This is a genomic window from Ruegeria sp. ANG-S4 (assembly GCF_000814005.1).
Taxonomy (GTDB): domain Bacteria; phylum Pseudomonadota; class Alphaproteobacteria; order Rhodobacterales; family Rhodobacteraceae; genus Ruegeria.
In genome coordinates this window covers 1-57,671 of sequence record NZ_JWLK01000002.1, presented here as the reverse complement: position 1 = coordinate 57,671, position 57,671 = coordinate 1, and the positions used below count along the sequence as shown (strand labels likewise).

Below are 57,671 nucleotides of genomic sequence, written 5' to 3'. Positions count from 1 at the left end.
ACATCGACCCGGCCCAGCTTTGTCAGGCCTTGGCCTATCACGCCCGCAAAGCCGGGGCCGAAGTCTATCGCAATACTCCGGTCACGGCACTGACCCAACACACGGATGACACCTGGACGGTTCACACCGAACAGGGAGATATCGATTGCGATATAGTCGTGAATGCTTGCGGATATCGCGTCAACGAAGTGGGCGCGATGATGGGTGTGCACCATCCCGTCGCCTCGATGGAACACCAGTACTTTCTGACCGAGGACATCCCGGGTATTGCCGAGGCCGGGCACAGAATGCCGCTGCTGCGGTGCCCGATCAGCGATTACTACAGTCGCCAGGAAAAAGGCGGGTTGCTGGTTGGGTTCTACGAACAGGATTGCAAGACATGGGGCATGGACGGCATTGACCCAAACTTTGTCAATGCGCTGTGCCCGGACGATCTGGACCGGGTCATGGACGTGCTGGCAGGTGCCTTTGAACGCATGCCCGCGCTGGAAGAAACCGGCATCCGGTCGATCGTGAACGGCCCGATTACATACACGATAGATGGCGCGCCATTGGTTGGTCCGATTCCGGGCAAACGCAATGCGTTCTGTATCATCGGCCTCAGGGCCGGACTTGGCGAAGGCGGAGGCCACGGCTGGCTTCTGGCGCAACAAATCGTTCATGGCGAAGCGTGCTATGATACCTGGTGTCTGGACCCGCGCCGTTTTACCGGGCACACAAATGTCGAACTGACCTCGCTCAAAGCGATCGAGGACTATCAGAATGAGTTCCGGTTCCATTTCCCACACGAACACCGCCCCGCCGGGCGCCCGGCCAAAACCACACCGCTTACCCCGGTTCTCGCGGCGGAAGGCGCGGAATTCACCGTCGTCAACGGGTGGGAGAGGATGGACTACATAAAGCCTTCGCCCGACTTCCATCCATCGCTCAGCTTCAATTTTGACGAGGCGTTCGACATCATCTCGGCTGACGTCAGGAATGTTCAGCAGAATGTGGGCCTGTGCGAAGTCAACGGGTTCAATCGGTTTGAAGTCACCGGCTCGGACCGTCACAGTTTCCTTGACCGGATGTTCTGTGGAACCGTCACAAAGCGCGAAGGACGGGTCGGACTGGGGTATTTGCTGAACCATCACGGCATGGTCAAGTGCGAGGCGACGGTGGCCAACCTGCCCGCATCGGACCGCGGCCCCGAACGGGTTTGGTATGGGTCGGCCGCAGCCAGCGAGTTTCACGACATGGATTGGCTGACGCAACATATCCTTGCCAGCGAAGACGTTCAGATACGCTCTCTCACCAATGACCAGACGATTTTGGTTCTGGCAGGTCCGAAGTCGAGAGATGTTCTGTCGGCCTGCGCGCGCGGCGATTGGTCAAATGAGGCCTTCCCTTGGTTGTCGGTCCGCGAGTGTTTCATCGGGTTCGCACCGGCGACGGTCATGGGCGTCAGTTTCTCTGGCGAGCTGGCCTACGAAATCCACGTGCCCAACGCTTCGCTTTATGCCGCCTATCTCGCCCTTCGGAATGCGGGTGACGCATACGGCCTAAAGCTGTTCGGAGCTCGCGCCGTTGAATCGATGCGCCTAGAGAAAGGCTTCCTTCATTGGAAAGCCGACATTCTGACGGAATTCGACCCTTATGAAACCGGTCTGGACCGCTTCGCCAAAACGGACAAAGACGACTTTGTCGGAAAAGAAGCGCTGCTGAAGCGTCAAGCCGAGGGTAAGCGACGACAACTGGTGTCGTTGAAGATCGACGCTTCGCATGCGCCCGCCCATGGCGGTGCGTCGTTGATGCAAGGTGACAAGGTGATCGGAACCGTGACATCGGGGGACTGGGGCCACAGGGTCGGGATGAACCTCGCCTACGCATTTGTCGATCCGAACTCGGCAACGGTTGGAAGCAAGATGCACGTGGACATGTATGGCGATTTAATCGATGCCGAAGTCATTGCGCCGTCGCCCTATGACCCCGAGCACAGCCTGATGCGCAGCTAGTCGGACTTAAAGGCGGAATGCACCAAAGCAGTTCCTGCACTTTTGATTTGTTCCGTCCATACGTTTCGACCAAGGTTCAAACGGCCGGATCCTAGTTGAAAGGGTCAAAAATTATCCGATCGCACAAGAAACGGCATTGACGGCGCGCGCCGGACGAGAGATGCCCTCAAGACCATGCTGCCTGTTGAACAGATACTCCGCACTTGCCAGACACGCTCAAATGAGTTTCTGCACCAACTGCAAATCCTGGAGACGAGCGACGCTTCTGTGGTTTCCTTGATTGGCAGATATGAAACAGGGCGCTTCCATGAAGACCTGTTTTCCGTGCTGGGTGTTCACCAACCGGAACGATTGGCTAAGGCAGTCGTAAAAAGACGCGCTGAGTTTCTGGCCGGCAGAAGTCTGGCACAAGCCGCATTGACCGTGCTTGGCAAGGTGCCCGAACCTGTGTCGATTGGTCCGAACCGCGAACCTGTCTGGCCCAAAGGAATTGTAGGCTCGATCACGCACTCAAAAGGGCGCTGCGTGGTATGCCTTTCGGATCGCATCGAGCTTTTGATTGGTCTCGACATCGAAAACGTTGCGGGTGGCCCGGCATTGGACTCGATTTTCCACGTCGCACTCTCGTCTGACGAGGCAGATCTGATCCGACAGCAAAGCGTAATGCCTCAGGAAACACTGGCCACGCTTGTGTTCTCCGCCAAAGAAACACTGTTTAAGGCGCTGTTTCCTGCCGTTGGGCGTTTCTTTGGCTTTGACTACGCGGAACTGAAGTCCGCCCCGAGTGATACGACGCTGAAACTGGGCCTGACAAAGTCCCTGACACCTGAGCTAAGCAAGGGTCATTGCTTCGATATCGGGTTTTCGGTGAATGGCGGAGCTGTCCTGACCCGACTGGTTCTGCCTGACCCTCGCCGCTAGATCTGCTCTGGCTCTTTACCTGCGCTCAAGGTGCTGCAAATTCGTGACAATTCACACTGTTCGCTGTCCGAAGGCGACCCGGTTCGATTCGACGCCAAAACACCGGTCTTGGTCAATTCAATTGAACCTTGCGAGGGTTGGGGCCCTCTCACCCGCCCACTCAATAGTCCAACCGTCACCTTGTCGGACGTTTTGAACCAGATGGGGACGCAGTGCGACCAGGCATTGCCCACCCGCAAGACGAGCGGACGGGTATAGCAGACCGTTCCCACCTGTTTCGAAGACATCCCGGGCCAGAGTCTGACCTGCGGGATAGGCAATTGATGGATCCGGGTGCAAAACCGCGCTGTCGACGCTGCCGCGAAGGTCGTGCAGCCGCGTGGTGAAACCGGCCAACAGTTCCCGATATGCGGTTTTGTTGTGGTAGACCCTTGTCGCGTCCAACTCACGCGTGAGATGCCAGATGACCTCTGCCTGCGCCGCAGCAACTGCAGTCTCTCCGTGGCAGGCATACCAGGCACCACGCTCCGCCCCGTTGAAACGATTGCCCGTTGTTCGTGTGTAACAAAAAGCTGCGTTGATATACGTCCATCCGTACCCGGCAGCTTCGGTCAGAAGTTCCGACGGGTTCAATCCACCCGGAATCGGCAGGCTGACTGATCGGCGCGCTGACGTAAGGCCCTCGACCTCTTCAAGTATCGCGAGTTCGCCCTCGTCGTCGGCCAGCGGCGCCATCGCAGGTTCGTCGATGTAAGCAGTCGAGATCAGGCGCACCGTGGTCGGATCCGTAAACTCGACTTCGTCGAGGTCCGATGCGCGGATCACACCCCGCCCCGCAGAGCGTCGATATGTTGCCGAACCTTCATCATGGCCGGAATACCACCGTCACACATGACCTGAACCGGGGTTCTGCCATAAAACCCCGGCCCCGAATTTGCTGCCTTGGGCCAACCATAGGTCAGCGGGCCATTGAAGAGCAACCGCAATCCTTTGAAAAGGCCGATCAACAGACTTGCCCTTGTGACTTTGTCCTGATCAAGAACACCCTTATAGGTTCCGGCTTTCATCCGACTCCAGGTCGCGCTTGGCACGTCGAACAAGGCTGCTGCTTCGGTGTTTGACAATCCCCAAGCCTCAGCCGCGCGCACAACGGCCTTAACAATTGCGGCGATCTTGTCCGCTTCCGCAACGGGATGAACTACACCTTGTTCCGTCGCGATTTGACCTGACTGCAACATCTTGCCTCTCCATATGATGCATATCATATCATCATATGATAATTAAATGTCAAGTCCGACCAGAGCTTAGTTGATGTGAACCGAATGCCATACATTCTTAACTGTCATATAGTTTTCCAACCCTTCGGTGCCCCCTTCGCGGCCATAGCCGCTGGATTTCACACCCCCGAATGGCGTTTCCGGCATTGATGCCTCAAGCGTATTGATGGATAGATTGCCGACCTCGACTTCGTCCACCAAACGGTCGATATAGTCAGCGCGATTTGTAAATGCATATCCGGCAAGTCCATAAGGCACCGAATTCGCACCGGCGATGGCCTCGTCCAGTGACGCCACCGGGTTGATAACGGCGACCGGGCCAAACGGCTCTTCCTGCATAATCCGTGCCGTATCCGGCACATTCAAAAGAACTGTGGGATGGAAAAAGTAACCTGTTTCTCCCGAACGCGAACCGCCGGTTGCCAGCGTCGCGCCTTTGGCGACTGCGTCTTCGACCAGCGCGGTCAGCATGGGCACACGACGGGCGTTGGCGGTTGGACCCATTTCAACGTCCGGCTCCATCCCATTGCCAACAGCGGTTGCGCGCGCGCGGTCGACAAACCTGGCGGCGTAGTCGTCAAAGGCGCTCTGGTGGACAAAAAACCGCGTTGGCGAGGTACAGACCTGCCCAGCGTTGCGCATCTTTCGAATGGCCCCTGAAACCGCTGCGGCTTGAATATTGGTGTCTTCGCAAACGATGACGGGTGCATGGCCCCCCAGTTCCATCAATACACGGGTGTCATGCTGCGCGGCAAGCGTGGTCAGATGCCGCCCGACAGTTGTTGACCCGGTAAAAGCCACAAGGCGCACAGAAGGGGCCGGGATCAGATGCCCTGAAATCTCGGACGGCGTACCAAACACAAGGTTCAACACCCCTGCAGGCAAGCCCGCATCATCGAAAGCCCGCGCGATGTGCACGGCCCCTGCCGGTGTCTCCTCTGCCGCTTTCAGAATAACGGAACAGCCCGAGGCCAACGCACCTGCGATTTTGCGGGCCGGTTGGCTCATCGGAAAGTTCCAGGGCGAGAACGCCGCGACCACGCCGACGGGTTGGTGATGAACCGTGAACTTGTGACCATGCGCCGCCGGGATGACGCGCCCATAAGTTCGCATCGCTTCGCCCGCATCCCACTCAAAGAACTCGGCGCCCCGGATGATTTCAAGCCGGGCCTGCGCAAGCGGCTTTCCATGCTCCAGCGTGATCGAGCGCGCTATGTCTTCTTGTCTTTCACGCATCAATGCGGCTGCCCGCAAGATGATGTCGGCGCGTGCGCGGGGGGCCGTTCGGCTCCAAACCCGAAAACCGTTCTCTGCCGCCTCCAGCGCGTCATCCAGATCGCCGGCGGTCGCGCAGGGAAGTCTGCCAATTTCCTGTTCGGTTGCCGGATTGACCACAGGCAAATCGGTACCGGTCGCGCGCCATTGCCCGCCGATGAAAAGCTTCAACTCTGGATACATGTCAGCGACACCTTCGGTTTTCCTTCCAACTCAGATCAGGTATCCGCTGCAATCGCTTCAAGGGAATTGGCGGAATACTGGTATCAATTTGGCGAATACCTGGCCTCTGCCGCGCGATGCAGCGCAACTTTGAAGGCGCGACCCGCGGGCGACAAATCATCATCGGCACGCAACGAAATCCCGATTGGGCCCTTGCCGAATGGAACAGTCCAATCCAGCGGAGACAAGTGACCGTTCCGGATGTCCTGCGAAACAACCTCGTCCGGCATAAGCCCGATCAAATCGCGCGTTTGAAGCAATGCCCGATTGGCCAGATAAGACACACTTTCAATCGTCACCGGCGGCACGTATTGCTGCTGCCCGACGAAGAAATGGTCTGCCTGTCTGCGCAACGTCGTTTCGAGCGGCGGCAGAATCCAGCCAAAGGGTTTGGTTTGTGCAAATGAAAGGTCAGGCAAATCCGCCAAAGGATGCTGATTGCCGACAACCGCGACAATGCGATCCTCGAACAGTTTTTCCTGCCGGATCTTGTCCCGATGGCGATGCGACGGAAGTCGACCGACGACCATGTCGATCTCGCCGGACAGCAAGCCGGGCATCAAAACTTCATTCGTACCTTCGGTGATCTTGACCGCCACGTTCGGACGATCGGCCAGCAAAACCTCGATGGCTGCTGGCAACAGGCTGGTCGAAGCAGCAAGAAGCGTGCCAACCACAACGCGGCCTGAGTTACCTTCGTTCAGGTCATCCAGTTCCTGAGCGGCATTCGAGACCTGTGTAAAAATCAACTTGCCGTGCCGGATCAGTGTTTCGCCAAAAATCGTGGGTACAACGCCACGATTGGTGCGATTGAACAGCTTGACCTCAAAGTCCAGTTCAAGGTCCTGAATCATTTTTGAGGCCGCAGGTTGCGATATACCAAGCTCGCGCGCGGCGTTCTGGATGTTCCCGTGTGAGCCCACGGCGACCAACAGCCGCAATTGACGCAGTTTCAACCGGGTCAAAGCCCGATCGACGATCCGAGAGTGCCGCCCGATCACAGCGACACCCGCGCTGCGATCTGATCCAGTTTGGCAAGAATGCTCATTGCCGCCAAGGCAGATGACCGAGGATTGTCCGGAAGCGCATTGCCGCTGATCTGAAAGCGGAACGTCCCGAAGTCTCCCGACGCCTCGACCTCGTGAACATTCTGCTCGGTGGCAGGGTCTGCGATCAGACGAACGCGTGTATCGTCAAACCCCAGCCCAGCCAATGCAACGGCAGCGGATACGTTCGCATTTTTCGGATACGACAGCGCGGCCTCGCGCGCAGTTCCTTCAAAATGCGTTTCTGGCCCGCCAGTCATGTTGTCGAGGTTCAGCTTATGCTCAGCCGGGGAGCCTTTCCATCCGACCGGAGGCTTCCGGCTCGTGTAAGTCACCGAGGCCAGTTTTCCAGCCCGCGCCGCCGAAAGGCAATCCAACGCACCAATAGCGCCACTGGCAAGAAACAGCTTTGAATGTCCCGTCTTTGCGGCGTTTTCCAGCGCGTCCGCCGTCTTTGGGTTCGCGAGCGCGCCGATTGAAACGGTAATCATGTCGATCCCACGCGTCAGGATTTCCGGTCCGTGCGCGGCCAATGCCTGATGCCCGGCACAGTCAATGACAATATCGGTATCATCGGGAACGTCAGCCGCCGAAGCGACCTCGGGCACCCCGGCAGAACCGGTGCCTGTCCTGACGATCACGGCACCCAGATGATGCCCACGTGCGGAAAGTCCGGACATGACGTACCGCGCGATTGCGCCTTTGCCGATCATCGCAAGTTTCATGGCTGCAAAGCTAAGCCAGGACATCGCAAAACTGAATTGGAAAGAGCTTGGTATCGGTTTTTTTGATATCCACTTGTCGGGTTTCGCCTTGGACAGACGGCCCGCGATAAGCTCTTGTGCCCCTACCCTTTCGAAAGGCCGCCAACCGATGAATTATACCAAAACGGAAGCCAAAGCATATGCCCAAGCGCATATGACCGGCATTTGGGCAGCGGCCCTGAACCCCTTCAATGACGACCTGTCGCTCAATGAAGACGGTCTGCGCTCCAACATCCGTCATTGGATCGACGATCTGGGTATTCAGGGATTGTTCATTGCCGGGAAGCAGGGCGAATTCTGGTCGATGTCGCTTGCAGAACGCAAACGCAACATGACAATCGCGGTCGACGAATGCGCGGGCAAAGCCGGTACAATCATGTCGATCTCGGATCAGAACATGGACACCGCGTTGGAACTTGGCCGCCACGCGCAGGACTGTGGCGCGGATTATGTCGTGGTCCATGCCCCGATGCTCTGCTTTTGTCAGGACCGGGGCGAACTTCTTTACCAATACTACAAGCGCTTCTGCGACGAACTGGATATAGGCATCGCAATGTGGAGCCACCCGGACAGCGGGTATCTCATGCAACCCGAGGAATGCGCGCGTATCGCGGACCTGCCGAACATCGTCGCAATCAAATACTCGGTCCCGCGCGAAATGTACGTCAGGCTGACGCATATGGTAGGCGACAAAATCCATGTCTCGACTTCGGCCGAACATGACTGGCTGGACAACATCCTTGAACTGGATTGGAAACTCTACCTTTGCTCCTCTCCTCCATACCAGTTGCAGACAACCCGCGACCAGCGGATGAATGAATATACGCAACTGGCTTTTGCGGGAAAGGCCGACGCGGCGCGGCGTGTTTTCGACAGCCTGAACCCGGTGCGCGATGCGATGAAACGAACAAAGCCTCCTGGCAAGCCGACCGCTTTTGGAAAGTACTGGCAAGACCTGTTGGGCCAGACAGGGGGGCGCGTGCGTGCCCCAATGCTGGAGTTGAACCAAGCTGAAAAGGACATTATTCGCAAAGCTTTTGATGAATGCGGTCTGAAACTCTGAGCGGTGTGATATAAATTATTCGGATACCTACATGCGGACAATTTCTTTGCCGTTATGGGCAATGTCGCCAACAGTTTTCCGAAAGGGGAGATGATTATGTCGAAGCTAAGTGCCTTTAACTTCAAAGCCTGGATTGACGACCATCGCCACCTGCTGAAACCCCCGGTCGGCAACAAAATGGTATTCGAGGATGCCGATCTGATGGTGACTGTGGTTGGCGGGCCGAACAAACGCACTGACTATCACGATGATCCAGTAGAAGAATTCTTCTACCAGCTTGAGGGCGACATGCTGCTCAAGCTGTTTGACGGGAAAGAATTCTACGACGTCCCCATCCGGGAAGGCGAGATTCTTCTGCTTCCCGCGCATGTCCGCCATTCACCACAGCGCCCGCAGGAAGGTTCGGTCGGTCTTGTCATCGAACCCAAGCGCCATGAAGGTCAATTGGATGCCATCGAATGGTATTGCTTCGAATGCGGCACGCGCGTGCACCGGGCCGAGATGCAGCTGAAGTCCATCGTTGACGACTTGCCACCAGTGTACGAAAAATTCTATGCCTCGGAAAAAGACCGAACCTGCCCGAACTGCAATGCCGTTCATCCGGGGAAAGAGCCACCCGAAGGTTGGGTTCAACTGTAGGCAACCAAAAAAACAACAGGGAATGTCATGAAACACTTGAACAAATTCTTCGCGACTGCTGCCGTTCTGGCAGTGTCCGCTGTTGCCGCCAATGCCGAGGATTTCCGGCTGGGCCTGATCACACCACCGCCACATATTTGGACCAAGGCAGCCGAAGCCTTTGGGGCTGAGCTGAACGAAGCCAGTGGCGGCGCGCATAGCGTATCGGTGTTCCCTGCACGCCAGTTGGGCAACGAGGCCGAGATGCTGCAGCAATTGCAGACCGGCGCTTTGGATATGGCCTTCATGACCGTGGCCGAAGTTTCGAACCGCGCGCCTGAATTGGGCGCGTTTTATGCACCCTATCTTGCCGATGACATCGGTCACGCGGGTCGCATCCTCAGGTCAGACACCGCCAAGGAAATGCTGGAACCGTTGCCGGGTCAGGTTGGCGTTGTGGGCGTTGGATACGGGATGGCAGGGCTGCGCCAGATCGTGAGCCGGGGCGAGGTCTCCTCGGCAGATGATCTGTCCGGCTTGAAACTTCGGATCACACCGTTCACGCCAATTCTGGATTTCTACAACGCGGTCGGTGCCGCTCCGACACCGATGCCGTTGCCTGCGGTATACGACGCACTGGCGAACGGTCAGGTTGATGCCATCGACATGGATGCGGAACTGATCTGGGTTCTGAAATACTATGATCACGCCGACACCATCGTGCAGTCCGATCATATGATGTTCCCAATGGTTGGGCTTGTGTCAGCCAAAGTCTGGGCCGGTTTGTCCGAGGAAGACCGTGCAATGATCGGTGACCTCATGGCCAAACATGTGGACAGCACCATCGACAGCTATGTCGCGAACGAAGCCGGTTGGCTGGAACAGATCGAAGGCACCGGCAAGTCCTATGTGAAGGTGGATGCGTCATTCTTCGGCGATGCAATCGACGAATGGAACACCATCTGGTCGGAAAAAACCTCGTCGCTTGACGCCCTGCGCGAAACTGCGGCAGAAACCAAATAAAGACTGTATAGGGGTCAGACATGGCGCGGGCCCGGTGCTCGCGCCATTTGTCTTGGGGATAGGTCATGTTGTACCGGATATCGGTGTTCTGGGCCCGCATAGAATTGTGGGCGGCTGGCTTGCTGGCGCTGGTGGTCACGGTGCTGATCCTTTTGAATGTCGTGACACGCACCGCCGGAAACGCGCTGTTCTGGGTGGACGAGTTGGCGATCTATGCCATGGTCTGGATGACGTTCCTGGGCGCATCTGCGGCCTTGCACCACCGAAGCGCCGTTTCCATTACCGTGCTTAGGGATGCCGTTTCAGCGCCTGCGAAACAGGTAATCGACAAATGTGTGGACGTCATCGTTTTCGCTTTTGCCGTGGCCATGTTGTGGTATTGCTGGCGCTGGTTTCTGCCGCTGGACATCGCGCAATCCGGCTTTGACACGGCTGTTTTTCAGGGCCAGACCTTCAACTTTATCTACGCCGAACCGACACTGACATTGGGCATGCCGAAATACGTTTTCTGGCTGGTCATGTGGCTCTTTGCGCTTGGCGCTACGCTTCATTCCGCGATGCACCTGTTCGGCAAAAGGCCCACCGCATGAGCCCTTTTGTTTTTCTTGCAACGCTGTTCCTGTCCGTTCCGGTCGCAATCGTCCTGTGCGTGACCGCGATCTGGTACATCTGGGAAAGCGGAAATACGATCCTCTACGACAGTTTCGCCCAAAAGATGTTCGGCGGACTTGAGAATTATGGTCTGCTGGCCATCCCGCTTTTTATGCTGACCGGCGAACTGATGAACGAGGGCGGGATGACCCGCAGATTGATCGCGCTTGCCCGGGTCTTCGTCGGCGGATTTCGGGGTGGGTTGGCCTATATCAACCTTTTGGCCAACATGTTCATGGCCGCCATCATCGGGTCTGCGACGGCCCAGATCGCCGTGATGTCGCGCGCCATCGTCCCTGCGATGGAGGATGAGGGTTATGAAAGAGGTTTTGCAACCGCGACGACGGCCGCAGGAGGATTGCTGGCACCGGTAATTCCACCTTCAATGATGTTCGTCATCTTCGGGGTTCTGGCCCAAATTCCGATTGGTGAGATGTTCATCGCGGGAATTCTGCCCGGCCTGATCCTTGCCGCCAGTTTTGCCTTGGTAATCGCGTTGATCGGTTGGACCCAACAGTTTCCGAAAGGGGAATGGATGACGCCCGGACAGGCGCTGCGCGCGCTGGCGGCGGCAACCCCTGCCCTGCTGATCCCCGTCGCCATTATCGGGGGCATTCTGTTTGGTATCGCCACCCCCACCGAGTCTGCTGCCGTCGCGTCTTTTGTCGCCTTTGTTGTCGGCTGGTTGGTCTATGGCGACCTTGATCCCCGACATCTGGGGCAAATGTTCATTCGAACAGCCGCAAATGCTTCGATGATCCTGTTCATGATCGCAGCGGCAAGCGTTTTCGGCTGGGTGATCATTTACGAGGAATTGCCTCAGAAACTGGCGGCCTTGATCACGACCCTGACGGCCAATCCGTTCCTGTTTTTGCTGATCGTGAATGCGGCGCTGCTTTTGGTGGGAATGGTGATCGACGGTATTGCCGCGATCATTCTGATCACACCCATTCTGTTGCCGATCGCGACGGGATCGTATGACATCAGCCCGTATCAATTCGGTGTCGTTGTTTGCCTGAACCTTGTGCTTGGTCTGTTGACTCCCCCAGTTGGCATCGGCCTTTACATCGCCTCATCCATGAGCGGCGCAACACCCGGTTCGATACTCAGATCACTCTGGCCCTTTTTGATCGCGGTCGCGCTGGTGCTTGTTCTGCTCAGCTATGCCCCGGTTCTGTCAACCTACCTGATCGGCTAGACCGCGTCAGGCCGAGGACGCTGGCCAACAATTGGCCAAACTCCCTGCTTCAGAACCAGAGGGGCCAGTTCGCGGCAATCCTGCACCACCCAATCCCGGAACCAGCGGGAATAAAAGGTGCGTGCCTTGTCCGCGCCGATACTTCGTTGAAGAACCGCGTGAATCAGATGCACCGCCATCATTGCGGACATGGCCGCGCGAAGCATTCCTTTGCCCGCGGCTGGGTCCAGACGCCCACCCGCATCCCCAATTCGGAAAACCCGCTGATCGGCTGGGCATGCGCTGACCCGCCAGGTGCCATCGGCATAAGCCCAGGTGGCATCGTTCCGCGCCGTTTCAAACCCCCGTCTTTGACTAAGCTCAACTTCCGCGAAACGGCTCGGTGTCAATTGGGCCTGCCAGCGCCAGCCACCCGGTCTGAGCGTGATGCGGGGCCAATCCGCGCAAACCGCGCCATCGGCGACATAGCGATAGCGAACCGTCATCTGCGGGCCCAGAGATTGCATGCGACCAGAGACTTTTCGATGGCTCAGATTGGAAAAGCCAGTGGCGTCACAGCACCAGCTTGCGGAGATCGTTCTGGATGGCAAGCCGACAGAAACATGATCCTTCGCACAGTCGAGTGAGCGAACCGCTTCTCCGAACAGAAATTCCACGCCCAAGTCTTGAGCGTGTTCTACCATCACCTTGCTCAAGGAACGCCGGTCGATCTGATAGCCCGCCCACGGTGCGCCGACAGGTCCGCCAAATGCCAGGCGGGAACTATTTGGCCCCAAGACTTCAATTCCCAAAGGGCGCGAAGTTGCAAGGCGTTCGAGATCCGCGAGCAGGCCCAAACGGTCAAAAACCGGCCCGGCACCGGGGTGCAGAGTTTCGCCGGGCCGATCCGGCGGATTGGGTTCGCGTTCGACAACCGAAACGGTTAACCCTGCCTTTCGCGCGGCGATGGCTGCTGCCAACCCCGCCACTCCAGCTCCGATAACGACGATATCCGAATGCGTATTCAAACGCCGCCAACCGCTTTCCACGGGCCCTGATCTGCCGAGAATGCGATCCGACCAACCTCATCAATGATGAGCGTCACCCTTGCTTCGATCTGCTTTTGCCGGAACCAGCGTTCCGAATTCGCGGGGTCGCGAACCAAGGGTCGGCTTGCGCCTGTCTCCACCATCACGAACCGGTAAATCAAACCGGCAAAGTTGAGGCCAGTTGCGGCGGCGGCGGTCACATCAGGGTTATTGGGATCAACCGCCCGGAAGGACAGCATGCGATGGGTTCCAAGACCCTGCGCGCCGCCGCCCTCGACCGTGGCGTTCAGCATACGACGCACGGCCACGATACGTGCCTGATACTCTTCCTGATCGACTTTCATCGTTTCAGCCATCGAAAACCGGTTGTTCAAAGCCGTGTTGATGTAGTCCACATGGGCAAAATCATCGTCCTCTATATGCGGGCGCCCATTGACGATGACTTCGCGCGGGCCGGGAACGCCATCCCAGGGTGGTGCGTTCTCCAAACCCACTTCCTTGTCGGTCATCGGTGCGACAAGGCGCCAGCCCGTGTCAGGATGTTGCCCGTAGGACCGCGACGTATCCGGCGCGACTGACGGCCAGAATGCAGAAATCGCGGCACACAGCTTGGCATCTTCCGGAAACGGGCTTCCCAATCCATGTGCGGCAAGAAAACTGACGCTCTCGGCCATGTCGAAATCGATGCTGGTATCCCATCCTGGCGCATAAAGGCCCGCCGCGTTGTCCGGCAGGTAGGACGTGCGGTTCACCTGTGCAGACGATCCCATCGCACTGCCCCCCACCGATCCAGCCGCGCCGACAATGGCCGAAACCGTCACATCCTCAGGGACAAACGGCGCACCATGACGGCGCAGGTCCAGATTGGGCGCGGATCGCTGATCGCAGAGTGTAAGCGGCGGCACCCGCCAAATGCCCTGACCAAGCGACGACGGCAAATCGTTCATCCACCAATCCATCAAGGCGGACTGGCTGACATATGGATAAAAATCCGGGGCGGCCAGAACAGAGTAGGACGGGATCCGCCGACTGATCATCGAAGACAACCCCGAAACAACGGGCGCAATCCAGCCATCGCCCGTGAAATCGGAATAGTGCAACGCCTCGTATGGGCTTACGGTCCCGACTCGTCCCTCCTCGACGATCCGGGCGACATCTTTAAACTCATTCAGGGACTGAACTTCGTTATCGGCCTTCAGACGCGACCGCACATGCATCCACTCGGGTGCTTTGTGCGCATTGTTTGCCTGCGCCGGAATTGTGAAACTGCCCCACGCTGATCGGTCCGGAGGCACTTTGGTCCCGATCCGACTGCCATTCAGCGTCGTGGGTTCGATCAACCTTGGGCGCACGACCGGACTGACCACACCGGGGCCATGTTCATTTTCGGGCAACATCTCAGCCAACCCGGTCACGACGGTGAACGGCGGATCGTCGACTTCGGGAAATCCAAAACCAGAATCGAATGAGCTTCCGGTCAAGAGACCAGGACGAATGCCCATGTTGGACAAGTGCACGCGACGCAGCTTTTCGTTCACATGCCGCGTGTCAAAATCGACGGCCAGGAAGCGCCCCCGCAAACACTCATCGCCCGAAAACAGCTTGTGGACCGGCACCCAGAAATCGCGGTTCTGATCCAGCGCGTCGGATTGGGGCGGAACGCCGAATTGCTGCTGCGCGCGCAGGCTGCGATTGGCTCGGAACGGGCCGAAATCGTCAGGATCACCTCGGCGCTGTACAGCTATATAGACCGCATACCGGCACGGCATTGCGCGGAAAGTATGCGGGTCGTCCTGCGGCCCGCGCGGCAAATAGGATCGCGACGCGCCATCCCACAGCGCGTCTTCGGTGCCCACGCGCGCGACGCCGGTCCGCGCATAAACCATATCCGCATGGGCGCCATGAACGGTTCCGCTTGTCTGCCGGTATTCACGCGCAAAAACGCCAATCGCCAGATTTTCGCTGGGAAACTGTGCACGCACATCATCCAGTGCCCGCAACGTACTTGCATAAACATAGTTCTCGATGATTTCGAGATCCGCAGGCGTCGGAAACCCTTGCAGCGGTGCGCCACTCGGCGCGACCTGAACAGCCGGAGACGCCAAAGCGTGAAACAGCAGGCTCCGTGCGGGACGGCCCGGCTCAACAGGTCGGACGGCGGCGTTCGAGACTTCTTCAAACCCAGCCACACCTCGCAAAGCCGAAACGTTGGGTACCGGCGATGTCAGGGCCAGATCCAGATCCGCCGCGTCCGGATCAAGTCCCATCAAATCGAACAGCGGTGTCCAGCCGCTGCCGGCCAACCGCGTCAATACAGTTTTGAGATCGTCCAATATTGCCACGACGAAAACCCTCCAAAAAATTTAGAAAAATACACAACCAATATGCCAGAAAACGCCGATTTTGAGAATGGCGCGTGCAACCGATGGTCAGTCGGGTAGACTAGAAGAACTTCTGTCGCAAACGCGCGAAAGTAACCGGCGGGTTTGCCTCGTTGCCGTGGCGCTTGTCCTTTGGCGTTGCGGACCAAAAAAGGTCAAAGCGCCAGTTCGGTCGCTGCGCGGGTCAACTGATGCCGAAAGCTGGTGCTGGAGGCGGGGACAAGCGCCAATACGTGTGCTGTGTCCAAGTTGGGATTTCTGCGACGTGCCTCGCTCACCCACCAGCGTGCTTTTTCAGGATTGCCATTCAACCAGTGGCTCATCCCGGCAAAAAAAGCCATTCCAGCATGCGACCACGGAGTTTTTGCTGCAATCTCGGCCCATTTCACCGCCGACGCATAATCCTCTCGCGCGATGTGAACCCACATTTTGTTCCCTGTCATGCCCGGTCGGAACGGATCGATTGGGCTCAGGTCAATGGCCCGGTTCGCGGTTTCAAAGGCTTCGTCGAATTCGCCCGTGAACACGCTGGCCCAGCTGGCGCCATAGTACCCCCACGTGTAGTTGGGGCAAGCGGTGACCGACTGTGCGAACCACTGTTTGCTGCCTTCGGGGTCATGATCCAGCCAATGACATCGTCCCATCATGAAGTTTGCAAACGGATCCCGCGGTTGCAGTGCCAGGCTTTGTTCGGCGAACCTGCGTGCGTTGTCGGCTTCGGTCGATATATCCGTCGCGTAGCGCATGAAGGCATTCTGGAAGCGAACAAATGCCATCCCGGCATGGGCGCGGGCCAGTTTCGGGTCCAGATCAATAGCCCGGCTGAACATTCGACGGGCATTTTCGTTGCCGGCATAGCTGAACTGGCTCATATGGGTGAACCCCATGTGCATCGCAGACCACGCATCAAGGTTTTCGGCATCGACAGGGCCAAGCGTTGCGGTTTCGTGCTGAGGTATCTCCAACTCGGCAACCATGATGACATTGGCCGCAATCTCTGCCCGTAGCGCGTGGATGTCATCAATACTTGCCGTCTTCCGCAACGCCCAAACGACCTGAGAGGTTCGGGTGTCCGACAACTCGGTATCGATCGTCACCCGGTTTCCCGTCAGATCCACAACGCCGGTCAGGCAATACCGCGCGTTCAGTATCTGGTTGATCTGCGCCAAATCAATTTGCGCGCCCCGAAATCGGAACGCCGAACCATGCGAGACCACTTTGATCCAACGAAGACTCGCAAGGGTCATGATCAGTTCACGAGGTATGGCTTCTTCCAAAGCCTCAAATCTGTCCATGTCCCCGTTTCTTTGAAACGGCAAAACAGCGATTGACGGCTGCGTGTCGGGCGCGTCGTTGTCGCTGGCGTCCTTTGGAGACTTGGGTTGATCGTCCACGTGGGGCCCAGCGCACAGCTTTGGATCGCCCACGAAGCGAAACCCGCGACCGCGCAGGGTGAGGATAAGTTCTGACGTCTGGCCAGTGGATGCCAAGTCGCGCCTAAGATCGCGAATGCGACTGGAAATGGCGTCATCGGACACGATCCGGCCCTGCCAGACTTTTTCGACGATTTCATCGCGGCTGACCACGCGATGTGCGTTTTCGACCAACAGGCAAAGCAGGTCAAAGACCTGCGGTTGAACATGCAAAGGACGCCCGTGGCATCTGAGTTCCCTGCACGCGCAATCCAGCAGAAAGGGTTCGAATGCATAAATCACGTCGACGGTCCGCTTTCCGAATTCCCTTCAATCAGCATAGCCAGATCGAGAATCCCCGCAATATCCCAGCAATATCCCGGCTTTCTCCCAGCAGGGCGGATCGGGCGAGACTACAACGCTCGGATCGAAATCAGTCCAAGGAGGCCAAAATGCATGATCCGAATTCAGCACCACGCCACAGCAAAGTCCCCATGATGGGCGACAGTTACTTCCTGTCCGACGGCGGGATTGAAACGACCCTTATTTTCCACGACGGCCTTGATCTGCCGCTGTTTGCAGCCTTCGTGCTGCTGGACACCGAAGAAGGCCGCGCCGCACTGGTCCGGTACTACGAAAGGCACATTGCCGTTGCCCGTGACCATAGGTTGGGCTTCGTACTTGAAAGTCCGACCTGGCGGTCCAGCCGCGATTGGGGACGGAAGCTGGGGTACGGTCCCGGCGACCTTGACCGAGTCAATGCCGAAGCAATCTATCTGATGCGAACACTTCGCAACCGCCACGCGGACACGGTATCGCCCTTGATCATCAGCGGTTGCGTGGGGCCACGGGGCGATGGGTATGTACCCGGCGAAATCATGACCGCGCATGCGGCCCGTGACTATCATGCACCGCAAGTTGCCGCGATGGCAGGCGCCGGCGCAGATATGATAACGGCAATCACGATGAACAACACGCCCGAGGCCACAGGGATCGTTCTTGCGGCAAGGGCGCAATCGATACCCGTTGTGATCGCATTCACTGTGGAAACGGATGGAAAGCTTGCCACCGGTCAGGCCTTGTCCGACGCAATCCGTGAGGTAGATGGCGCCAGCGACGGCTATCCAAGCTACTTCATGGTCAATTGCGCGCATCCAGATCACTTCAAGCACGTTTTGGGAAAGGATGACGATTGGGTGAACCGAATTGGCGGCGTTCGCGCCAATGCCTCACGGATGTCGCATGCCGAACTTGATGAGAGTGAGGTTTTGGACGATGGCAATCCCACCGAGTTGGGAGAAGATTACCGCACACTCATGGGTCTGCTGCCTAACTTGCGTGTCATGGGCGGGTGTTGCGGCACCGATCATCGTCACATCGACGCCATGGGCCGGGCATGCAAACACGTACACCCAGTTGCCGCGCAATAGCAAAACATTCTGCTACACATTGCGACAAACAATTGGGCGACAAACAATTGGCCACTCCGCACCCGCTGTACGGGGTGGCGCAGGAAACAAAACTCATTGATTTAGACTGAACGGATTTAACCATGACCCACAATCGCTTCCCATTCTGGCAGCGAATGCTCGGCGCCAAACCCTCTCACCGCCTGACAGATGTATCAGAACTCAGAGACCGAGACAGGCGCGACCTCGGTTTGCCGCCGAAATGTCGCGCATCGTTGTTGCTGAGCCTGCGGCCGTGAAGTGCACAGGGCTAGGCCAGATCGCTCCATTCGTTTCTGGCCCGGTCCAACAATGCGCCGTCGCCCAGATCCCCTATGGTGTTACATCTCTTCATGATGGGTACAGCGGCGTTGGCGAGCTGCTGTCCTGCGCGACTATCCGAAGGGTAATGCACACCTAAAACTTCGCGATTGCGCGAAATTCGCGTCGCCATGTCAAACAGGGCATTTCGCTTGAGATCACCAGTCGCCGGAGGGGCTTCTTTATGGGTCGTTTCCATCAGCTTGTTGTCATTGCTGTCCACCATGACTTCATTCAGGCAATAAGCGATACACCAAGCCTCGGTCGCATGGGCGCTGGGGTAAGAGGCATGCTGAGGGACATCTATTGGCGGTGCCAACCCGGGGTGCAATTGCGACGGTCGCGGCCGATCAAAGCCCTTTTTGAAACTGAAGGCCAGGAATTGCGCCACCACAAGTGCCATATGGCACAGTTGCACCGTGTACGGGTGCGACAGGTAGGTAAAGGGCAAGATACCCTGATAATAGCCAATGATCGTGCCGCGTTGTTGCAACGCTTCGGCCATTACCCCGTCGCGGTATTCAATCAGACCGATCAGCTCTTTCAGCTCATCCTGCAGTTTGAAATCTGCCGCGTCCAATTCCACCAATCCGTCCGTGGCATCGACGTCGTCGAACCGGGTTCCGGGTTCCGTCGAACCCGGAAACATCTGATTGACCGCCGGTGGGGGCAGTACCAAGCCAGTCCAGTCTGGCGCACCTGTCCCGTCTGCGGCGCTGGACAGCGACACAAATTCCGACAGGAACGCAATCGCGCGATTGCCGGGTGACCAATTTCGGAAACTGTCTTGGGAGAATGATCTGTAGATTGCGTGCAGATGCACCGGCTCGGACCCGCTGTAGCCGACCGGATGCGTAGGTGGCCATTGGTTGCCAGCCCACCACTGATCTTCGACATTCGTTCCGCCCTCGGGCTCGGTATGAGGTGAAATTCCCAGACTGAGGTAGCTGGGGCTGCCGCCGTATCCGGCATCCCCTCGCGCGTCACGGGCATCACGGGCATCCCTTGCATCGCGCGCATCCCGTGCGTCGCGGGCGTCAAATGGTCCAAATGATCCTGCTGATCCGGTCATAACAATCTCCTTTCAACAAAATAATCACTCCGGTGCGCCTGCCTGGCTCAGGCGGGCGCGAAAAAGGTCTGCGCGGGCGGGGTCGCTGTACAAACGGCGTGTGCCTTTGAAACTCGACATGCGAAACCCGGGCTCAAGCTCCATCAGGCGATTGACAGCGCTGCGGGCTTCATCGATTTGGTCAAGTGCAATGTGGGACACCGCAAGCGTTCGCAGCGCAGAGGTATATCGCGGGTTTTCCGCAAGCCCGCGCGACAACCACATCACGGCGCGCTCAAACTCGCCGGCATCATAACAAGTGATACCCAGAAAAACGTAATAAATGAAAAGGCGCTGATCGAGCGGCGACAAACGCAACGCACGTTCGGCCGCATGGATCGCTTCATCCGTTCGACCAAGGCTCGACAAGGTCACGCTGGACAGAAGCCACGCAATGGAGCTGTTGGGATTTGTTTCGCGCGCCCTGTCCAAATAGCTAATTGCCGTCTCAAAATCCCCGAACATATAGCCCTTGACGTGACCATATGTTGCAAGCGCCAGCGCATTCTGCTCGTCCAGGCCGATCGCCCGTTTGGCAAGGTTGATGGCTTCATTGGCGTCACGTTGCGGATCGTCCGACCACCCCTGCCCCACGCGCAAGCTGTGCCATCGTGCGGCCCAGGCGTAGGCAGACGAGAACCCGGGATCACCCATCATCGCACGCGATAGGTGTATCCGCGCCTCGTCGAAAGGCTGCCGTTCCAATCCGCCGATCTGATCCAGCGCTTTCAGATAGTCATCATAGGCCGTGTAAGATCCCGGCCATTTGCGCAGTGTCTTGCGCCGCTCGGCTGAATGCATCCCCGGCAGGAGATTCACCAAAGTGGATTCGACAATTTCATCCTGCACTGCAAAGACATCGACCGAGTCGAAATCCCGTCGCAAACTGGCCAGTTGCTGCCCGGAATCGGTATCCAGCAACTCAGTAGAAATGCGAATTCTGTCGCCTGATCTGCGCAAGGTACCGGTGATCACGTAGCGAACACCCAAAACTTCGCCCACCACACGAGGGTCAACCGCCTGACGCGCCAAAGACAGCGTTGACGAGCGTGAAATGACCATCAAATCCCGCTGACCGGATAACGAAACGACAATATCCTCGACGATGCCCGCGCACAGATACTCATCCTCGTCGCGACCGCCGATGTTTGCCAAAGGGATCACAGCGATCGTCGGCAAGGCCGGTTCGACTTTCTGTTTGTCCGTCGAAGGCCGCCCGTCGGTTATCAGCTCGTGGGCACCAATGCGGCCCTGCATCTTTCGCAGGTTCAACAAACCAATTGGACGGGTGACAAGTTCCGGCAAGCCGGAAATTTGCTCAGCCACGGCATCGGTCAGGATAACTCCGCCAACCGGGGCGTGCTCTTGCAATCTGGCTGCAACGTTCAGCCCATCACCCAACAGGTCATCGCCATCGCGAAGAACCGAACAATAATGCAAAGACACCCGCAACGAGAGACCCTGCCGGCGTTGTCTTGCTTTCATCTGCAACTCTGCGCTCCACCTGACGGCAGACACTGCATCGTCAAAAGTGGCCAGAATGCCGTCACCTGTCAGCTTGATCAATTGACCGTCAAAGTGCCGCAACAATGGCAAGACAACGTCGTCGCGCATATCGACCCAGCGATGAAAAGTTCCTTCTTCATCTGCACGCATCTGCGCGGAAAAACCGACCACGTCGATAAATGAGACACACAACATGCGTCGTTCGGTCTTTTCGGCGGGAACGCCGAGCAATCCGGATTGGGCATCAATGTCAGGAACTGAATGAGATTGCTCAGCCACGCCGGTCAAAACAGCACCCAAACCACCAGACGCACCTACGCGCCCGCCGACCGAGTCACTTGAAATATCAGAAGTCCCCCAACGACTCATTAAAACAACAACCTCAAAAGGTGCATTATGCGTCGATTCGCTATAAAGTCTAAGCATATGGTAGGCTGCGTCTGCATTTTCTCCAAACTTGGGCCAGCATTTTCGACGCCCCGATAGACGCGCTTCTTTGTTCAGCGAACGGTTCTTTGGGATTCTCCCCGAAAACCTTCGATCACATATTGGAGTTTGAGTATGGCCCTTGATCTGTTCCTTTTCGCCGAGAACAAAGACATGCTCCTTACGCTACTTGGCGCGGCAGACGTCGATCCCAACGATGTTTTGCCTGCGAGTACTCTGAGCGACAGGTCACAGACCAACAATCCGTGGACGCTGGTGGATGAAAAAGGCAATGAAGTCGAAGACCCGGACCCCGCCGGGGATCGTGGATTTTCAGTCTCGCTGCGGGAACTGGACGAAGCTACGAAAATTGAGGTGTTTCAGAAGATGCGCGGCACGGAACGCGCGGACAGGGCAATTGGAATAGAGATTAATCCAACGCGGCTGGATTCAGCACTGAGGGGACAACACTGGTGCAGCGGCGCGGGAAAAGGATACCAGTACGGCACCCGCGATCAGGCTGAGAGGCTGATAAACCTGTCCGCCCTCAAGTCTGCAGGCCTGACCGGTCACGGGGTCAACATCGTGGTGGTCGATCAAGGCATCAACAAGGATTACGTGGAGTCGCTTGGCGGCATCTATGCCGGCGGGATGAAAGCGAAGGCAGACGGCCAACTCAAAATACCCGGGGAAGGCAAGTTTCCGCATACCAACCTGCGAAAGCGACACGGTTCGATGCTTCTCAGATCAATCGTCAAGGCAGCCCCGAACGCCAGGATCTTTGACCTTCCGCTGCTGCCGAAACGCATCGACGATGTTGGGGAGTTTACGGTCTTGGCGGCTTTGGCAAAATTTCTTTTTGCGAAGAAACATGTACCGCCCAATGAGTCTTGGGTTTTTCTGAACGCCTGGGGGATAGTCAACCGATTTGGCGAGTCGATCCGCGGGGATTACACTAAAAATCCGTTCCACCCCCTGAACCTTCTTGTTTCCGGATTGGGACCTTTTCCGGGGTTGGGAGACAGAACCGACGTGGTGTTTGCCGCAGGCAACAATGGTCAGTTTTGTGCAGACCCGCGGGCGCCGGGTTATGACCGCTTGCCGGGCAACGCAATTTTCGGAGCCAATGCGCTGCCAGACGTGACTTCGGTCGGCGCGGTGCGTGCCGACGGTAAGTGGATCGGCATGTCGTCCCAGGGCCCCGGCGTTTTTGGGTTTGGCGACGAGCGCGACCATAAGCCGGACTTCGCAGCCCCCAGTTGGTTTGCGGAACCGCAGGACGCAGCGCTGCGCAGCGGCGGCACCTCTGCGGCTTCGGCAGTTGTTGCCGGTGCAATTGCTGCCCTGCGACAGGGCTGGCAAACCAACAAGGTTACGCCGAAACAGATGCGCGCTGCCCTGATCGACAGCGCGCGCAAAGTGGATCGCGGGGCATGGAACGCACGGACCGGGGCCGGGATCCTTGATCTGGATGCGGCAATAGAGATCCTGACCGAACGACACGGTCCGCCGCTCTTGAGCTGATCTGGTTCAAGGCGACCGACCCCAAAGAGGGGAAACGCCATACGCTGCGGCTCAGCCGTCCTTTTCCAGTATCCACGCCACCTCGGGCGCTGGTACAAACCGCCATTTGCGCAGCGGGCCTGCCATAACGTTCAGATAGTACATCTCGAACCCGTACGGCGCACCGCAGGGATGATGCCCCCGAGGCACCAACACAACGTCGCCATCCGACACGGCCATTGTTTCGTCCAGCTGACCGTCATCGGTATAGACTCGCTGAATTCCGAACCCATTGGCCGGATTCAACCGATGGTAATAAGTTTCTTCAAGATATGTGATTCGTGGGTAGTCGTCTTCGTCATGACGATGGCTTGGGTAGGACGACCAATGACCCGCTGGCGTAAAGACCTCGGTCACCAACAAACTATCGCAATAGTCTTCGGCCTCCATCGCGATATTGTTGATGCATCGTGTATTTGTACCGGTACCGCGTTCGGTCAGCGAAATTCCGTCCGGCCCGATCCGACGCGCCGGATGGCCACCTTTTCCGGGCGCGATACAAACCGCAATGGTGCAATCGGTTTCTGCAACCGCTGTCCATTCGTTGTCGTTGGGCACGTAAAGGCAGTGCGGTGGCGATTTTTCAAAGACGCTCATCCGCTCGCCCAGAACACCCCAATCCTGACCCGCTGCGGCGATCTTGGCTTTGCCTTCGACCATCACCAAAATCACCTCGGTTGCGCCCGTGGCTTCGCTTGCAATTTCCCCTGCGCGCAGGTGGTAAAGGCCAAAGCCAACGTATCGCCAGCCGGCGCTGGTCGGAGTTATGTCATGGACCTTGCCATGCGTGCCGAAGGGTTTTCTTAGAAGGTCCGCCATGATCTTGCTCGGGTTTGGATTGAAGTCTGCCTGATGAGGTCGCGTCTACCGTTCAGACAAAAGCCAAAAGAGGTTCAAAAGTCCAACCCAAAATCAATCGTTCGGTAGGAATGAGTCAACGCGCCGGACGAGATATAGTCCACACCCGTGGCCGCAATCGCGGCGACAGTCTGCCGGGTCACATTGCCCGACGCCTCGGTCACCAGTCGGCCCTGGACCATCTGCACCGCCTCGGTCAGAAGGTCCGGAGTCATGTTGTCCAACAGCACGACATCTGCACCCCCAACCTCAAGGACCTCGGCCAATTGGTCCAGATCATCGACTTCGATTTCGACCTTCATCATGTGCGACGCACGTGTCCTGGTCGCCTCCAGAACCTTGCGAACACCCCCTGCCGCTGCGATATGGTTGTCCTTGATCAAAATCGCATCAGACAGAGAGAAGCGGTGATTGAACCCGCCGCCATGCAGAACGGCCTGCTTTTCAACCAGGCGCAGACCGGGCGTCGTTTTTCGGGTGCAGGTTATCCGTGCGTGGGTGCCTTGGGTCTCGGCGACCAGATTGGCCGTTGCGGTTGCTACGCCGCTCAGCCGCCCGACAAAGTTCAGGGCAACCCGTTCTGCCGCAAGGATAGACGACGCGCGACCGCTGATTTCCATCAATGTGTCACCCTGCGCACAGCGTTCCCCATCCTGCAAATGCGCGTTGATCTGAAGCGCGGGATCGACAAGTCCAAAGGCAAGTCGGGCCACTTGCAAACCGGATATGACCGCGTCTTCGCGCGCGTTTATTCGGGCACAATAGGTCGTGTCTGGTGGGACCACGGTCTGTGAGGTTACATCGCCGTTTGCGCCCAGATCCTCCATCAGGGCCGAACGAACCAACGGTTCCAGGATCAGATCAGGCAGAGCAGGAGCGGTCATATCGCCTCCATTGAGGTTTTGTCACGGATCGTCAGAGCCTCTTTCAGAGTCATCATGGATCGTTTGCCCACACCGGGCGCAGAATGCGGAAAATCAGATCGATAATGCGCACCCCGGCTTTCTTCGCGCGCAAGCGCCGCAGCTGCAATCAACGTGGCGGTTGCGGTCATGTTCAGGAATGTCTCGGACCCTTTGTTTTCCGCTTCCAGCTCGTCAATGATCGTCAAAGCCCTGCGCAAGCCCGCACCGTCCCGAACAACGCCAACAAACCGGGTCATGGTGTCTCTCAACACACCCGCACGCGCGGGATCTTCATCGTGTTTGCTTTGTGGAAAGTTCAGGCTCAAAGCCGGTGCGTCACCTTGGGGAACTTCGGCGGAAATATCCTGCGCTGTGGCATGCGCGAAAACCAGTGCTTCCAGCAGCCCGTTTGAAGCCAGACGATTGGCCCCGTGCAAACCGGTCGAGGCAACTTCTCCGCAGGCCCACAATCCACGTAACGAGCTGCGCCCTGCCATATCCGTAGCCACGCCACCCATGTGATAATGTGCGGCCGCAGCGATTGGGATCGGTTGCGACACCGGATCAATCCCGTTGCGCCGACACGCCTTGGTCACTGCCGGGAATTGTGTCGCGATGTCGGCCCCAATTGCGGCTCGGGTATCAAGTGCGGGGCGCCTTCCGCTTTGGGTTTCAAGATACACGGCGCGGGCAACGACATCCCGCGGCGCAAGATCCGCGTCCGGGTGCAGGGGCTGCATGAAAGGGTGCCCTAACCCATTGACAAGAAAAGCGCCTTCGCCGCGCAAAGCCTCGGTCGCCAGCGGTGCGGGATCCTCACCGACATCAATGGCGGTCGGATGGAATTGCACGAATTCCGCGTCGGCGATCTGGGCTCCGGCGCGAGCTGCCATGCCAATCCCCTCCCCCTTTATGCGGGCTGGATTGGTGGTTAGCGAGAAAAGCCCCGCAGAGCCGCCCGTCGCCAGAACATATGCCGACCCCTGTAGCAGAAGCGGTTGTGCCTCAAGTGCATCAGACGGGGCGAGGAACACTCCTGTTACACGCGCACCGTCGCTTTGCAGACCTATCGCTTGCGCGCGCTCGATGACCTGAATGGCGGGCGTCCGACGCACGGCAGCGATCAGTGCGCGCATGATTTCCGCGCCAGCCTGATCTCCTTTGACGCGCACTACCCGAGCCGCTGAATGCGCGGCCTCGCGGGATTGAACAAAATCCCCATTCGCGGTTCGGTCAAAACCCGTGCCAAGACCGGATAAATCAAGGACATGATCCGGCGCGGCGCGGGTCACAAACTCTGCCACATCGCGCAGAACTGACCCGGCGCCTGCGCGTATCGTGTCATCCGCGTGCGCCTCTGCGCTGTCGGTCGGGTCTATTGCAGCCGCCACCCCACCTTGCGCCCATGCCGAGCTTGCCCCGAAACCCAGCGGTTCGGGCGAGAGTATGACAACCGGGCGCGGTGCGAGTTTCAAAGCAGTGTAAAGCGCTGCCAGACCAGCGCCGATGATGACCACGCGAGGGGTGGTGACAGCCTGCATCGGTTCGATCAGATGCCCAGTTTACGCGACAAATCAATCATCCGCTGTACCGACAGTCTTGCCTTGTCGGCAATGCCCGGATCGACTTCAACCTGACCTGTCATGGTATCGAGGGCGTAAAGGACTTTTTCCAGCGTGATTTTCTTCATGTAGGGGCACATATTGCAGGGGCCCACGAAATCGACTTCGGGCAGCGCGTCAGCAATATTCGATGCCATCGAGCATTCCGTTATCAACAAAGCCTTTTCGGGCTTTTCATCCGTGACGTATTTTATGATCCCGCTGGTCGAGCCGGAAAAGTCAGCCTCGGCCACCACATCGGGGGGGCATTCGGGGTGGGCGATCAACCGGGTACCGGGGTTCCATTCACGGAAATCGCGCAGATCACTGGCGCTGTATTGCTCGTGCACGATGCATGAGCCTTCCCACCAAACCACGTTCTTCTGCGGCACATCGCGCGCGACGTTCTGTGCCAGATACTGATCCGGGGTCATGATGACCGTGTGGTTTTCCTGTGCCGCAACAATCTGCGCTGCGTTGGATGAGGTGCAACAAATGTCCGACGCCGCTTTGACCTCGGCTGTTGTGTTCACATAAGACACCACCGGCGCGCCCGGATAGCGGCGGCGCATCTCCTCTATCCCCTCAGCGGTGATCGATTCCGCCAGCGAGCAGCCAGCCTCCATATCCGGCATCAGAACGGTCTTTTCAGGGCTTAGGATCTTTGATGTCTCAGCCATGAAATGCACGCCGCACTGCACGATGACATCCGCATCGACCTCGGTCGCCTTGATGGCAAGCTGCAGGCTGTCGCCACCGAAATCGGAAATCCCGTGATAGATTTCGGGTGTCATGTAATTGTGACCCAGGATAACCGCGTTACGCTCGGCCTTCAGGTCATTGATCGCTTTGACATAGGGCGCATAAACCGACCAATCGACGGGCGAGACCACGCGTGACATACGGTCATAGATATCGCTCATACTCGCCGCCAGCTCGGGCGACGGTTCCAGATCGTATTTTTCGGAAAGGTGCGCGCGCTGCGCCGGTAGGTCGAACACGGGATTGTTCTCTGCCTGTTGAACTTGTGACGCCCTTGTTATTGGGTTTGTTTCAGATTGACCACCACCCCGCCCTGAATGATGTTCCGGATTAACAATTTGTCGCGGAACAATCTGACTGAACCAATGCTCATGAGGCCGAACCGGGCAAGCTGTGTTCGCCGTTTAGCGCGTGCTTCGGGCAATCGGCGGGAAAATGACGCCAACGGTTTTTGGGATCAGTTGGCAGTTTTTGTGCCTTTTTTGACGACAAATGTGTCGAACCCGGCCGGCATTTGCGACTATCGTGGGCACAGACCGTCACCCGACGTCACCCAATTTTGCCCGGCGGAGGCGCGTTCTATCATAATGGATATTGATCTTCTCGGATTGTTCGTTTTTGCGCCCGGCGCCCATCCACCATGCACATACCACCCCGACCCACAACGCTGATCGAAGGATACACTCATGCCTCTCGCAATGAACCGCGACGTCTTTGTTACCTGCGCCATAACCGGATCCGGTGGGACGCAAGACAAATCCCCGCACGTCCCGCGGTCACCCGAGCAGATTGCAAATTCGGCGATCGACGCGGCCAAAGCGGGCGCTGCCGTCGTGCACTGCCACGTCCGCGACCCCGAAACAGGTGCGCCTTCGCGCGATCTGGGCCTGTACCGCGAAGTGACCGATCGTATCCGCGATGCCGAGGTCGATGTCGTACTGAACCTGACCGCTGGTATGGGTGGCGACATCGTTTTCGGATCAACCGAGAGCCCGCTGCCGGTCAACGAAGCCGGAACCGACATGATCGGGGCAACCGAGCGGATGGCGCATATCGCCGAGTGCCTTCCCGAGATCTGTACCCTGGACTGCGGCACCATGAACTTTGCCGAGGCTGACTATGTCATGACCAACACACCGGGCATGTTGCGCGCCATGGGTCAGATGATGACCGATCTGGGTGTAAAACCGGAAATCGAGGCCTTTGACACCGGCCATTTGTGGTTTGCCAAGCAGTTGGTGAAAGAGGGGATTCTGGAAAACAACGCGCTGGTGCAGCTTTGCATGGGAGTTCCCTGGGGTGCGCCGAACGACATCAATACCTTTATGGCGATGGTCAATAACGTGCCGTCCGACTGGACCTGGTCAGCGTTCTCGCTGGGTCGCGACCAGATGCCCTATGTCGCCCAATCCGTCCTGGCCGGCGGTAACGTTCGTGTCGGTCTGGAAGACAACCTTTTCCTCGAAAAGGGCGTTCTGGCCACCAACGCGCAGTTGGTCGAGCGGGCGGTAACAATCATCGAAAACATGGGCGCAAAGGTAATCGGACCAGACGCCGTGCGTGAAAAGCTTGGCCTGACCAAACGCGCACCCATCTCCAAATGAGCCAGCGCGTTCTTGTAACGGCAGGCGCAGCAGGCATCGGTCGCGTCATCGCCGAGCAGTTTCTGCGTGATGGAGCCCGGGTAGCGATTTGCGATGCCGATCCGGCCGCCGTCGATGCATTCGCAAAAGCCTACCCCGAAGCTATTGCCGCCGTTGCCGACGTAACTTCCAAGTCAGGGATGGACGCATTCCTGCACTCCATTGAGACGGAATGGGGCGGCATCGACGTCGTTTGCGCAAATGCGGGAACCGGTGGGCCTGCCGGTCCCATCGAAGAACTGAGTTATGACGACTGGCAAAACTGTATCGCCACCAACGTTCACGGCTCTTACCTGACATGCCGCTGGGCTGCGCGTCTGATGAAGGCGCAAAAAAGTGGCCTAATCGTCATGACCTCGTCAACGGCTGGCATCATGGGCTACCCGATGCGGTCGCCTTATGCAGCGGCAAAATGGGCTATCATCGGCTTGACCAAAACTCTGGCAATGGAACTGGGGCCATCTGGCATCCGCGTCAACGCGGTTTGTCCCGGAGCGGTCGAGGGCGAACGCATGGAGCGCGTCCTCGCGAATGAAGCCGCCGCTCATGGCGAAAGCATCGAGACCATGCGTGCGGCTTACGTGACCGGGGTGTCCATGAAAACATGGGTCACGGCTCAGGACGTGGCAAACAGCATTCGTTTTCTTGCCTCGGATGCAGGCAACAAGATTTCCGGACAGATCCTGTCCATTGATGGCCACACGGAGACACTTGCGCCATGACACAAAAAGCAACCATCGTCGGCGGCGGCGTCATTGGCGGCGGCTGGGTCGCCCGGTTTCTGTTAAACGGCTGGAACGTCTCCGTCTTTGATCCCGACCCCGAGGCAGAGCGCAAGATCGGCGAAGTTCTGGCCAATGCCCGCCGCGCCCTGCCTGCGCTCTATGACAAAGCGCTGCCTGCAGAGGGCCGTTTGACTTTTCACGATGACATGGGCGACGCCCTGACCGGGGCCGTTTGGGTTCAGGAAAGCGTGCCCGAGCGTCTGGCTCTCAAGCACAGCATCCATGCTCAGATCAGTGAACTCGCCCCGGCGGAGGCGATCATTGGATCGTCGACTTCCGGGTTCAAGCCGTCCGAACTGAACGAGAAAGGTGCGCGGGTCGTGGTCGCGCACCCATTCAACCCGGTTTATCTGCTGCCGTTGGTCGAGTTGGTTGGTCATCCGGGTATCTGCGCGCGAGCGTCAGACATTCTGCGTTCTGTCGGGATGTATCCGCTGACGGTACGCAAAGAGATTGACGCGCATATTGCCGATCGATTCCTTGAGGCGGTCTGGCGCGAGGCATTGTGGCTGGTCAAGGATGGAGTCGCCACAACCGAAGAAATCGACGAAGCGATCCGTATGGGGTTTGGCATCCGATGGGCACAGATGGGTCTGTTTGAAACCTATCGGATCGCCGGCGGCGAAGCGGGCATGAAGCATTTCATGGCGCAGTTCGGCCCAGCTCTGGAGTGGCCCTGGACAAAGTTGATGGATGTGCCCGAACTGACTGATGACTTGGTCGATCTGATCGCGGGTCAATCGGATGCGCAATCCGGTCACATGTCGATCCGCGAGCTTGAGCGTCTGCGCGACGACAACCTGATCGGAATGATGCGCGCTTTGAAGAAGACCAACAGCGGCGCAGGTGGTGTTTTGAATGCGCACGAGGCCGCGTTGCCTGATCCGCAGGGCGGCGAACTTCCCGTGACCGTCGATCGCAGCATTCCGCAAAGTTGGACCGACTACAACGGACATATGAACGAAGCGCATTACGTTGAGGTGTCCGCCCAGGCAACCGACCGCTTTATGGAGATGATTGGCGCGGACGCCGCATACGTGGCCGCGGGGAACAGCTATTTCACAGTCGAGAACTTTGTGCAGTACATGTCGGAACTGCACGCAGGCGATCGATTGACCGTGACGACCCAAGTTTTGCGCGGGGATGGGAAAAAGATGCACCTGTTCCATCGCTTGCACGGACAGGACGGCGAGGTTGCAGCAACGGTTGAAACGCTTTTGCTACATATGGATCTGAATGCCCGCAAAACCTCTTTGCCAACCGACGAGGTCGCGGCAAACCTCACGGCACATGCCGAAAATCATGCGCAATTGCCACAACCGGAGGGCGCCGGACGGTACATCGGCCAAAGAGGCTAGCCGGATAGGTTCATGGATTCAGATCTGAATCCATGTCGCCTTGAGATTTTCATACTTCTCCAGCGCATGCAGTGACTTATCCGCTCCGTTTCCCGATTGTCGCACGCCGGACAAGGGCGAGGTCACGTCCGACCCAGAGAAGCAATTTACATGCACCTGACCGGATTTAATGCGCCCCGCCATTCTGTGCGCTTTCGACAGGTTTGAAGTCCAGACAGCCGAAGACAGACCAAACACCGTTTCGTTGGCCATCTGAACAGCTTCCTCTTCGGTATCGAAAGCTCTGGCGGCCAAAACAGGACCAAAAACCTCGTTCTGAACAACGTCCATGTCGCGGGTCACATCCGTCAGGATCGTGGGCTGGTGGTAGAAACCACCACTTTCATGGTGGAGCACGGCCCCACCCGTGCTAAGTACCGCGCCTTGTTCAAGCGCCAACTGAACTGCGGCCGTCGTTTTCGTCAGCTGCGCGGAGTTGGCGAGGGCACCTGTGTTGTTTTCCAGCCGTAGCGGGTCGCCAACACTGAGCGCCTCGGCATGCCCACGCACGAGCTTCATGAAGTCGTCATAGACTGGTCGCTCGACCATCAAGCGGGACGCTGCAACGCAAACTTGCCCGTTGTTTCGAAAGATCGACGCGGCGGTTTGCGCGGCGGTGTCTTCAAGGTCCGGCGCATCCGCGAAAACGATATTTGGCGATTTCCCTCCCAACTCAAGGTAAATCCTTTTCAGGTTCGACCGGCCGGAATACTCCATCAGTTTGCGACCGACGTGACCGGAACCGGTGAACGCCAGAACATCCACATCCATGTGCAGGCCCAGCGCCTCACCTACGACCGATCCGCGACCCGTTACGACGTTAAGAACACCCGGCGGCAAACCGGCTTCATGCGCCAGTTCAGCGATCCGCAACGTCGAAAATGTCGCCTCTTCTGAGGGCTTGAGGACCACAGAGTTGCCTGCAGCCAGCGCTGGCGCCACTTTCCATGCCCCGATCATCAATGGGAAATTCCACGGAATGATCACTCCGACAACGCCCACGGGCTCTTTGCGGATCAACGACAGAACGTCTGGTCGTGTTGGCGTGATCTCTCCGTTCACCTTGTCAGTGGCTTCAGCATAGAATCGAATGGTCGCGGCCGCAGAAACAGGTTCGCCCTTCAAGGCCATTCGAATATCGGTTCCGTTGTCACGCGCACCCAGAACCGCTATTTCCAGCGCGTTGGCCTCGATCAGTTCGGCCCATTTCAGCAAAACCTTTTTGCGCATAACCGGCGCAAGCCCGGACCAGACACCACTTTCAAAGCTGTGCCGTGCGGCATCGACCGCTTTGTCTACGTCCGTATGGTCGCTGTCCGGAATGGAACCAAGAACGGCACCGTCTATCGGGCTGGTGACCTCCAGTTCCCTGCCGGTTGCAGCAGGTTCGAACGTACCGTCGATAATGTTGCACCCTTTGGGAATTTGAAGACTGCGCAGCGCGTCGATGTTCGACTGATCAAGTTGGGTCATGCCTTGGTTTACACCTATTCCAACAGTTTTCTTCGTCTGGGCATCATCGCCGTTGCGCTGGCCGTGCACGGCTGGCGATCTTTGGTCTGCTGCCGTCACTTAGTAGTCAAACCAGCCATCCACCGCTTTGTCCGCGGCTTCACCCGGAAATAGTTTCCGCAGACGCGCAAATGCGGCCGCGACATCATCTTCTGTCGCGCGTGTCTTCAGCACTGGGACAGGGCGTTCATAGGCCGATCCGGTTGTTGCAAAAACCCGGTCGATCGTCAGAAACTCGGTGTTGCGGAACCGACAGAGACGGCCAAAAACGGACCGCACGATTTCTTCCTCGTATCCGGCGTCCCGCGTCGCGTCGTCGCTAAGCCCTTCCCAGCGGTTGTACACCTTTCTCAGCGCAACCCAATTGGAATGCACGATGTAAGGCGGCGCATCCTTCTTCTCTTGCTCGTTGCGTGGATTGGAGAAAGTTTCGGCGCGAAATGCCTCGATCTTTTGTCGCAAAGCGTTCGTGGGTACAGGAACCAAGACGCAGGTCTCTGTCGAGGCCAACAGATCTTCGATAGCATCATCGTCCTTGCGAAGAAGTTCGATAAATCGCCCGCCGACGACCGGGAGTTCAATGACCAACAGGTGTTCGGCTTCGGAATGGGTCTGATCCCATTTTCGAATGCCATCGCGGACCCATAAACCGACAGCCTTGCGAATTCCCGGGTGGGTCAGGTTGTCGTGCTCGGGGTAAAGCCCAAGCCACTTTTCCGTTTCAAAGTCACGCCGTGCATCATCCCATTGTAACGTATGCACCGTTCTTCCCGCCTCATCGGCCAGGATCGTAAGCTGCTGGAACAGCAGGCTTTTGCCGGTGCTCGGCAACCCGGCGATCAGAACGATCCGACACCCGGTCGCGGAACGCAGCTGACGACCTATTTTTGTATCAGGCGGAATGATGCTGGCGCTCATGCTGACCCTCTAACGGAATTGATCGACGCTGGGCATTTCGTCGAAGGGAACTTCGATGACCGTCGGCGTGTGATCGGTCGCAAGGCCGCGTTTGATTGCACTGCGCAATTCCACGGCATTTGTCGCCCGCAACGCCTGTGCACCAAAGCTTTCGACCATGCGGCCGAAATCGGGGTTGACCAAATCGGTGGCGATTACACGTCCGCCGTAATTGTTTTTCTGCATCTGCTGGACATTGCCGAATTGGTTGTTGTTGAACAATACGGTAACCAGCGGGATTTTATGCTGAACGGCGGTCGCCAATTCCTGGACGCCAAACATAAAGCCACCGTCGCCCGTTATCGAAATGACCGGTACATTCGGGCGTGCAACCTTGACGCCCAAAGCGGTCGGAAAGCCATAACCCAATGTTCCCTGATAACCCGTCGAAATATAGGTGCGCGGGTCATAGACCGGATAGAGGATGCGGCTTGCAAACCCAACTTGCGTCAGTTCGTCAACAAAGACGCCGTCCTCGCCCAGTTCTTCACGAATAACGCGTAGGTAGGTTATCTGGGGCTCTAACACTGCTGACCGCCTGGCCCATGCCGCCTTGGCTTCCAAGAACTCATCCACGCGGGATGCACGCGGGGTGTTGTGAACTTCAAGCCGTTCTAACAGAAACGGAACCGCCGCCTCGGCACGCGACGTGATCGAGAGTTTGGGCTGCGCAAAAGTCTTATGGGTCTCGGGGTCTGTATCGATCCGGATGATATCCGGGTGATGAGCCTTGATCCATTTTCCCATCGGAACGCGCATGTTGCTGCCTATTGCCAGAACAACATCGGCCTTTTCCCAAAGGGGTTTTGCGGCAGGTAAGTGCAAAGAAAATGGGCTACGCGCGTCCACGATACCCATTCCGGTTCGATAGCCAACAACCGGGGCCTGCAATTCTTCGGCCAGCCGACGAATGGGCGCACTGGCATCCAGCGCCCCGCTGCCCACAAAAATCATCGGGTTTTGCGCCTGGCCCAGCAGTTCCGCCGCGCGTTCAAGTGCCGCTTCGTCCAAGGGCGGCAAATCGGGGGCCAATGGTTTTTGACCCGAGTAGACAACGCCCTTCGCGGCAAGAACATCCATCGGAATTTCCAGTGCAACCGGCCGCGGGCGACCGGAATCCAGCTGTCGAAACGCCTCATACATCAAACCCGGGATATCAGCTGGGTCGTTGGCACGCTCGGCCCACTTGGTCAGCGACTTCAGGATATCCAACTGACCTTCTATTTCATGCAACTCACCCATGCGGCGACCGATCTTGCCGGACGGGATCTGACCGGTAAGGCACATCACCTTGGCATTCAGCGCATAGGCCGTCGACAACGCAGCCGTGGCGTTCAATAGGCCCGGACCGGGGACAACGTTGAAAACGCTCTTGCCGCCCGTTGCCAGCGCCGCCCCCAGCGCCATGTACGCAGCACCCTGCTCGTGCCGCGTGTGAATGATCCGAAACTTCTCTTGGTGGTCATAAAACGCGTTGTACAACCAGTCGTTCTGGACGCCCGGCAAACCAAATACGGTATTAATACCAAGATTGTGCAGGGCAAGTACGGCGGCCTCGCCCCCTGTCATGGCTTGCATCATTATTGGCCTCCCAGAATGCCCGAGAGCGTTTCAAGCAACCTTGCGTTATCGTCCGGCGTGCCGATCGTAGCACGGATGTGTCGAGGCAAATGGAAAGCGGGACGGACCATAACGGCTTGTTCCAGCAAAGCTCGTGTCAGGCTGTCAGCATCCATGCCGTCCAGGCATTCAAACATTACGAAGTTGGCCTGACTGACCGTTGGCTTTAGGCCAAGAGCCTGCAGACCCTTGATCAGCACAGAACGCTCATCGTGGTTGTTGCGCACTGTCTTGTTGAGATGGCCGTCATCCTGCAAAGCTGCCATTGCAGCAGACATTGCAACCGCGTTGATATGAAATGGTCGTTTGAGCTGCTGAATCCGATTGGTCAGCGCGGGCGCCGCTATTCCATACCCGACGCGCAGTCCCGCCAAACCGTAAGCCTTCGAAAAACTATGCACGATGACGATATTGCGACCGTCCAGAACGTGACGGATTGCGTCCGGCAAGCCCTTTTCGGTGGCAAATTGAAAGTAGACCTCGTCGTAGATCAACGTCACATGATCGGGCAATCGGTCAAGAATGCCGGACAGGACATCTTCGCCAAACCAGGTCCCGGTCGGATTGTTGGGATTGCACAGATAGACCAATCGCGTTTCGGGGGTCACCGCCGCCAGAATGCCGTCTACGTCCACGGCAAAGGACCCGCCCTTCAAGGTAACGATATCAATGCCTGAATTTTTTTTCTTCAGGGACGCGGCATAGGCACCAAAGCAAGGGGGGGATATGATCGCTCGATTGTCGGCAACACCGCAGGCATCTTCGATAAGCGAAAGAACTTCGACTCCGCTGTTGGCAGCGAAGAAATGCGATGGGGTCAGGCCAAGCCCATGAAAACCGGCCAGTGCAGAACACAATGCCGCATCGTCGCGCGCAGGGTAAACACTGGCGGTTTCCAATGCGGCTTGTGCCGCAGCGATTGCCTTTGGTGACGGACCGAATGGGTTTTCATTCGATGATAAACGGGTAACCGGGTTTCCCCCTGTCAAATCCTTGACGTCCTCTACCGAAAGCCCGGCTTTGTATTCCAATCGCTCCACATTGGTCATCGTTTGGCGGCTTTCCTTTTTTGCTCGAATGGGTCGGGCTAGGGGAACGCCCGCCTGCACCCTACCGTCTTTGATCGCAGAAAGATGTCCCCTGTTGCGGGGGACACTAAAAATCCGGACAACGACCTACCGACACGACACGTTGCCAACCCAATCAATCCCACGCAACATGACTGGCATGACTCTCGAAAAATTCTTTAGCGGCGACGGAGCGCCGGAGTTCCTGAAAATTCTCTCTGCGTGTCTGAACTCTGTCGGAACGCCAGACTTCAATGCGCACTTTCTGGACATGATTGAACAGGTGATAAAAGCCGACCAATGCATGATTTTTTCTTACAGGCGGGATCGACCACAGTGCTATTTGTCCTTCAACGAGCGGCACAATCAAACTGCCAAGAACATGGCGCAAAAATACCTGCGGTTTGGTTATCTTCAGGACCCGTTGCGACCTGAAATCGAGGCCGTAAAGCAGCAAGGGACACTGCGCATCTTTGCGTTGCACGAATTCGCCGACCGCATGTCGCCTGAATTTCGCCGGGAGTTTTTTGAAAACACCGAAATCATTGACAAAATCACGGTCCTCGCCCGGGGAGACGCCGAAGTCATCGCCCTCAATTTCTATCGGTTCGCAGAAAACGGCCGCTTTTCCATCAGCGAGGACAATCTGCGCCGCGACTTCTGGACACTCGTTTCAAAGATCGTGCTTTTGCATTACTCGAACGAACAGTCGAAGCAGCTCAAGAGCCCTCTCAACTCGTTGTCAGCCCGCGAGAAGGAAATTTGTTCGGCCATTCTGAGGGGTCTTACAACAGATGCAATTGCGTGGGAGCTTGATGTCGCACCCAGCACAGTCACCACATACAGAAGACGCGCTTACCAAAAGCTAGGGATCAACTCCAAGTCAGCCCTTTTCGCGCTTTGCAATCAGGAGGTCTAGCGAGAGGTCTCAGCTTCCTGATTTGAAGGCAATCAAACAGGGGACTGCTATCCTGTATCACTCAAAAAAACGCGCCGCTCAGTCAAGTGCGGCGCGTCCTTGTTTGGTTTGAATTACTCGGCCGCCTGTGCCGCAGCAGAGTGTTTGTCGCGCTGACTGTCGCGATACAGCGCTTTGGCTAGCGCGACCATCATGAGGCCCATTACCATCGTGAACGGCAGCGCTCCGATAATCATCGCATTGCGAAGCGCATCCATCGGGTTGTTTTCGCCCGCCGCGAGGATCAGGGCGCCAATGACCGCCGTCAGGATCACACCCCAAATGATGCGGTGCTTGACCCCGGTTTCCTGGCTGCCACCCGACATGATGGTGTTCATAACCAGAATGCCCGAGTCGGCAGAGGTCACAAGGAAGGTCATGATCAGGATGACACACATGACGTTCAGCATGGACAGAAGTCCGCCATCGATCATGTAAGACAGGGTCACGAACAGCTTGTTGGTGTTTGACGCACCGATGATCGCACCTTCTGCCGCGCCTGCCAGTTCAAGATCGATCGCGGTACCACCAAGAACGGTCATCCAGGCAAAGCACACCAACGCCGGAGCAAAGACGCAACCCAGGATGAACTCGCGGACCGAGCGTCCCTTGGAGATGCGCGCAAGGAACAGACCTACGAAGGGCGAGAATGCAATCCACCAAGCCCAGTAGAACGTGGTCCAACCGGCCTGCCAACCGAACTGACGGCCCTGTTCACCTGCGGCATAGGCCGCCGTCAGGGTCGCTTCATCCAGTTCAGCCGCTGCACCTTCAAGACCGCTCTTGAACCCGTCAAAGCTGCCCCAGGCATTCGTCGCACCGCCGACCAGATCAGCCGCGTGCGCCTGTGCCTCCGCCGGCAATGCCGCAGTGAAGGCCTCCACTGACAACGGGCCATAGGCACTAAAGCTGAGCGACAGGAAGTGCAGGATATAGTCGACCATTGCCGTGCCATACGTGGTCATGGCGAAGACGAAAGAACCGAAGACAATGAACGTACCCAGCAGAATGATCGACAGGACAAGGTTCAGGTTCGACAGGTATTTGACCCCGCGGCCAACGCCCGACACAGCCGAAATGATCGACAAACCCATGATGACAACCAGACCCGAGATCAGGCCCACTTTGCTGGGCGTCGGAACTTCGCCACCCAGGTTCATCACCCAATCCATTCCGGTGATTGCATAAACACCGTCGATGAACTGGCTGACGCCATACCCGATGGTCACCGAAACACCCAAGATGGTCGCGACTACACCCAACACGTCAACCACATGACCCAGGAAACCATTCATCAGGCGTCCGAACAACGGCGTCAGAGCGGCGCGAATGGTCAGCGGCATGTTGCGCGTGTAGGCGTAATAGGCAAGCGACAAACCAGTTACCACGTAAATGGCCCAAGCGTGGAAACCATAGTGCAGATACGTAAATCGATACGCCGATTGCAACGCTTCAGGTGAGTTTCCTGCAACGTCGCCGGAAACAACCACAGGGTTTGATCCCCAAAGGCCCAGGGGTTCCGCAGTCGCAAACACCATCAGGCCGACACCGAGACCGGCGCCAAACATCATCGAGAACCACGAAAAATTCGAAAACTCGGGCTTTTCCCCCGGCGTGCCCATAATCCGCTTACCCGTGGACGGGATCAGCGCCACGATCGCAAGGAAGAAGAAGAAAAGACCGACGATGATCACATAAAAGCTGTTGAAACTCTCAAGCAGCTTGCCGTTCAGGCTGCCCAGAGTGCCGTTGGCGTTGGCCGGGAAAACAAGCGCCCACAGCACAAGTGCTACCATAATCGACTTACTGATCAATGCGATCGGAACGCTGTAGTTCTCGTAGAAACCGGCGTCCGCCGTTTCTATCTCGAGATCCGTAAATGGTTCGGGTACCGACATATTTGTCCTCCGTGATGTCAGTGTTTTTGGGTTGTGACTGCCAAACACAGTTTACCCATTATTTTTGTTATGCTTTTCCAGTTGTATTCAGCGCCTTCTGCTATGCGGCGCCTTCGGTAATCTCGTTCGCGGCACGGCTGAACCAATCCGCATGGTCCGGCGACGGCTTAGTCTTTTTGTCCCTGACGCGGCGCTTTTCTCAGCGTTTCCCTTTTTCAGCAATTTTGTCCCAAAGCGGCGTCGCGCAACGCATGAATCACTCTTTCTGTTGTCTGGGCGCGAACACCCCGGCAAAAGTTTGGGCGGTTGATTTCTTGGTCTGCCTCATTACAGCGTTGTCAAACTTGCGTACGGCCAGAACCGACATTCTCGTCAATTTTGACGACATCCCGCAGAAACCTGACTGTTGAACGTTATTTCTTCGCAACGACAGGTCGTCCACAACGGCAAAAAATCTAACACTCAGGTGAATCAAACTAATGTGAAAAAAACGCAGCCCGTTACCCGGACGCGCCTAAGCAGACTATCTTGATGCTTGTCGAACAAATCAAGGGCGCCGGTTCGACTTTGGCGTCTCAGCGTGACTTGCCGGTATCTCGTCAGGGCACTTCAGCCAATCTTGTTCCTTTGCAGGTGCGGCGTAACCCCGAAATTGGTGCGATAAACGCGCGAGAAGTGACCCGGGTTTTTGAAACCGCAGGCCAGGGCGACCTCGGTGACCGACGCCTCGGTCTGCAGCAGCAGTTTACGGGCGCGGTCCAGCCGCATTTCCATATAGTACTTTTTGGGCGACGCGTTCAGGTACTTTCCGAACAGCCGCTCCAGCTGCCGGGTCGAGATTCCGATTTCTTCTGCAATTTCAGATGGCGAAACTGGGGATTCAATACTCTTTTCCATGATCTGAATCGCGTTGGCCAGATGCGCATTGCGCATGCCGCTTCGGGACTGGATCGAAACGCGCTGTTCTGCTGTGGAATTGCGTACCGCATTATAGACCATCTGATCGGAAACCGAGACTGAAAGATCATGCCCGTGGTCTTGTTCGATCAAATGCAGCATCAGGTCGGCCGTGGCAGTCCCGCCTGACGCGGTTATGAATTTCCCTTCGACGGTGAACACGCTTCGAACAAGGTTAACCTCGGGAAAGGCTTCCATGAAGCTGTCATGATACTCCCAGTGAATAGCCGCCTCGGACCCATCCAAAAAACCGGCTTCCGCCAAGAGCCATGCGCCGGAACATAAGGCGCCAATCTGCGTTCCCAAGGCTCGCTGCCGCCTGAGAGTCGCCAGCAACGGGCGCGACGCGTGCGCCTGCATGTTTATGCCCGATAGCACAAATAGCCGGTCACATTTTGGAATGGATGCGATACCGCCGTCTACGACCGTTTTTGTGCCGTTCGAACAGGTGGCGTTTTCCCCGTCTTCGGACAGGATCGACCAACTGTAAAGCTCTTCCCCAGCCACGAGGTTTGCTATTCGAAGTGGTTCGACCGCACAGGAAAATGCCAGATGTGAAAACTCTTCAATAAGCAGAAAAGTGAAGTGTTGGGTCTTTGGCATGGTGCCCTTCGGTTCTGAATGCAGTTTGTTTGGCAGAGCGATCAATACTGCGTCGCGCGGTTCTTTTGTTGTCTGCCGAAATGTTATTGAAGTCAATTTTGACCGCATACCGCCATCGTTTCACAGCGCGCCTTCCGCATTATTTAGGTCTTCGTCTCGTTTCAGATCCGGGGTTGGGTGTCTTTTCACAACTCGATCATTTTCTCTATGTACACAATTTGTATTTTCTACTAACACAATATGAACACCGCATCCAAGACCTCTAAAGATTCGTGTCGATACATTCAGGCGCACCATCGGAGATCGGAATGAAAGACGCATCGAAGGGCAAAAAAACAGAACTGTACGGCCACCTGAAAACGGCCATCATGACGCTTGCGCTGCGGCCTGGCGCCGACCTTGATGAATCGAAACTCTCGGAAGAATTCGAGCTGTCGCGCACACCCCTGCGTGAAGTTCTGCGCCAACTTGCCGGTGAGGGCTATGTCGATCTGCGGGAGAACCGCGGCGCGCGGGTCAGCGAGATGTCTCACATGACTTTGCGGGACTTCTTCCTTGCCGCGCCAATGATGTACGGTGCGGTTCTTCAGCTGGCCGCAAAACATGCAAATGAAACCCAGATCGCCGACCTGAAAGCGGCGCAGATGACCTTCAAGGCTGCACTGCGCAACGGCTCCGGTGCTGACCGCGCAATGGCCAACAACCGCTTTCACGAGATTACGGGCGAAATGGCCGACAACATTTACCTCGCCCCGTCCTTTCAGCGCCTGTTGATCGACCATGCGCGCATCGGAATGACCTTCTATCGCCCGCAGGACCAGCAGATGGCGGAAAATCTGGGCGAAGCCAGCGCACAGCACGATGCAATAATCGCCGCCATCGAGGCAGGCGACGATGCTGCTGCGGCGCAATTGGCGATCGATCATTGGAACCTGTCGCGCGACAGGATCGAGTTGTTTGTCATGCCCGACGGCTTGGACATGCCGCTGGGTGCAATGGCGCGCACAACCCCTGCATGAGGATTTAGATGACACCCCTGTTCAAATTTGAAGGGATCTACACGCCCGTAGTGACCCCCTATCACGAGGATGGCAGCGTGAACTGGGACGCGCTGTCAGATGTGATCGAGTTTCTGATCGGGCACGGCGTGCACGGCCTGATCTCGGGCGGATCCACGGGCGAGAATTATTCACAAAGCGTCGCCGAACGGCTGGAACTGGCTAAGTTCACGCATCAGCGCGTGAAGGGTCGTTTGCCCTTGGTCGTTGGCACGGGTGCAATGATGACGCCGGATTCGTTGGCACTTGCTTCGGGCGCACGTGAGGTTGGTGCTGACGCGATCCTGCTGGCCAGCCCCGCCTATTCGGTGCCCACTGACCGGGAAAACGCGCTGAATGCTCTGGCCATCGACAAGGCCGCAGACTTGCCCGTGATGCTGTATAACTACCCACACCGGACCGGCACCATGATGGGCGAGGAATTCCTGGATCGCGTCGGGCGCAGCCGCAATTTCTGCGGCATCAAGGAAAGCTCGGGCGATATCAACCGCGTGCACCTGCTGGCCCGCGATTATCCGCACATTCAACTGGGCTGCGGCATGGATGATCAGGCGCTCGAGTTCTTTGCCTGGGGCGCGCCCTTTTGGGTTTGTGGCGGGTCAAACTTCCTGCCCGCCGAACATGTCGCGCTGTACAACGCCTGCGTCATTGAGGGCAACTTTGACAAGGGCCGCCGCATCATGTCGGCCATGTTGCCGTTGATGCATGTGCTGGAACAGGGAGGCAAGTTCATCCAGACGATCAAGCACGGCGTGACCATGAACGGCATCAACGCAGGCACAATGCGGCCGCCGCTTCGGGGCCTGAACAAAGATGACAAGCGCGCATTGGAACAGGTAACGCGGGTACTAAAACGCAAAGTCGCAGACATCGTGGCGGAGGGATAAGGCATGAGCTTGCTGACACAGGACGAATACAAATCCATCGCCGCAGGTCTGGACCTGCCAACGGGTGCCTTCATCGACGGCAGCTTCCGCCCGGCGCTCTTGGGCAGAACCTTCACCAGCACCAACCCGGCGACGGGTGAAACGCTGACCGAAATCGCAGCATGCGGGGCCGACGATGTCGATTTCGCGGTCGAGAAGGCGCGTGAAGCCTTTGACGATGGCCGCTGGTCAAAGCTGCATCCTTCAGACCGCAAAGACGTTCTTATCCGCTTATGCAAACTGATGACACGCAACGCGCGCGAACTTGCCGTAATGGAAAGCATCGACAGCGGGAAGACCATCTTTGACTGCGAAACCGTCGACGTTCCGGAGACCATACACTGTCTGAAGTGGCACGCCGAGGCGGTGGACAAAATCTATGATCAGGTCAGCCCGGCCAGCGACGATCACATCGCCATGGTGGTCCGCGAGCCAATCGGCGTTGTTGGTCTGGTGTTGCCCTGGAATTTCCCGCTGCTGATGCTGGCGTGGAAGATTGGACCCGCGCTGGCGGCTGGCTGCTCGCTTGTGATCAAGCCCGCAGCGGAAACGACTTTGACCGCGTTGCGTGTGGCCGAATTGGCGATGGAAGCCGGTATTCCGGCGGGTGTTCTCAATATCGTCCCCGGTGGCGGTGCGGATGTCGGCGAACCAATTGGACGCCATATGGATATCGACATGGTCTCGTTCACGGGTTCGACCGTCACCGGGAAAAAGTTCCTGACCTACTCCGCCGAGTCCAACGCCAAAGAGGTCGTATTGGAAATGGGCGGCAAAAACCCGGCCATTGTAATGGATGATGCCGAGAATCTGGACCGGGTGGCCCAGCATCTGGTCAACGGGGCGTTTTGGAACATGGGCGAGAACTGCTCGGCCAGTTCGCGTCTGATCGTTCACAAGGACGTAAAGGCCGAGCTGCTGGAGCGGATCGCGCACCATGCCAAGCAATGGAACACCGGCGATCCGCTCGATCCGGAAACCCGGATGGGCGCATTGGTCAGTGGGGGACATTTTTCCAAGGTGTGCTCTTATCTGGATCAGGCAGAAACCGTGTTGATCGGCGGTAAGGCGGAAAACGGTTTTGTGGAGGCAACGGTTGTCGAGGTTGATGACAACAACGCAGTGCTGGCACGAGAGGAAATCTTTGGTCCGGTTCTTTCGGTGATCGAAGTTGCGGGTTTCGATGAAGCCATCGCCGTTGCCAACGACACCGAATATGGTTTGTGCGCCTCAATCTTCACGGCCAACGCCAAACGCGCAATTCGCGGTGCGCGTGCCTTGCGCGCCGGAACCGTGACGGTCAACAGCTTTGGAGAGGGCGACATCTCGACACCGTTCGGCGGCTATAAGCAATCCGGCTTTGGCGGGCGGGACAACTCGGTCCACGCGCATGATCAATACACCCAGCTAAAGACGATCTGGATTGATCTGGCTGATGATGCTGACGAGGCGGTGGATTGAACCGCTATGACGCCGCGACGCTGCCGGTCCATCGCGGTCCGGCGGCTTGGAGCGCAATTCTGGGCACCCTTCCAGCGGCTGACGTGTTGAACGATGATATCAACGCCGATTTTGCCATCGTTGGTGCAGGCTTTGCTGGCCTGTCCGCCGCCCGTCGATTGATCCAGCTGCATCCAAACACCAAGGTTGTTGTGCTGGAGGCCGGGCGTGTTGCCGAAGGTGCCGCCGGGCGCAATTCCGGGTTCATGATTGATCTGCCGCACGATCTGGCCTCGGACGACTATTCCGGCTCTGGGGATGATCGCACGATGATCGAACTGAACCGCCAGGCGATCAGTTTCGCGCGTTCAGCGGTCGAGGATTATGGCATCAATCCAGGTTTCTTTGACCCGGCCGGGAAAGTGAACGGCGCTGCCAGCGATACCGCAGAGGCGCATAACCAAAGTTACGCCAAACATCTGGCTTCGCTTGGCGAAGACAGTCAGGTGCTTGATCCACAACAGATGTTCGAGCTGACAGGATCGCGCCACTACACCTCCGGCCTCTACACGCCCGGCACAATAATGCTGCAACCCGCAGGCTACATTCGCGGTCTTGCAAACGGTTTGAGGTCGCAGGACGTTCAGATCTATGAAAACAGCGCCGTTTCCAGCTTTGTCCGCGAAGGATCAGGATGGAAGCTGCGCACGGATTCAGGTTCAGTCAGCACCCAAAGGATAATCCTGACGGTGAATGGACATCTTGAAAGCTTTGGTATCGAACGCGACCGGTTGATGCAGTTGTTTCTCTTTGCCGCGATGACGCCGGAATTGAACGCTGATGATTTGGCCAAGCTGGGCGGTCAACCGCGTTGGGGTGTCACGCCGTCCGACCCAATGGGAACTACGATGCGCCGCATTGATACAGGCCAGGGCGGAAACAGAATCGTAACCCGCACCTGCGCGGCCCTGAGGCCGGGCATGGTCGCCACGGCGAAAGACCTGAAACGCGCCTCAAAAGTCATGCAGCGCAAGTTCGAACAGAGGTTTCCGCAGCTTGCGGGCATCCGGATGGAATACCAGTGGGCGGGCCATCTTTGCCTGAGCCTGAACGGCGTCTCAGTCACCCGCGAAATCGATCAGGGTGTCTATTCCGGTTGCGTCCAGAACGGTCTCGGCACAGCGCGCGGAACCCTGACGGGTATCGCCGCAGCCGAATTGGCCTGCGGCCATCGTTCCAACATATCCAATCATTTCAGCACCGAGGCACCTCCCAAACGCCTTCCACCGCGACCACTTCGGGAAATCGGCGCAAATGCGGTGCTTCGATGGAAAGAATGGAAAGCGGCAAATGAATAGAGATGGCAGTCGCCCCTGACCGACCCCCCCCCCCGCCTATGTTGGCCATGTCGCTGGGCTGTCGGGGCTTAGGGCAAACTCAGTTTTGCCATTCGCCCACCATCTACGGTGTAGACCTGCCCGGTCACGAAACTCGCCTCGTCCGAGGCCAAAAAGGCGACCAACGCGGCGACCTCCTCTGGCCCGCCGGTGCGCCCGACAGGGTGGATTCCGGCAATGTCGCGGCGAAATGCATCTGGATCATCCATGCTTTCGACAAAGTCGACGTTCAACTCCGTGTCGATCCATCCCGGTGCCACGGCGTTGCATCTGATGCCCTCGGCACCGTGGTCAACCGCCACCGCCCGGGTTAAACCGTGCAATCCCGCCTTGGATGCGCAATACGCCGCATGCCCGGGGTTGCTGCCCAATCCCTCGATTGAACCGATATTGACAATATTTCCTTGGGTTTCGCGCAGATGTGGCAACGCGGCCTTGATCACAAGAAACGGCGCTGTCAGGTTGACGGCTAGGCTGCGCTGCCAGTCGTCAAGGCTCGTGCTTTCAACGCCCGCTTCTTGCATCACGCCCGCATTGTTGATCACCACGTCCAGCTGACCGGCCCGCGCTATCACCTCTGCTACGACGGTCTGCGGGCTCGTTGAGTCCGTGAAATCCGCCGAAATGCACTCGAATGCCTCATCCGAGCCGCGCTGTGCGGTAAAGACCCGCGCACCTTCTTGCCTGAGCCGGTGCGCGATGGCAGCGCCAATACCGCTGCGCCCGCCCGTGACCAACGCAACTTTCCCCTCAAACCGGGTCATGACACAGGTTTCCCGCCGTTGACCTCGACCAGAGTTCCACAGACATAACGCGCGGCGTCCGAGATCAGGAACATGATAACATCCGCAATGTCTTCGGGTTCTGCGATCCGACCCAACGGGACGGTTTGGCCAAGTTCGGCAACTGCCGTATCCGGGTCGAACCCGCGTTTGGCAAAGCCCGAGCGCAACATCGGTGTGTTCACTTCGTTCGGGCAAACGGCATTGATGCGAATCCCCTGATGTGCGTGATCCATCCCCATGCACTGGGTCAGGGACGCGATGGCCGCTTTGGTCATGCAATAGACGGCATGATTGGGACCGGGACGCAAACCCCAGCACGAAGCCGTGTTTACAATTGCCCCACCGCCATCTGCCATGATCGGGATCGCGGCGCGGCAGATGCGAAATGGCGCTTCGACGTTCACGCCCAGCGAAAGAGACCAGTCGTCATCAGAGGTCTCGGTGACAGAGCCCCGAGTAATGACACCGGCATTGTTGATCACAATATCCAACCCGCCCAATTTTTCTGCCGCCTCTCGCGGCAGACCATCCGCATAGGCCGTGTTCCGCAGATCACCCGGCAGGTAGGCCTCTGCCTCAAGCTTGCCGAGTTCCCGGTCAGCGACAGCGACCTGCGCACCCGCGCCCCGCAGACGCGCAACAAGGGTCGCGCCGATCCCGCCTGCTGCGCCCGTAACCAACGCTGCTTTTCCCGTCAGATCCATGATTGTCTTCCCTCGAAACTAGAACGAAGCGACCGGCGCGCCAAAGCGCGACTCATCGGGGATAATGCCAAGCCCGGGGCCGGTGGGTAGGTCGATGTGACCGCCTGTAATCCGGATCCCGTTTTCGGGATCGTAATTTTCCTCGATATACGGCGCCGCCAGCCAGACGCCTTCCAGCAGCTCAGGCCGAACCGTCGCGCCAATATGCGTGCAGGCCGCCGCGATGATGTCGCCACCCCAACTGTCGTCGCAGGTATGCGGCAGGTTTCGCGCCTCGCAGACGTCGCGAAACGCGCGCATTGGATGCAGGCCGCCGATACGGGTGACTTTCATGCCGAAGCCGTCGACCAGACCGGTCCCCGCCGCGGAAATGACCGTGTTCAGGCTGATGCTGTTTTCATCCATATAGATGCCGTGAGTGACTTGAGGCCGGATCTTCTGCAGATCTTCGACCGTGTTGCACGGCTGCTCCATGATGAAAGGAATTTCCGGACACTCGCGACTGACCCGCAGCGCATCCCGTGTGGTCCACCCCCGGTTGCCGTCGACGGCCAGGCGCATGCCCGAGCCTTTGATTGCTTGCCACACTTTACGAATGGTTTCGATGTCCAGCTCAACCGGTCGTCCCCCGACCTTTATCTGCAGGCGCGGATAGCCTTCAGCCAGTTTTTCTGATGCCAGCCGGGCAATGTCGTCGGGAGCCCCAACACCTGTCGCGTAGTAGGATGGCACTTTATCCGTCGTCGCACCGCCCAAAAGATCGCAGACGGGAACCCCAAGGTGCTTTCCCAAAAGATCATGGGCGGCAATGTCTATTCCGGCCTTGGCGTAGTTATGACCGTTCAGCAGCCCGTCCATCCGGCGGTGCAGGGTCAGCGGCTGCACATCCACCCCGATCAATCCCGGCGCCATTTCGACCAGCGCCGCACGTGCGCCTTTCGCGTGCGCCTCGGCATAGGTTGGTCCGACCGGACAAACTTCGCCCCATCCAACCTGTCCGTTATCAGACACCAGTTTTATCAAAGTCGTATCCAGCGCCCATACTTGGGCATTTGCCATGGTGTAGGGGCCGTTTTTGACGGGTAGATCATGTTGGTAGATGTGGACTTCAGCGATCTTCATTGACGTTTCCGACATGGTTTCAGGAATGATTGTTGCGCTGGATCAATCGATCCCAGCGGCCGAAAGAATGCTGCGCCCGCTTCGCAGGGCGGACTGGGTTGCGGGCTTTGCGCCAAACAGCCGCGCCGTATCGGTGAGCCCTTCGTGCAATAACAGCATCGCATCGGCCAATGCGGCGGCGTCACAACAGGGGTCAACATGCGTTAGCCGATCCAGGAAATGCTGATGCAAGCGGGATTTATGACGCTCGACGGCACTTCGTATTGCTGTGCTTTCGGGATATGCGGATAGGGCGTTCATAAAAAGACACCCGGTGTTGGCCACCTCTGTCAGCCAGTCACCCAGACGCAACAGCGGATACAAGACGTGATCTGCGCCATTCTCGGGCCCGCCTGCGATCCAGTCGGAATAGGTCCGATCCCGATGGTCCAGGGCACCGACAACCATCGCCTCTCTGCTTGGGAAATACTTGTAGAGCGTTCGCAGAGAGACATCTGCTCCCGCCCGCAGGGCCTCGACACCCTGAGTGGCAAAGCCCATTGCAGCAAATTGGCGATCAAGACTTTCCGCTATGCGATGCTGTGTCGTTGTCATGCTTGAAGGGTAGAGCGATCACTCTACCCTGTCATTCACGAAACCGACCGTCGACTTGTACCTGAGCGACAAAAAAACCGCCTGCTTGTGCAGGCGGGTGAGTTTGGGGAAACAACTAGTAGCTTTGGTTCAACTCTTCCGCCGCCGGAATTTCGCGCTCGCGCCGCGCAATATAGTCCAGAAGTGCTTCGTTTTTTGCTTCGTCCAGCTTTGGCTCTTCATACTCGGCCAACAGCTTTTTGGCGTGCTTCAAAGCACGCTCGGTAATTTCAACGCACCCTTCCGCCTGCCATTGTTCAATGGAATTGTTGTCGAAGAGTTCGGGCATGAAGAACGCGGTCTGGAAATTGTCCTGCGTATGCGGGTGGCCCAGATAGTGGCCGCCGGGGCCTACGTCAGGAACTGCGGCAACGGCCTGGTCGAAATCATCCCATTTCGGGCCCTCTGCCATTCGGTAGGCCATGGCGCATTGTTCCGCGTCCACGACGAACTTGGCAACCGAACAGTGCATACCGGCTTCGTTCCAACCGGCAGAGTGCCAAATATAGTTGGCACCCGCATGAATGACTGCGCCAAGTGTAGTAGCGGATTCGTATCCCGCCTGCGCGTCAAACGTCTTGGCACCGCCCAACGTGTTCGACGTGCGCCAGGGCACATCATAGTACCGCGCCATCTGACCGATCATGAAATTCATAAGGCTGATTTCGGGTGTACCAGCCATAGGGGCACCGGACTTCATCGAAACAGTTGACAGATAGTGACCCCAGATCGCCGGCGCGCCTTTGCGAATGACTTGCGTGTACGCCAAGGCCGACAACGCCTCGGCCGTCAATTGTGCCACCGTGGCAGGAACAGACGCGGGCGTATTCGCACCACCCAAAACGAAGGGAGAGCACAAAACCGGCTGATTGCGGCGCGAAAACGCGCGCATCGCGCCCAGCATTGTTTCGTCCCAGACAAGCGGGCTGTTGCCGTTGCAGTTGCCGGTTGTGACCGGGTGATCGTCGATGAACCCCTCGCCAAACAGGATGTCGCACATATCCATGACGTCCTCGGCGTTCTTGGGTGACGTGGTCATGCCCATGAACATCTTGTCCGAGTACTTCATCGACGAATAGGTGATGCGCAAATGCCGTTGGCTGATGGGATGGTCATACGGTTCCACGATATGATGCGCCGAACTGTGCATCGCTGGCATCATGTGGCTTAACTTGTGGAACATCGCCAGATCTTCCAGCAGCGGGTTTCGGCGAACATCATCCAGATCGCGCAAGAATGGCGCACCTGTCATCGGAACGAAGACCGAGTGCTTTCCACCAAGCTTGAGGTTATTCGCCGGGTTGCGGGCGTGGTAGGTAAACTGCGCAGGGATGGTCGAGATCAGGTCCCGCACCATGTTGCGGTCCAGATAGACAAGCTCTCCCTCGACTTTGGCGCCGGCCTTCTTCCAGTCTTCCAAAGCGATTGGATCGCGAAACTGAACGCCCACGTTTTCAAGGATGTCCATTGCGGCATTGTCGATCCGTTCGACTTGACTGCCGTCCATGACCTCGCACTCTGGTATCTTGCGGGTCAGGCCGGGCAGCATTTGGACGTTCGGCGCCGAGCGGATCGCGCGGCGCGCCGAGCGCCCACCAGAGCGCGTAGCTGTTCGAATATTCATCGGGCGTATCTCCAATCTCAAACGACTTTTGAGGGATTCGAGCTTTGCCGACGTCTCCGAATACGATGTGACGTTGCAGGAAACGACATGGGAACGGAAAGCAGGGTTTTCGTGCGAAGAACAAACGCGCACCGCCGTTTCCAGACAAGATCAAAGGCCAGAGGTGCCCAACCGCGGGGATCAATCGGTGCTTTACGTCACCCGGCGTTCAAGCCAGCCAGACCGGATCTACTTGCCGTAATATTCGCGGAACCAATCAACGAACATCCTGATCCCGTCGTTGAAGTCAGTCTGCGGGCGATACCCGGTCAAACGCTGGAGCAAGTCCGTGTTCGCCCACGTCGCCGGTACGTCGCCTTTTTGCATACCCATGTAATTTCTAATGGCCTTTTTGCCCAGCGCGTCTTCTATAGCCTCGATGAAATCCAGCAATTTCACTTTGTCCGAATTGCCGATATTGACGATACGGAATGGGGCGACCGGGCTCAAACTATCGCCTTCTTCAATGTCTTCGGGCGTGTCAGGGCGCACCGGCACCGCCTGGATAAGAAGCGATATGGCGCAGACCAGATCGTCAACATAGGTGAAATCACGGTACATGTTTCCGTGGTTATAGATGTCAATCGGGCGGTCATCCAAAATGGCATCTACGAATTTGTAGTAGGCAAGATCGGGTCGACCCCACGTGCCATAGACCGTGAAGAAGCGGAACATTGTCGTGGGAATACCCCAAAGATGTGCATAGGAATGTCCCATGCTTTCATTGGCTTTCTTGGTTGCGGCGTAGATGGTCAGTTGCGTGTCTGCCTTATCGCACTCGCTGTACGGCATGTCCGTATTGGCACCGTAAACAGATGAGGTGGATGCCATCAGCAGGTGCTGAACGCTATGACGCCGTGCTGCCTCCATGACGTTGAAGGTACCTACGATGTTGCCCTCGATATAGGAACGCGGGTTTTCCAGGCTATGGCGAACGCCAGCCTGACCTGCGAGGTGCACGATGACATCCGGCTCGAACCTGTCTGCGACTGCATCCAACTTTTCGGAGTCTTCCAGCATGCCTTCATCGCACGAAAAATTCGGGCTTTGCAAAAGCGCGGCATGGCGGCGTTGTTTCAAACGGACATCGTAGTAGTCCGTCATTCCGTCAAAACCATGCACCCGATCGCCGTTCGCGAGCAGCAACTTGGCAAGATGAAACCCGATAAAGCCGGCTGTACCCGTTATCAGAACTTTTTGCACCCGTCTGGCTCCTCAGTCTTACGCTCCTGGCAGAGCGTTCAAGTGCTTATGGTGCCAATGAGCACATTGTTCAAATGATCATTCCGGCTATCCAGCCCGCCGATTGCCTTTCGGAAGGCTTATTCACGAAGATGCTGAGTTTCGTGATCCGCCGGGTCCGACACATATAATTGGCGCAGCACAACGAATTATGATCCCAGATTGAAAGAATAGTAATAAGCAATTGCCTGCGCGCGGTTCTTGACCGACAGCTTTTCGTAGATGTTCGAGAGGTGAAACTTCACCGTGTTCGTCGAAATCTGTAGCTCTTTCGACAAGTCGCGGTTCGACATCCCCTTGGCCAGCGCCTCCAGTATCACGCGTTCCTTTCTGGACAGTGTGTGAATTGGGTCCTGCTGCATTTTTCTGACGTCGATGAACGGAAACACCATCTTGCCCGCCGCAACGTCCGCACAGGTTTCAAGCAGCCCTTCGACCTCGCCAGACCGCGGCGCAAACCCGGCGGCGCCGGCCTGCATGGCCAACCGTGGCACATCGCCGTCGTCATCACCATAAATGACAAAGCGCGGCACATTCTCCTGCTCGCGCAGAACTTCGATCAGCTTCGCAGCGCCGAGAACCGGCAAGGTCCAAGAGATCACGCAGACCCTGACGGGGACTCTCATCGCGGCCCCCAGAAACCCCTCCGCCGTGGCGGATGTGGCAACAAGCGAGAATCGCGGATCACGTTCAAAAATCTCGGACATCGCCGAAAGGACAAGCGGGTTGTTGTCCGCGAGCATGATGTCGATCGGCCTGACAATTGGATCGGACATTGTTTTCGCGCCCTTTTTTTCAAGAACCTACCCATATGGGTGGGCATTACTTCGGTATACGACGGTATTTCCACCAATAAGGGTAGTTTCAAACCCGCACCTTTAGATACCCAAAAGCAGTAGTAAGTTACGTTGCGCCGGGGCGCAAGTCTCGGCTTATCTGCGCTGGACACGGCAAAAGGTGCCAAACCGGAGCCTGTGCTGAGGAGGATAATGCATGACGTTTCGGATTTACCCGACACTAGAAATTCCCGAGACACTTGCCGCGGGGCCCGGTCCAGGGAACACCGACGCGCGGGTTTTGCAGGCCTTTGCGAACGCCGGGGTCGCGGACCATATGCAGGCCGATGTCCTGCGCGGCATGATTGAGTGCAAGCACATGCTGCGGCAGATATGGGGCACCAAGAACACCTACACCTTTGCCGTCGCCGGCACGGGTTGGAGTGCGCTGGATACGATGTTTTCAGCCGTCATGCCGGGCGACACGGTCGTTGCTTTTGCGAATGGAACGTTTTCGGGCATTGACGCGCTCACCTTGCGGATCAAGGCTGCGACACCCAGCGAACATGCCGCCAACCCGATTGACCCGCAAGCGGCCAGCGTGACGGTCGTCGAGGTGCCTCATGGTCAGCCTGTCACTGCCGAGATTATCGAAAGCGCTCTAGCCCAATACAAACCCAAATGGGCTTTCATGGCGCATTGGGAAACCGGTTCGGGCCGCATCAATGACCTGAGGGGCTTTTCGGAAGCCTGCGCGCGGCACGGAGCGATGGGTCTTATCGATGCCGTCTCGTCCTTGGGCGTAGATGACTTCCGGATCGACGACTATCCGGGCATTGCCGGATGGGCATCATGCCCACAAAAGGGACTGTGCTGCTTGCCCCTGACCTATGCCCCCGTGAGTTTCACGGACGCCTATATCGACACGCTCAAATCCACCGGGGCGTATTCCTATGTCCATAATCCGATTTTTGAAGCGCGGCACTGGGGCATTGTAGATGGTCAGGATGTCGAAAAAGGCACTTACCACCGGACCCATTCGGGGTACGCTGTGGCGGCATTCCACGAGGCGTTGCGCCTGACCTTGCAGGACGGGTTGGCAAAGCGGTCCAACTCATACCGAACCCATGAACAGGTCTTGCGCGACGCCGTCACCGCGTTGGGATGCGAGGTCACTTCGGACATGCCCAGTCTTGTTGTCCTGAATCTGCCACCTGCCCTGGCGGGGCGCGAGATGGAGTTGGTTCAGAATTGCCGGACGCGTGGCTTTGGTATCTGGCCAACCCTGAGTGCGCCGGTTCAAGTTCGCATCGGGATCCTGAACCAACTGAACCACCACGCCGTCAGCCGTATCGTCCGCCTTTTTGCAGAGGCCATGCGCGAATTAGGGGCTGACATTGATTTCGAAGAGATCGAGGCACTACTCGAAAGCCGCTACGGCACGTCGATCGCGGCCTAGCCAAACTGCATGAACGGGAGGAGTGCAGATGGACATCCATGAATATCAGGCAAAAGAGGTTCTATCGAACTTCGGCGTCTCAATACCCGCGGGCGCCTTGGCATACAGCCCTGAACAAGCCGCTTACCGAGCGCGCGAATTGGGCGGGGATAAATGGGTTGTAAAGGCACAGGTACATGCTGGCGGTCGTGGCAAGGCTGGCGGAGTAAAGCTCTGTGACTCGGAAAACGAAATACACGCAGCCTGTGACGAGATGTTTGGCCGCAAGCTGGTCACCCATCAAACCGGTCCCGAAGGCAAAGGCATATATCGCGTCTACGTCGAAGCCGCAGTGCCGATAGATCGCGAGATCTACCTTGGCTTCGTCTTGGACCGGTCCAGCCAACGGGTGATGATCGTTGCCTCGTCCGAAGGAGGTATGGAAATCGAAGAGATTTCAGCCGAACGCCCGGACAGCATTGTACGTTCCATCGTCGAACCCGCCGTTGGCCTGCAGGAATTTCAAGCGCGCGAGATTGCATTTGATCTTGGCATGGAGCCCCGGCTGATCCAGCAGATGGTTCGGACACTGCAGGGCTGTTACGCCGCCTTCAGCAACCTTGATGCCACGATGGTCGAAATAAACCCGCTGGTCATTACCGGCGATGACCGGGTGTTGGCGTTGGATGCCAAGATGAGCTTTGACGACAACGCGCTCTTCCGCCATCCCCAGATCGCCGAACTCCGCGACAAAAGCCAAGAGGATCCACGCGAAAGCCGCGCGGCGGATCGCGGTCTTTCGTATGTCGGGTTGGATGGCAACATCGGGTGCATCGTGAACGGGGCCGGGTTGGCCATGGCCACGATGGACACAATCAAGCTTGCGGGCGGCGAACCCGCAAACTTTCTGGATATCGGCGGCGGTGCATCTCCGGAACGTGTGGCCAAGGCATTCCGCCTGGTTCTTTCGGACCAGAATGTTCAGGCCATTCTGGTCAACATATTTGCGGGCATCAACCGCTGCGACTGGGTGGCGGAAGGCGTCGTCCAGGCCTTGAAGGAACTGGATATCGACCTTCCCGTCGTTGTGCGTCTAGCGGGAACAAACGTTGAAGAAGGTCAGAAAATCCTCGCCAAATCCGGTCTGCCCATCATCCGCGCATCGACCCTGATGGAAGCCGCAGAGCGGGCCGTCGGCGCCTGGAAAAACGATCTGTCCCAAAACACCAAGATGAGGGCCGTGCAATGAGCATTCTCCTTGACCGCGACACCCGCGTGATCGTCCAGGGCATCACTGGGCGGATGGCACGTTTCCACACAAAGGACATGCTGCAATACGGCACCAAGGTCGTGGGCGGCGTTGTGCCCGGAAAGGGCGGTGAGACAGTCGAAGCTGTGCCGGTCTTTGACACGGTAAAGCAGGCCGTGGACGCCACCGGGGCAGAGGCCAGCCTTGTCTTCGTTCCGCCCCCGTTTGCGGCAGATTCGATTATGGAGGCCGCAGACGCAGGCATTCGCTATTGCGTCTGCATCACCGACGGCATTCCGGCGCAGGACATGATCCGCGTCAAACGCTATATGTACCGCTACCCCAAGGACAAACGGATGGTGCTGACCGGGCCGAATTGTGCGGGCACAATCTCACCCGGAAAGGCGCTGTTGGGGATCATGCCGGGCCACATTTACCTGCCGGGAAATGTCGGAATCATCGGTCGATCTGGCACGCTTGGCTACGAGGCTGCTGCGCAACTGAAAGAACGCGGCATCGGCGTCTCGACCAGCGTGGGCATCGGTGGCGACCCGATAAACGGATCATCCTTCAAGGACATTCTACAAAGGTTTGAAGAGGACGAGGACACTCATGTCATCGCCATGATCGGCGAAATTGGAGGACCGCAAGAAGCCGAAGCCGCTGAATACATCCGTGATCACATCACCAAGCCCGTGGTTGCATATGTCGCTGGCCTGACAGCGCCAAAAGGCCGAACCATGGGGCATGCGGGCGCCATTATTTCTGCCTTTGGCGAAAGCGCCTCGGAAAAGGTGGAAATCCTGTCAGCCGCTGGCGTCACCGTTGCCGAAAACCCGGCGGTCATCGGCGAAACCATTGCGCGTGTTATGGAAAGGGCAGCGTGATGGCGAAACCGTCCGTCCTCGTCACCCGTCGTTGGCCTGCCGCCGTTGAGGCCCAGCTGGCCGAGAACTACAACGTCTCGCTGAACACCGGCGACAAACCCATGTCCCCAGCCGAGATCCGGCAGGCATTGAAATCACATGATGCGGTGCTGCCCACCGTAACGGATACGCTCAGTGCCGAAGCCATGGATGTACCGGACGCTCAGGCAAAAATCCTTGCCAATTACGGTGTCGGATACAGCCACATCTGCGCACCGTCTGCGCGCGGGATGGGTTTGATGGTCACAAATACACCAGATGTTTTGTCTGAATGCACGGCAGACCTGGCAATGACCTTGCTGTTGATGGTGGCCCGCCGGGCCGGAGAAGGCGAGCGCGAGTTGAGGGCGGGCAACTGGACTGGCTGGCGCCCGACCCATCTGGTCGGAACCAAGGTCAGCGGCAAAACACTGGGCATCATCGGGTACGGACGCATCGGCCAAGAGATGGCTCGCCGCGCCCATCATGGGTTCGGAATGAATGTCATTGTCTACAATCGCCGCCCGGTTGATCGGGACCTTCTCGCCACGTGCAACGCGACCCAGGTGAATTCGGTCGACGCTTTGTTGCCTTTGTGTGATTTCGTCTCGCTGCACTGCCCCGGTGGTGCCGCAAATCGCCATCTCATCAACGCGCAAAGGCTGAACCTCATGAAGCCCGACGCATTTTTGATCAACACAGCGCGCGGCGAAGTGGTTGACGAATGGGCCCTGATACAGGCGCTGATGTTCGACATGATCGGCGGTGCCGCGCTGGACGTGTTCGACGGCGAGCCCCGCGTGAGCCCGGACCTGTTGCAATGCGACAACCTTGTGATGTTACCGCATCTGGGCAGCGCAACACGAGAGGCGCGCGAGGCAATGGGTTTCCGCGTCCTCGACAATCTGAGCGACTTTTTCCAGGGCCATGAACCGCGCGATCGGGTGATCTGAGGACCCTGCCAAAAGTGGCTGGCCATGAGCTTCGATGCAATCGGCACGGTTGCATTGGCCCTGCATCTACAGGAGTTTCCAACCGTGAATGCCCCACAGCGAACCACCGGTTTTTTCACCCAGTCTCTGTCTGATCGCGACCCCGAGTTGTTTGGTTCGATCACCTCTGAGCTGGGTCGCCAGCGGGACGAGATCGAGCTGATCGCGTCTGAGAACATCGTTTCTGCAGCCGTGATGGAAGCGCAGGGCTCGGTGATGACCAACAAATACGCCGAAGGTTATCCCGGTCGTCGCTATTATGGCGGCTGCCAGTTTGTCGACGTCGCAGAAAACCTGGCCATCGACCGCGCCAAGGAACTGTTCGGCTGCGGCTTTGCCAATGTGCAGCCCAATTCCGGCTCTCAGGCCAATCAGGGCGTTTTTCAGGCGCTGATCAAGCCCGGTGACACCATTCTGGGCATGAGCCTGGACGCAGGCGGCCACCTGACCCACGGGGCCAGGCCCAACCAGTCGGGCAAGTGGTTCAACGCCGTGCAATACGGCGTGCGCCAGCAGGACAACATGCTGGATTATGATCAGGTCGAGGCACTGGCGAAGGAACACCAGCCC

At 57.4% G+C, this 57,671-nt stretch carries 49 protein-coding genes and 1 pseudogene (1 of these 50 running past the window's edge); 23 read left to right on the top strand and 27 right to left on the bottom strand.

Translation table 11 applies throughout. From position 1 onward, the window contains the following. Together RA28_RS07875 and RA28_RS07870 are read left to right on the top strand one after the other, a co-directional pair. Window positions 1-1,994, top strand: partial view of a GcvT family protein gene (locus RA28_RS07875; RefSeq protein ID WP_039526398.1) — the 3' portion only. Its footprint begins 442 nt before the window's first position; the window shows 1,994 of its 2,436 coding nt (coding positions 443-2,436); the start codon falls outside the window, past its left edge; the stop codon is at window positions 1,992-1,994. A 324-nt stretch (window positions 1,995-2,318) separates the two neighbouring features. Next, window positions 2,319-2,915, top strand: coding sequence for a 4'-phosphopantetheinyl transferase family protein (locus RA28_RS07870; protein WP_193747371.1), 597 nt, complete (start codon window positions 2,319-2,321; stop codon window positions 2,913-2,915). Window positions 2,916-3,032: 117 nt separating this feature from the next. Here the strand turns inward: RA28_RS07870 and RA28_RS07865 are convergent, their stop codons facing one another. The 5 genes from RA28_RS07865 to RA28_RS07845 all read right to left on the bottom strand — a co-directional run bounded on the left by RA28_RS07865 (window position 3,033) and on the right by RA28_RS07845 (window position 7,460). Then, the gene (locus RA28_RS07865; RefSeq protein WP_206539619.1) at window positions 3,033-3,740 is read right to left on the bottom strand and encodes an RES family NAD+ phosphorylase; all 708 of its coding nucleotides are present in this window, start codon (window positions 3,738-3,740) and stop codon (window positions 3,033-3,035) included. Then, window positions 3,737-4,153 carry an antitoxin Xre-like helix-turn-helix domain-containing protein gene (locus tag RA28_RS07860; protein ID WP_052261362.1) on the bottom strand — a complete coding sequence of 139 codons (417 nt, stop codon included), beginning with the start codon at window positions 4,151-4,153 and terminating at the stop codon, window positions 3,737-3,739. The genes RA28_RS07865 and RA28_RS07860 overlap by 4 nt, the downstream gene beginning before the upstream one ends. A 66-nt stretch (window positions 4,154-4,219) precedes the next feature. Next, on the bottom strand, window positions 4,220-5,650 hold the full coding sequence (locus tag RA28_RS07855; RefSeq protein ID WP_039526395.1) for an NAD-dependent succinate-semialdehyde dehydrogenase: 1,431 nt from the start codon (window positions 5,648-5,650) through the stop codon (window positions 4,220-4,222). Window positions 5,651-5,733: 83 nt separating this feature from the next. After that, window positions 5,734-6,690 (bottom strand): LysR substrate-binding domain-containing protein, encoded by a 957-nt coding sequence (locus RA28_RS07850; RefSeq protein WP_052261361.1) that lies wholly within the window; start codon window positions 6,688-6,690, stop codon window positions 5,734-5,736. After that, window positions 6,687-7,460: an aspartate dehydrogenase gene (locus RA28_RS07845; protein WP_039526392.1), complete on the bottom strand. Its 774-nt coding sequence runs from the start codon at window positions 7,458-7,460 to the stop codon at window positions 6,687-6,689. Before RA28_RS07845 ends, RA28_RS07850 begins: the two co-directional genes overlap by 4 nt. Before the next feature lie 148 nt (window positions 7,461-7,608). Between RA28_RS07845 and RA28_RS07840 the strand changes: the two genes are divergently transcribed. The 5 genes from RA28_RS07840 (at window position 7,609) to RA28_RS07820 (ending at window position 12,052) form a co-directional block, all read left to right on the top strand. Continuing rightward, window positions 7,609-8,562, top strand: a complete 954-nt coding sequence (locus RA28_RS07840) for a dihydrodipicolinate synthase family protein (RefSeq protein WP_039527650.1) — start codon at window positions 7,609-7,611, stop codon at window positions 8,560-8,562. A 96-nt stretch (window positions 8,563-8,658) separates the two neighbouring features. Then, complete coding sequence (locus RA28_RS07835) at window positions 8,659-9,201, top strand: 3-hydroxyanthranilate 3,4-dioxygenase (RefSeq protein WP_039527647.1); 543 nt, start codon at window positions 8,659-8,661, stop codon at window positions 9,199-9,201. A 27-nt stretch (window positions 9,202-9,228) separates the two neighbouring features. Next, complete coding sequence (locus RA28_RS07830; RefSeq protein ID WP_039526389.1) at window positions 9,229-10,203, top strand: TRAP transporter substrate-binding protein; 975 nt, start codon at window positions 9,229-9,231, stop codon at window positions 10,201-10,203. 65 nt (window positions 10,204-10,268) lie between these two features. After that, the gene (locus RA28_RS07825) at window positions 10,269-10,793 is read left to right on the top strand and encodes a TRAP transporter small permease (RefSeq protein WP_039526386.1); all 525 of its coding nucleotides are present in this window, start codon (window positions 10,269-10,271) and stop codon (window positions 10,791-10,793) included. After that, window positions 10,790-12,052 carry a TRAP transporter large permease gene (locus RA28_RS07820; RefSeq protein WP_039526382.1) on the top strand — a complete coding sequence of 421 codons (1,263 nt, stop codon included), beginning with the start codon at window positions 10,790-10,792 and terminating at the stop codon, window positions 12,050-12,052. Before RA28_RS07825 ends, RA28_RS07820 begins: the two co-directional genes overlap by 4 nt. Here the strand turns inward: RA28_RS07820 and RA28_RS07815 are convergent. The 3 genes from RA28_RS07815 to RA28_RS07805 all read right to left on the bottom strand — a co-directional run bounded on the left by RA28_RS07815 (window position 12,049) and on the right by RA28_RS07805 (window position 17,176). Beyond that, window positions 12,049-13,059: an NAD(P)/FAD-dependent oxidoreductase gene (locus tag RA28_RS07815; RefSeq protein ID WP_193747370.1), complete on the bottom strand. Its 1,011-nt coding sequence runs from the start codon at window positions 13,057-13,059 to the stop codon at window positions 12,049-12,051. The genes RA28_RS07820 and RA28_RS07815 overlap by 4 nt on opposite strands. Then, window positions 13,056-15,422 carry a hypothetical protein gene (locus RA28_RS07810; RefSeq protein WP_052261360.1) on the bottom strand — a complete coding sequence of 789 codons (2,367 nt, stop codon included), beginning with the start codon at window positions 15,420-15,422 and terminating at the stop codon, window positions 13,056-13,058. Before RA28_RS07810 ends, RA28_RS07815 begins: the two co-directional genes overlap by 4 nt. A 194-nt stretch (window positions 15,423-15,616) precedes the next feature. Next, entirely contained in the window at window positions 15,617-17,176 is a 1,560-nt protein-coding gene (locus tag RA28_RS07805; protein WP_052261359.1) for a winged helix-turn-helix domain-containing tetratricopeptide repeat protein, read from the bottom strand. Window positions 17,177-17,325: 149 nt separating this feature from the next. On the opposite strand from RA28_RS07805, the gene RA28_RS07800 reads away from it, so the two are divergent. Further along, window positions 17,326-18,303, top strand: a complete 978-nt coding sequence (locus tag RA28_RS07800; protein ID WP_039526376.1) for a homocysteine S-methyltransferase family protein — start codon at window positions 17,326-17,328, stop codon at window positions 18,301-18,303. 289 nt (window positions 18,304-18,592) lie between these two features. Here the strand turns inward: RA28_RS07800 and RA28_RS07795 are convergent, their stop codons facing one another. Both RA28_RS07795 and RA28_RS07790 read right to left on the bottom strand, forming a co-directional pair. Next, window positions 18,593-19,714 (bottom strand): phosphatase PAP2 family protein, encoded by a 1,122-nt coding sequence (locus RA28_RS07795; protein ID WP_039526374.1) that lies wholly within the window; start codon window positions 19,712-19,714, stop codon window positions 18,593-18,595. A 24-nt stretch (window positions 19,715-19,738) separates the two neighbouring features. After that, window positions 19,739-21,628 (bottom strand): adenylate/guanylate cyclase domain-containing protein, encoded by a 1,890-nt coding sequence (locus RA28_RS07790; RefSeq protein WP_039526372.1) that lies wholly within the window; start codon window positions 21,626-21,628, stop codon window positions 19,739-19,741. 192 nt (window positions 21,629-21,820) lie between these two features. Between RA28_RS07790 and RA28_RS07785 the strand changes: the two genes are divergently transcribed. Continuing rightward, window positions 21,821-23,209 carry a S8 family serine peptidase gene (locus tag RA28_RS07785; protein ID WP_039526368.1) on the top strand — a complete coding sequence of 463 codons (1,389 nt, stop codon included), beginning with the start codon at window positions 21,821-21,823 and terminating at the stop codon, window positions 23,207-23,209. A gap of 51 nt (window positions 23,210-23,260) precedes the next feature. Here RA28_RS07785 and iolB read toward each other — a convergent pair whose 3' ends face one another. From iolB to nadA, 4 genes are all read right to left on the bottom strand, one after another. Beyond that, window positions 23,261-24,067: a 5-deoxy-glucuronate isomerase gene (gene iolB, locus RA28_RS07780; protein WP_039526365.1), complete on the bottom strand. Its 807-nt coding sequence runs from the start codon at window positions 24,065-24,067 to the stop codon at window positions 23,261-23,263. 74 nt (window positions 24,068-24,141) lie between these two features. Further along, window positions 24,142-24,990 (bottom strand): carboxylating nicotinate-nucleotide diphosphorylase, encoded by an 849-nt coding sequence (nadC, locus tag RA28_RS07775; protein WP_039526362.1) that lies wholly within the window; start codon window positions 24,988-24,990, stop codon window positions 24,142-24,144. Continuing rightward, window positions 24,987-26,552 carry an L-aspartate oxidase gene (locus RA28_RS07770; protein ID WP_039526360.1) on the bottom strand — a complete coding sequence of 522 codons (1,566 nt, stop codon included), beginning with the start codon at window positions 26,550-26,552 and terminating at the stop codon, window positions 24,987-24,989. The genes nadC and RA28_RS07770 overlap by 4 nt, the downstream gene beginning before the upstream one ends. An 8-nt stretch (window positions 26,553-26,560) precedes the next feature. Next, on the bottom strand, window positions 26,561-27,613 hold the full coding sequence (gene nadA, locus RA28_RS07765; RefSeq protein WP_039526357.1) for a quinolinate synthase NadA: 1,053 nt from the start codon (window positions 27,611-27,613) through the stop codon (window positions 26,561-26,563). Window positions 27,614-28,060: 447 nt separating this feature from the next. On the opposite strand from nadA, the gene RA28_RS07755 reads away from it, so the two are divergent. From RA28_RS07755 to RA28_RS07745, 3 genes are read left to right on the top strand one after another with little or no spacing between them, the layout of a single operon-like run. Next, complete coding sequence (locus tag RA28_RS07755) at window positions 28,061-28,978, top strand: 3-keto-5-aminohexanoate cleavage protein (protein WP_039526351.1); 918 nt, start codon at window positions 28,061-28,063, stop codon at window positions 28,976-28,978. Then, window positions 28,975-29,739, top strand: a complete 765-nt coding sequence (locus RA28_RS07750) for an SDR family oxidoreductase (protein WP_039526348.1) — start codon at window positions 28,975-28,977, stop codon at window positions 29,737-29,739. Before RA28_RS07755 ends, RA28_RS07750 begins: the two co-directional genes overlap by 4 nt. Continuing rightward, complete coding sequence (locus RA28_RS07745; protein WP_039526345.1) at window positions 29,736-31,160, top strand: carnitine 3-dehydrogenase; 1,425 nt, start codon at window positions 29,736-29,738, stop codon at window positions 31,158-31,160. The genes RA28_RS07750 and RA28_RS07745 overlap by 4 nt, the downstream gene beginning before the upstream one ends. An 18-nt stretch (window positions 31,161-31,178) precedes the next feature. On the opposite strand, the gene RA28_RS07740 is transcribed toward RA28_RS07745, so the two are convergent. The 4 genes from RA28_RS07740 to RA28_RS07725 form a co-directional block, all read right to left on the bottom strand. Continuing rightward, window positions 31,179-32,672 carry an aldehyde dehydrogenase family protein gene (locus tag RA28_RS07740; RefSeq protein WP_039527639.1) on the bottom strand — a complete coding sequence of 498 codons (1,494 nt, stop codon included), beginning with the start codon at window positions 32,670-32,672 and terminating at the stop codon, window positions 31,179-31,181. Window positions 32,673-32,771: 99 nt separating this feature from the next. After that, window positions 32,772-33,629 carry a hypothetical protein gene (locus RA28_RS07735; protein ID WP_039526342.1) on the bottom strand — a complete coding sequence of 286 codons (858 nt, stop codon included), beginning with the start codon at window positions 33,627-33,629 and terminating at the stop codon, window positions 32,772-32,774. Window positions 33,630-33,638: 9 nt separating this feature from the next. After that, window positions 33,639-35,249 (bottom strand): thiamine pyrophosphate-dependent enzyme, encoded by a 1,611-nt coding sequence (locus tag RA28_RS07730; protein ID WP_206539618.1) that lies wholly within the window; start codon window positions 35,247-35,249, stop codon window positions 33,639-33,641. Further along, window positions 35,249-36,337 carry a pyridoxal phosphate-dependent aminotransferase gene (locus tag RA28_RS07725; protein WP_152612040.1) on the bottom strand — a complete coding sequence of 363 codons (1,089 nt, stop codon included), beginning with the start codon at window positions 36,335-36,337 and terminating at the stop codon, window positions 35,249-35,251. Before RA28_RS07725 ends, RA28_RS07730 begins: the two co-directional genes overlap by 1 nt. Between RA28_RS07725 and RA28_RS07720 the strand changes: the two genes are divergently transcribed. Then, a complete protein-coding gene (locus tag RA28_RS07720) occupies window positions 36,330-37,274 on the top strand; it encodes a helix-turn-helix transcriptional regulator (protein WP_152612039.1) in 945 nt (314 codons plus the stop codon). The genes RA28_RS07725 and RA28_RS07720 overlap by 8 nt on opposite strands. 113 nt (window positions 37,275-37,387) lie before the next feature. Here RA28_RS07720 and RA28_RS07715 read toward each other — a convergent pair whose 3' ends face one another. Beyond that, the gene (locus tag RA28_RS07715; protein WP_039526337.1) at window positions 37,388-39,211 is read right to left on the bottom strand and encodes a BCCT family transporter; all 1,824 of its coding nucleotides are present in this window, start codon (window positions 39,209-39,211) and stop codon (window positions 37,388-37,390) included. 14 nt (window positions 39,212-39,225) lie between these two features. On the opposite strand from RA28_RS07715, the gene RA28_RS22935 reads away from it, so the two are divergent. Continuing rightward, complete coding sequence (locus RA28_RS22935) at window positions 39,226-39,621, top strand: hypothetical protein (protein ID WP_206539617.1); 396 nt, start codon at window positions 39,226-39,228, stop codon at window positions 39,619-39,621. Between the two features lie 199 nt (window positions 39,622-39,820). Here RA28_RS22935 and RA28_RS07705 read toward each other — a convergent pair whose 3' ends face one another. After that, window positions 39,821-40,771, bottom strand: a complete 951-nt coding sequence (locus tag RA28_RS07705; RefSeq protein WP_039527631.1) for a GlxA family transcriptional regulator — start codon at window positions 40,769-40,771, stop codon at window positions 39,821-39,823. A 308-nt stretch (window positions 40,772-41,079) separates the two neighbouring features. Between RA28_RS07705 and RA28_RS07700 the strand changes: the two genes are divergently transcribed. Genes RA28_RS07700 through RA28_RS07685 form a run of 4 tightly spaced genes read left to right on the top strand, consistent with a single transcriptional unit; the run spans window position 41,080 to window position 45,553 of the window. Beyond that, entirely contained in the window at window positions 41,080-41,790 is a 711-nt protein-coding gene (locus RA28_RS07700) for a GntR family transcriptional regulator (RefSeq protein ID WP_039526331.1), read from the top strand. An 8-nt stretch (window positions 41,791-41,798) separates the two neighbouring features. After that, a complete protein-coding gene (locus tag RA28_RS07695; RefSeq protein WP_039526329.1) occupies window positions 41,799-42,716 on the top strand; it encodes a dihydrodipicolinate synthase family protein in 918 nt (305 codons plus the stop codon). A 3-nt stretch (window positions 42,717-42,719) separates the two neighbouring features. Beyond that, a complete protein-coding gene (locus RA28_RS07690; RefSeq protein ID WP_039526326.1) occupies window positions 42,720-44,216 on the top strand; it encodes an aldehyde dehydrogenase in 1,497 nt (498 codons plus the stop codon). After that, on the top strand, window positions 44,213-45,553 hold the full coding sequence (locus RA28_RS07685) for an NAD(P)/FAD-dependent oxidoreductase (protein WP_039526323.1): 1,341 nt from the start codon (window positions 44,213-44,215) through the stop codon (window positions 45,551-45,553). The genes RA28_RS07690 and RA28_RS07685 overlap by 4 nt, the downstream gene beginning before the upstream one ends. 68 nt (window positions 45,554-45,621) lie before the next feature. Here the strand turns inward: RA28_RS07685 and RA28_RS07680 are convergent, their stop codons facing one another. The 7 genes from RA28_RS07680 to RA28_RS07650 form a co-directional block, all read right to left on the bottom strand. Then, window positions 45,622-46,356, bottom strand: a complete 735-nt coding sequence (locus tag RA28_RS07680; RefSeq protein WP_039526320.1) for an SDR family NAD(P)-dependent oxidoreductase — start codon at window positions 46,354-46,356, stop codon at window positions 45,622-45,624. Continuing rightward, window positions 46,353-47,081: an SDR family NAD(P)-dependent oxidoreductase gene (locus RA28_RS07675; RefSeq protein ID WP_039526316.1), complete on the bottom strand. Its 729-nt coding sequence runs from the start codon at window positions 47,079-47,081 to the stop codon at window positions 46,353-46,355. Before RA28_RS07675 ends, RA28_RS07680 begins: the two co-directional genes overlap by 4 nt. A gap of 18 nt (window positions 47,082-47,099) precedes the next feature. Continuing rightward, window positions 47,100-48,203: a mandelate racemase/muconate lactonizing enzyme family protein gene (locus RA28_RS07670; protein ID WP_039527628.1), complete on the bottom strand. Its 1,104-nt coding sequence runs from the start codon at window positions 48,201-48,203 to the stop codon at window positions 47,100-47,102. Window positions 48,204-48,245: 42 nt separating this feature from the next. Then, window positions 48,246-48,797 carry a TetR/AcrR family transcriptional regulator gene (locus RA28_RS07665; protein ID WP_082029772.1) on the bottom strand — a complete coding sequence of 184 codons (552 nt, stop codon included), beginning with the start codon at window positions 48,795-48,797 and terminating at the stop codon, window positions 48,246-48,248. Window positions 48,798-48,912: 115 nt separating this feature from the next. Further along, entirely contained in the window at window positions 48,913-50,460 is a 1,548-nt protein-coding gene (locus RA28_RS07660) for a trimethylamine methyltransferase family protein (RefSeq protein ID WP_039526313.1), read from the bottom strand. Window positions 50,461-50,688: 228 nt separating this feature from the next. Further along, window positions 50,689-51,702, bottom strand: coding sequence for an NAD-dependent epimerase/dehydratase family protein (locus tag RA28_RS07655; RefSeq protein ID WP_039526310.1), 1,014 nt, complete (start codon window positions 51,700-51,702; stop codon window positions 50,689-50,691). 188 nt (window positions 51,703-51,890) lie between these two features. Continuing rightward, window positions 51,891-52,517 (bottom strand): response regulator transcription factor, encoded by a 627-nt coding sequence (locus RA28_RS07650; RefSeq protein ID WP_039526309.1) that lies wholly within the window; start codon window positions 52,515-52,517, stop codon window positions 51,891-51,893. Between the two features lie 217 nt (window positions 52,518-52,734). Between RA28_RS07650 and RA28_RS07645 the strand changes: the two genes are divergently transcribed. From RA28_RS07645 to glyA, 5 genes and pseudogenes are all read left to right on the top strand, one after another. Next, entirely contained in the window at window positions 52,735-53,976 is a 1,242-nt protein-coding gene (locus RA28_RS07645) for an aminotransferase class V-fold PLP-dependent enzyme (protein ID WP_039526306.1), read from the top strand. 28 nt (window positions 53,977-54,004) lie between these two features. Further along, on the top strand, window positions 54,005-55,204 hold the full coding sequence (locus RA28_RS07640) for a malate--CoA ligase subunit beta (RefSeq protein WP_039526302.1): 1,200 nt from the start codon (window positions 54,005-54,007) through the stop codon (window positions 55,202-55,204). Continuing rightward, a complete protein-coding gene (gene sucD, locus RA28_RS07635; RefSeq protein ID WP_039526299.1) occupies window positions 55,201-56,091 on the top strand; it encodes a succinate--CoA ligase subunit alpha in 891 nt (296 codons plus the stop codon). The genes RA28_RS07640 and sucD overlap by 4 nt, the downstream gene beginning before the upstream one ends. Continuing rightward, window positions 56,091-57,062 (top strand): 2-hydroxyacid dehydrogenase, encoded by a 972-nt coding sequence (locus RA28_RS07630; protein ID WP_039526294.1) that lies wholly within the window; start codon window positions 56,091-56,093, stop codon window positions 57,060-57,062. Before sucD ends, RA28_RS07630 begins: the two co-directional genes overlap by 1 nt. 84 nt (window positions 57,063-57,146) lie before the next feature. Continuing rightward, a pseudogene (gene glyA / locus RA28_RS07625) lies at window positions 57,147-57,671 on the top strand (serine hydroxymethyltransferase); the annotation flags it as partial.

What these genes read in the sequence shown, in the direction of transcription:
- RA28_RS07825 (WP_039526386.1), top strand. Translation starts at nt 10,269, where the DNA reads ATGTTGTACCGGATATCGGTGTTCTGGGCCCGCATAGAATTGTGGGCG.
- RA28_RS07845 (WP_039526392.1), bottom strand. Translation starts at nt 7,460, where the DNA reads ATGAAACTTGCGATGATCGGCAAAGGCGCAATCGCGCGGTACGTCATG.
- RA28_RS07640 (WP_039526302.1), top strand. Translation starts at nt 54,005, where the DNA reads ATGGACATCCATGAATATCAGGCAAAAGAGGTTCTATCGAACTTCGGC.
- RA28_RS07735 (WP_039526342.1), bottom strand. Translation starts at nt 33,629, where the DNA reads ATGAGCGCCAGCATCATTCCGCCTGATACAAAAATAGGTCGTCAGCTG.
- sucD (WP_039526299.1), top strand. Translation starts at nt 55,201, where the DNA reads ATGAGCATTCTCCTTGACCGCGACACCCGCGTGATCGTCCAGGGCATC.
- RA28_RS07855 (WP_039526395.1), bottom strand. Translation starts at nt 5,650, where the DNA reads ATGTATCCAGAGTTGAAGCTTTTCATCGGCGGGCAATGGCGCGCGACC.
- RA28_RS07860 (WP_052261362.1), bottom strand. Translation starts at nt 4,153, where the DNA reads ATGTTGCAGTCAGGTCAAATCGCGACGGAACAAGGTGTAGTTCATCCC.
- RA28_RS07795 (WP_039526374.1), bottom strand. Translation starts at nt 19,714, where the DNA reads ATGACCGGATCAGCAGGATCATTTGGACCATTTGACGCCCGCGACGCA.
- RA28_RS07755 (WP_039526351.1), top strand. Translation starts at nt 28,061, where the DNA reads ATGCCTCTCGCAATGAACCGCGACGTCTTTGTTACCTGCGCCATAACC.
- RA28_RS07695 (WP_039526329.1), top strand. Translation starts at nt 41,799, where the DNA reads ATGACACCCCTGTTCAAATTTGAAGGGATCTACACGCCCGTAGTGACC.
- RA28_RS07840 (WP_039527650.1), top strand. Translation starts at nt 7,609, where the DNA reads ATGAATTATACCAAAACGGAAGCCAAAGCATATGCCCAAGCGCATATG.
- RA28_RS07690 (WP_039526326.1), top strand. Translation starts at nt 42,720, where the DNA reads ATGAGCTTGCTGACACAGGACGAATACAAATCCATCGCCGCAGGTCTG.
- iolB (WP_039526365.1), bottom strand. Translation starts at nt 24,067, where the DNA reads ATGGCGGACCTTCTAAGAAAACCCTTCGGCACGCATGGCAAGGTCCAT.
- RA28_RS07800 (WP_039526376.1), top strand. Translation starts at nt 17,326, where the DNA reads ATGCATGATCCGAATTCAGCACCACGCCACAGCAAAGTCCCCATGATG.
- RA28_RS07745 (WP_039526345.1), top strand. Translation starts at nt 29,736, where the DNA reads ATGACACAAAAAGCAACCATCGTCGGCGGCGGCGTCATTGGCGGCGGC.
- RA28_RS07770 (WP_039526360.1), bottom strand. Translation starts at nt 26,552, where the DNA reads ATGCAGGCTGTCACCACCCCTCGCGTGGTCATCATCGGCGCTGGTCTG.
- RA28_RS07785 (WP_039526368.1), top strand. Translation starts at nt 21,821, where the DNA reads ATGGCCCTTGATCTGTTCCTTTTCGCCGAGAACAAAGACATGCTCCTT.
- RA28_RS07835 (WP_039527647.1), top strand. Translation starts at nt 8,659, where the DNA reads ATGTCGAAGCTAAGTGCCTTTAACTTCAAAGCCTGGATTGACGACCAT.
- RA28_RS07820 (WP_039526382.1), top strand. Translation starts at nt 10,790, where the DNA reads ATGAGCCCTTTTGTTTTTCTTGCAACGCTGTTCCTGTCCGTTCCGGTC.
- RA28_RS07790 (WP_039526372.1), bottom strand. Translation starts at nt 21,628, where the DNA reads ATGAGTCGTTGGGGGACTTCTGATATTTCAAGTGACTCGGTCGGCGGG.
- RA28_RS07740 (WP_039527639.1), bottom strand. Translation starts at nt 32,672, where the DNA reads ATGACCCAACTTGATCAGTCGAACATCGACGCGCTGCGCAGTCTTCAA.
- nadC (WP_039526362.1), bottom strand. Translation starts at nt 24,990, where the DNA reads ATGACCGCTCCTGCTCTGCCTGATCTGATCCTGGAACCGTTGGTTCGT.
- RA28_RS07725 (WP_152612040.1), bottom strand. Translation starts at nt 36,337, where the DNA reads ATGACCAATGTGGAGCGATTGGAATACAAAGCCGGGCTTTCGGTAGAG.
- RA28_RS07750 (WP_039526348.1), top strand. Translation starts at nt 28,975, where the DNA reads ATGAGCCAGCGCGTTCTTGTAACGGCAGGCGCAGCAGGCATCGGTCGC.
- RA28_RS07630 (WP_039526294.1), top strand. Translation starts at nt 56,091, where the DNA reads ATGGCGAAACCGTCCGTCCTCGTCACCCGTCGTTGGCCTGCCGCCGTT.
- RA28_RS07675 (WP_039526316.1), bottom strand. Translation starts at nt 47,081, where the DNA reads ATGGATCTGACGGGAAAAGCAGCGTTGGTTACGGGCGCAGCAGGCGGG.
- RA28_RS07660 (WP_039526313.1), bottom strand. Translation starts at nt 50,460, where the DNA reads ATGAATATTCGAACAGCTACGCGCTCTGGTGGGCGCTCGGCGCGCCGC.
- RA28_RS07650 (WP_039526309.1), bottom strand. Translation starts at nt 52,517, where the DNA reads ATGTCCGATCCAATTGTCAGGCCGATCGACATCATGCTCGCGGACAAC.
- RA28_RS07715 (WP_039526337.1), bottom strand. Translation starts at nt 39,211, where the DNA reads ATGTCGGTACCCGAACCATTTACGGATCTCGAGATAGAAACGGCGGAC.
- RA28_RS07730 (WP_206539618.1), bottom strand. Translation starts at nt 35,249, where the DNA reads ATGATGCAAGCCATGACAGGGGGCGAGGCCGCCGTACTTGCCCTGCAC.
- RA28_RS07665 (WP_082029772.1), bottom strand. Translation starts at nt 48,797, where the DNA reads ATGACAACGACACAGCATCGCATAGCGGAAAGTCTTGATCGCCAATTT.
- RA28_RS07705 (WP_039527631.1), bottom strand. Translation starts at nt 40,771, where the DNA reads ATGCCAAAGACCCAACACTTCACTTTTCTGCTTATTGAAGAGTTTTCA.
- RA28_RS22935 (WP_206539617.1), top strand. Translation starts at nt 39,226, where the DNA reads ATGTCAGTGTTTTTGGGTTGTGACTGCCAAACACAGTTTACCCATTAT.
- RA28_RS07830 (WP_039526389.1), top strand. Translation starts at nt 9,229, where the DNA reads ATGAAACACTTGAACAAATTCTTCGCGACTGCTGCCGTTCTGGCAGTG.
- RA28_RS07700 (WP_039526331.1), top strand. Translation starts at nt 41,080, where the DNA reads ATGAAAGACGCATCGAAGGGCAAAAAAACAGAACTGTACGGCCACCTG.
- RA28_RS07680 (WP_039526320.1), bottom strand. Translation starts at nt 46,356, where the DNA reads ATGACCCGGTTTGAGGGGAAAGTTGCGTTGGTCACGGGCGGGCGCAGC.
- RA28_RS07645 (WP_039526306.1), top strand. Translation starts at nt 52,735, where the DNA reads ATGACGTTTCGGATTTACCCGACACTAGAAATTCCCGAGACACTTGCC.
- RA28_RS07670 (WP_039527628.1), bottom strand. Translation starts at nt 48,203, where the DNA reads ATGAAGATCGCTGAAGTCCACATCTACCAACATGATCTACCCGTCAAA.